We start from the raw sequence: 55,808 nt of genomic DNA, 5'->3' as shown, positions 1-55,808 counted from the left end.
TACGCGGTGCTGGCGCTGGCCGGGATGACCGTGCTGCTGCAGTACGAAAGCGTGCGCTGGGTGCTGTGGATCGGCGGGTCTGCGTTGCTGATCTACTTTGCGGCGAAGATGATCTATTCGGCGATTCACCACGAAGCGCAGTTGGCGGCGACGGCGGAGGTGGGGCAGAACTCCCATCGCAAGGAATTCTTCCGAGGGATCTTCCTCGCTATGTCCTCGCCTAGCGCGATTCTGTGGTTCGCCGCGGTTGGCGGCACCCTGATCGCCCGTTCCGGTGGCGGCGGCCCGCTCAGCTCGGCGCTGTTTCTCGGCGGTTTTCTCTGCGCCGGCCTGCTGTGGTCGGCCGGTCTGTGCTTTGCCGCGAGCCACGGCGGCAAGTTGCTCGGCGACAAGCTGTTGCGCTACTCCTACATGGCATCGGCGGCGATCTTCTGCTATTTCGCGGTTTACGTGATCGTATCCGGTTATAACGAGTTCGTTGGCTCCGGCGCTGCCGACCAGTTGCACGCCTTGTGACATTGCGAATCGGGTTTGGCTTCTATACTCAGCAGCCGAACCCCTAATTTTGTTCCAGGAGTCGAGTCATGGATGAGCAAAAACGCGTCGAAGTGGCGGAACCTCGCTTCGAACATGGACACTTCCTGCTGATCGCGGGATTTCGTGGACGATTTACCCCGGACACGGCCAAGGACATCCCCGCGCTGTGGGAAAAGTTCTTGCCGCACCTGGGAAAGATACCGGGACAAAAAAACGAAGTGACCTACGGCGTCTGCAGCAATTTCGACGGCAAGGGTGGCTTCGACTACATCGCCGGGGTGGAAATCAGCAAGCTCGATGACCTCGACCAGAAGGTCTATCAGTGGGTCGAAGTGCTGCCCCGGCAGTACGCGGTGTTCGAGCACAAGGGCCCGCTCGACCAGTTGCCGCAAACCCTGCAATACATCTACAAGACTTGGCTGCCGACCTCTCACTACGTGGAACTGAATGCCCCGGAGCTGGAGCGCTACAGCGCCGATTTCAATCCGCGACTGCACACCGGCAAACTGGAAATCTGCGTACCGGTCGACAGCAAAGCCTGAGCCCATGACGATGAGGCGGATCGCTGATCCGCCTCATGTTGTTTAGCCGCGCTTGCCCTTGCCCAGCCGTCGCGCCCGCAACAGGTCGATGCCCAAGGTGATAAAGCCGAACGTACTGATGCCCAACACCATCAACAGGCCGATTTCAACGCTGCTCATAAGCGGTTACCCCCAAGGGTGATCAGAGACACACCGCAGGAATAGCCCGTCAGCGGCACGAAGAAAAGCGCTTATACGCAGGCTTTACGCCCCCCGCGCGGATCGATATGAACACCTTATTCCTTTATGCTTTGCGCACTTTTCTCCGTTGATTTTCGAGCTGCCATGAACACCGTCATCCGCAACGTCACCGCCGCCGACCTGGATCGCTGCTACGCGATCGAAACCGTTGCCTACGAAGGCGATGAAGCCGCCACTCGCGAGAAGATCGCCATGCGCATCGCCACCTGGCCTGAGGGTTTCATCGTCGCCGAAGTAGACGGCGTAGTCGCCGGGTTCATCAACTCGGGCGCGGCGTTTGATGTGCAAATGTCCGACGAGGCGTTCAAGGAGCTGATCGGTCACGACCCGCAAGGGCCGAACGTGGTGATCATGTCGGTGGTGGTGCACCCGGACTATCAGGGCCAGGGTTTGGCCAAGCGACTGATGGCCGAGTTCATCGAGCGCATGCGCGGGATGGACAAGGCGACGATTCATCTGATGTGCAAGGAGAAGCACATTGCGCTGTATGCCGGGTTCGGCTTTGCCTACATCAAGCCGTCGGAGTCGGATCACGGCGGGATGGCGTGGCACGAGATGATCCTCACCTTGTAAGACATCACTCATAACCTGTGGGAGCTGGCTTGCCAGCGATAGCGGTGGGTCAGTCGACAGCAATGTTTGATGTGCCGATGCCATCGCTGGCAAGCCAGCTCCCACAGGTTCTAGCGGTGTTTGCAATTCCCCGTTCAGTAGAGAGTGTCGCTTACTCTTTTCGGTGCTTCGCGGTCGTAGGTCTCGGCATCGAACTGCCCGTCATTCAGGCGCTTGTGGAAGGCGCCCGCAGAGGGCAGGGCCGAGCGCGGCAGGTGGGTTTCCGGGTTCCAGGCGTCAGAGCGCACAAAGGCTTTCGAGCAGTGGAAAAACGCCGCCTCTACCGTCACCAGCAACACGGTTTTCGCCGGTTTGCCGTTCACCGCAAAGCTTTCCAGCAGCTCAGGATCGGCGCTGATGGTCGCGGTGCCATTGACCCGCAACGTCTCGCCGATCCCCGGAATGATGAACAGCAACGACACCCGAGGATCGTGCAGCACATTGCGCAGGGTGTCGATGCGGTTGTTGCCCGGGCGGTCCGGCAGGGCCAGGGTGTTTTGGTCAATGATCCGCACGAACCCGGCTTTGTCACCGCGCGGCGAATTGTCGAGGCCGTCGGCGCCCACCGAGCTGACGATCACCAGCGGCGACAGGCGCACCATCGCCTGATAATCCTCGTTGAGAAAACCGATCTGCTTGCGCACCGCGCGCTCGTGGGGCAGGCCGTAAATAGCTTCCAGTGCTTCGATTGAATCGATCATCGTGCATCCCTCGATGATTTAGAAAAACAGTCCCATACGCCGCTCGTAACCGATCCGGCCCTTGTACGCTTCGCCGCTGTCGACGAAACCGTGTTTGGCGTACAGCGCGATGGCGGCATCGTTATCGGCATCCACCGACAGTTCCAGCCCCTTGATCTCCGGCCATGCTTCACGCGCCACCTCGGGCAGCGCCTGCAGGCAAGCCTTGCCGTAACCTTTGCCCTGCGCCCGGTGATCGACCTGCAAGGCGTGCAGGGTGGCGCTGTGTTCATCGGCCCAGTCCGGTAACACCGGTGGGCGCTTGAGCAGCAGAAAAGCCACCGGTACCTGATCGGCCAGCAGCGCGAAACCTTTGACGCCGGGGCCGGGTCTGGACAGCAGCGTGTGCAGCGCGCCATGGATGTCGCCGGAGAACTTGATCTGCTCGGGATGGATTTCAATCGCCTCGACCTGCTGACGCTGCAACGCGTTCAGGCTGTCGTATGGCACGAGTTGGGCTGACACGGGAATTTCCTTTTTCCTACAAAGATGAGCCTCGGATTCTAGCGATTTTGTGTTCGGCGGAAATTTTTTGTTTCGTCTGTCGATCCGTACGATGGCCGAACGACTAAGGGTGTCTTCAGCACAAAAACCACGGAGAACACCATGAGCGCACAGACTGAAATCCAGACCCTGATCAATACCTACCACGACGCGGTAATGACCAAGAACGTCGACAAGGTCATGACGTTGTACACCGACGACATCGTCTCCTTCGATGCGATCAAGGCCCTGCAATTCAAGGGCAAAGCGGCCTACCGTGCCCACTGGGAAGCCTGCATGGAGATGTGTTCCGGCCCGCACGTTTTCGAGTTTCACGAGATCGCCATCGAGACCGCCGACAACCTCGCCTTCGCCCATTGGGTAACGCATTGCGGCGGCACCAACGACAAGGGCGAAACCCAGAGCTGCTGGATGCGCGCCACCGCGTGCTATCGGCAGGTCGGCGGGACGTGGAAAATCGCTCACGAGCACTGGTCGGCACCGTTCGATCCGATGAGCGGCAGCACGCTGTTCGATGTGCAACCCTGATCTTCAGCCATAGTTGATCCGTTCGAATCAGGAGAAAGCCATGAAGTATTTATGCCTGGTCTACAGCGATGAGCGCCTGCTGCACACCTCGCCCGACAGCCCGGAAGACGCCGAGTGCTGGGCCTACGCCGAGTCGATTCAGGGCAGCGGGCGGATGGTCGCGGCCGAAGCGCTGGAGTCGGTGCAGACCGCGACCACCGTGCGCATGCGCAACGGCAAGCTGTCGATCACCGATGGCCCATTCGCTGAAACCAAGGAGCAACTGGCCGGTTTCTACCTGATCGATGCCAAGGATCTCAACGAAGCGATTCAGGTCGCCGGTAACATTCCGGCGGCCCGGGTCGGCAGCGTTGAAGTGCGTCCGGTGCGGCAGTTGAATGTCTGAAGTCCGGGCGCGGGTCGAGCAGGTCTATCGCGAAGACTCGCGGCGGATTCTGGCGACCCTGATTCGTCTGCTCGGGGATTTCGACCTCGCCGAAGAAGCCTTGCACGAGGCGTTCTTCGTCGCGGTCGAGCGCTGGCAGCGCGACGGTGTACCGGACAATCCGCGCACCTGGCTGGTGTCCACCGGGCGCTTCAAGGCCATCGATGTGTTGCGCCGGCGCGCCCGCTTCAAGGCCTCGCAGCCGCTGTTGCTGGCGCAGCTCGAAGAATTGGAACAGGCCGACTGGAGTGGCGAAGACGTGGAAGACGACCGCCTGCGGCTGATCTTCACCTGCTGTCACCCGGCGCTGGCGGCGGATGCGCAAGTGCCGCTGACCCTGCGTGAAGTCTGTGACCTGACCACCGAGGAAATCGCCCGGGCGTTTCTCTCGGCACCGGCGGCGATTGCCCAGCGCATCGTCCGTGCCAAAGCGAAGATTCGCGATGCAAAAATCCCTTACCAAGTGCCGAGCCTGAGCGAACTGCCCGAGCGCCTCGACAGCGTGTTGCGGGTGATTTATCTGGTGTTCAACGAAGGCTATTCGGCATCGATGGGCGCTGAGTTGACCCGTGAGGACCTGACTCGCGAGGCGATTCGGCTGGGACGGTTGCTGATGGAGTTGCTGCCGGAACCGGAGGTCATGGGCCTGCTGGCATTGATGTTGTTGCATGAGTCGCGACGGCCGGCGCGCACGTCACCCAGCGGAGAGTTGATCCTGCTGGACGATCAGGATCGCTCGCGCTGGGATGCCGGGCTGATCGCCGAAGGTTGTGCGCTGGTGGAGCGGGCGCTGACCACCCGAAGGTTCGGGCCGTATTGCCTGCAAGCGGCGATTGCCGCGGTGCATGCCGAAGCGCCGTCAGCGGCAGAAACCGATTGGCAGCAGATCGTCGGGCTGTATGACGTGCTGTTGCGGGCGGTGCCGTCGCCGGTGATCGAGTTGAACCGCGCGGTGGCAGTGGCCAAGCGCGATGGCGCGTTGGCCGGGCTGACGCTGATCGAGGGGATTCTGGATCGCGGTGAGTTGCAGGATTACCACCTGGCGCATTCGGCGCGGGCGGAGTTTTGTCGGCAACTGGGTCGGGTGGAGCAGGCGCGGGCGGCGTATCGGCGAGCACTGGAACTGACCCGGCAGGAGCCAGAGCGGCGATTTATCGAGGGGCGGCTGAGCGAACTGGATTGATCCGAGATATTCATTGGCAATACTGGCCTCATCGCTGGCAAGCCAGCTCCCACATTGTCTGCGCCGTACACAAAGTTAATGAACACCTCGGTACCTGTGGGAGCTGGCTTGCCAGCGATTGGCGGCGCCGCTATTCCAGCATCTTGCTCAGTAACCAGCTCCCCGCCGGCCCCAGCGGATACAGCCGCGACCACAACGCATCGACATACACCGGCCGTGGCCAGCCACGCACCGTCAGTTCCACCAGCGAGCCATTCCCGAAACGCGCCACCAGCCAGCGCGGCAGCGCCGCCCAGCCGAAGCCCATTTCGGCCATTTCCATCAGCATCAGGTAACTCGGCGCCGACCACACCCGGCCCTTTGCCCGGCTGTCGTAGGGATTGACGATGGTCGCCAGGCGCAACTCGCGATGCTGCTCCAGCACCTGCTGGTCGACCCGTTCGACACGGGTCAGCACATGATCATCTTTGACGAACAGCGCCAGGTCAGTGCGCTCGGCGACGGTCGAGGTCACCAGATCCGGTGGATAGGTGTCCTGCATTTCGGCAAACGCCAAGTGCGCGCGGCCACGCTGGACCAACTCGATCAGGTCGTCACACTCGGCGATCAGGCATTCCAGTTCCAGGTCCGGATAACGCTGCTCGAAGCCGACCAGCGCCGCTTCGAAACGCGCCGATTGATAGGTGTCGGAAATCGCCACGGTCAGCTTCGGCTCAACGCCTTGGGCCAGTTGTCGGGCGCTCATTTCCATGCGATTGGTGGCCGCCAGAATCGCCTCGGCCCGTTGCAGCATCACGTGCCCGGCCGGTGTCAGGGTCGGTTTGCGGCTGCTGCGGTCGAACAGAATCAGATCCAGATCGATCTCCAGGCTGGCCACTGCGGCACTGATGGTTGACTGACTGCGCCCCAGCTTGCGAGCCGCTGCCGAAAACGAACCCTGAGTGGCCGCTTGAACAAACGCCAGCAGCACTTCCTGCGAAGCCATGAACTATCGCCTTGATCGATGGTTATTGGTTATGAAGTATCGGTGCGAGGGCAGATCATGGCAACCCTCTTCACTCAAGGAGTCAGGCCATGACTGCCAACAAATCCATCACTGAACGTATCTTCCAGGCCATCGGTTTCGAGTGTCTGGCGATCCTGATCTGTACCCCGTTGCTGGCGTGGATCATGGACAAACCGCTGCTGGACATGGGCGCGGTGACCGTGCTGATTGCCCTGCTGGCGCTGGCGTGGAACGTGCTGTTCAACGGCTTTTTCGACCGCATGCTCAAGCGCCTGAACATCGCGCACAACGCCTGGACGCGGGTGGTCCACGCGCTGCTGTTTGAGGGCGGATTGATCGTGATGGGCGTGCCGCTGATTGCCTGGTGGTTGTCGGTCAGCCTGTGGCAGGCGTTCTTGCTCGACATCGGCGTGCTGCTGTTCTTCCTGCCGTATACCTATGTGTATCACTGGGGCTATGACGTGGTGCGGGAGCGCCTCGTGACTCGCCGGGTATGCGCGGGATAAGCACAACCTGTGGCTAATGCAAAACCTGTGGCGAGGGGATTTATCCCCGATGGGGCGCGTAGCGGCCCTTCTTTTTATCCAGAAAAGAAGGGCCTGCTGCGCAGTCCATCGGGGATAAATCCCCTCGCCACAGAGGCTCTCACCAAGAAAGTTTTTAGTGAATGGGGGATTTAAAGGAACATCCCGCCCGATGCCTCGACCCGCTGCCCGTTGATCCACTGCGCACCCGGCGCCAGCAGCATCGACAGCGCGCCACCAATATCATCCGGCTGCCCGGCGCGACCCAGTGCGGTATTGCTCGCGACCATCGCGTTCAACGCCGCGTTGTCGCGCACCGCACCGCCACCAAAATCAGTCTCGATCGCGCCCGGCGCCAGTATATTCACGCCGATCTGCCGCGCGCCCAGCTCCTTGGCCTGATAGCGGGTCAGCACTTCCATTGCGCCTTTCATCGCCGCGTAGGCGGCATAACCCGGCAGGCTGAAGCGGGTCAGGCCGCTGGAGATGTTGATGATGCGCCCGCCGTCATTGATCAGCGGCAGCAGTTGTTGCGTCAGGAAGAACGGCCCTTTGAGCTGGATATTCATCAGTAGGTCGAACTGTTCCGGGGTGGTCTCGGCGAACGCCGCGTGCACACCGATCCCGGCGTTGTTGATCAGGAAGTCGAAGCGCGGACGGTCCAGTTGCTGCAGCACTTGTTCAACTCGTTTGGCGAAATCGGCAAAGGTTTCGCTGCGGCCGACATCCAGTTGCAGCATCACGGCTTTGGCGCCGCGTTGTTCCAGTTCAGCCACCAGCGCCTGGGCTTCATCGGCGCGGCTGTTGTAGGTGCCGATGATGTCCACGCCTTCGGCGGCGAGGTGCAGGGCGGCGTTCTTGCCCAGGCCACGGCTGGCGCCGGTGATCAATGCGATTTTTCGGCTCATGTGAAATCCTCGATTGCGGTGAGTGGTGATGAGCAAAGTTTATTTATCCGCCATGGGGTGATAAACAGACTGAAAGCGGAATCACTGATCGACTCAGCCGAACAATAAACGGGTGTCCTCATGAACAAACTGGAACTGCTGCGCACCTTCGTCCGGGTCAGCGAATTGTCGAGTTTCACCTTGGCCGGCGAGAGTCTCGGGTTGCCGCGCTCGACGGTTTCCGAACACGTACAGGCGCTGGAAACCCTGCTCGGCACGCGTCTGCTGCAACGCACCACACGTAAGGTGCAGGCGACGCAGGACGGCCTGGTGCTGTACGAACGCAGCAAGGATCTGCTGTCGCACATGGACGAGATCGAGGGTCTGTTTCGGCAGGATCCGGCGTCGCTGAGCGGGCGGATTCGTGTCGACATGCCGAACATCCTCGCGCGGCGCCTGATCATGCCGCTGCTGCCGGAGTTCATGGCGCGCCACCCGAATCTGGAACTGGAAATCAGCAGCACCGACCGCCGTGTCGATCTGCTCAGCGAAGGTTTCGATTGCGTGGTACGCATCGGCGCGCAACCGGATCAATCGGTGGTGGCGCGGCACTTGGGCGACTTCCCGATGATCAACTGCGCCAGCCCGGCGTACCTTGAACGCTACGGCGTGCCGCAGACGCTGGAGGATCTGGCGCAGCATCGGCTGGTGCACTACGTCGGCGTGCTCGGTTCGCGCTCGGAAGGGTTTGTGTATGAACAGGACGGACAGGTGCGGCGCCTGCCGATGGCCGGCAGTGTCACGGTCAACAGCACCGATGCCTATGAGTCGGCCTGCCTGGGCGGCTTCGGCCTGATTCAGGTGCCGCGCACCGGCATGCAGCCGCATCTGGACACCGGTGAGTTGGTGACTGTACTGCCGCAGTTCACCGCGCCGGCGATGGGCATTTCAATCCTGTATGCGCGGCAACGGCATTTGCCGCTGCGGGTGCGGGTGTTCATGGAGTGGTTGGGCGATGTCATCCGTTCGACGCTCTGACCGGCTTCCCCTGTAGGAGCTGCGGCACGCTGCGATCTTTTGATTTTGCTTGTAAAAAACAAGATCAAAAGATCGCAGCGTGCCGCAGCTCCTACAGAGGACTTGTGGGGTCAGAAGATCTGGGTGAACAGCCAGTACAGGCTGCCCGACAGCAGAATCGCCGCCGGCAAGGTCAGCACCCACGCCATCAGCAGATTGCGGATGGTCTTCATCTGCAAACCACCGCCATTGGCGACCATGGTCCCGGCCACACCCGATGACAGCACGTGGGTGGTCGATACCGGCAAACCGAACATGTCCGCCGCGCCGATGGTCAGCATCGCCACGGTTTCCGCCGAGGCGCCCTGGGCGTAGGTCAGGTGGGTCTTGCCGATTTTTTCACCGACCGTCACCACAATTCGTTTCCAGCCAACCATGGTGCCGAGGCCCAGAGCGATGGCCACCGCAATCTTCACCCACAACGGAATGAAGCGTGTGGCGTTGTCGATCTGCTGTTTGAACAGTTGCAGTTTGTCAGTGGTGTCGGCGTCGAAGTTGCCGACCTTGTTCTTGTCCATCAGGCGAATGCTTTCGCTGGCCAGGTACATGTCGTTGCGCACGTTGCCCATGGCTTCGGCCGGGACTTTCGACAGCGAGCCATAGCCTTTGACCTCTTCGCCAATGTGTCCGGTGAGAGCGGCGAGGGCGGGGATCAGTTGCGGGGTGGCTTGCTTGCTGCGCACGTAATCGGACAGTACCGGACGCGGATCCACCGGGGCTGGCAGCGGGGTATTTTTCACCAGCGCTTGCTGGGTGACTTCGGCGACGGCAGCGAACTGCAGCGCCTGATCGGCGGGCATGGTGCGGTTCAACGCGTAAGCCATCGGCAAGGTGCCAACCAGAATCAGCATGATCAGGCCCATGCCTTTCTGCCCGTCGTTGGAGCCGTGGGCGAAAGACACGCCGGTGCAGGTGGCGATCAGCAAACCGCGAATCCACCACGGTGGCGGGTTGTTGCCTTCCGGTGCCTTGTACAGCGCGCGATTCTTGATGAAGGCGCGCATGGCCAGCAGCAACAGCGCCGCGCAGCCGAAGCCCACCAGCGGCGACAACAACAGCGCATAACCAATCTTGGTCGCCTGCGCCCAGTCCACGCCACTGGTGCCATCGCGTCCGTGCATCAAGGCATTGGCCACGCCGACGCCGATGATCGAGCCGATCAGCGTATGCGATGACGAGGCCGGCAGGCCCAGCCACCAGGTACCGAGGTTCCACAGGATCGCCGCGATCAGCAGGGCGAAGATCATCGCGAAACCGGCGGACGAACCGACCTGCAGAATCAGCTCCACCGGCAGCAGGGCGATGATGCCGAACGCCACCGCGCCACTGGACAGCAACACCCCGAGGAAATTGAAGAAGCCCGACCAGACCACCGCCACATTCGGCGGCAGCGAATGGGTGTAGATCACCGTCGCGACCGCGTTGGCGGTGTCGTGGAAACCGTTGACGAACTCAAAGCCCAGCGCAATCAGCAGCGCTACGCCGAGCAGCAGGAACGGGGTCCAGGTGGTGACGGTGGTGCCCAGCTCATGCATGTCGTGCATCAGGCTGTAAGCGGTGAACAGCATCCCCATCGCGAGCACCGCGAAGAACACCACGTAAGTGAACGGGCCGGGTTTTTTATCAAGTGCCGGCCGGCCGCCGTCGGCGGACGTGGGGCGGGCGGCGGTCAGGGAGGGAGTAGCCATGAGCGGACAGTCCTGAGCGAGGGAAGGAGTGTCGGTCATGATCGTTGCTAAATATTACAGAGAGACTGCGGCAGGTCAGTGTTTGGCTGAATAACCAGACCACCGATCTGAAGGTCAATGAGGTCCCCTGTGGGAGCGAGCCTGCTCGCGAAGACGGCGTGTCAGTCACCATCATTGTTGAATGACAGATCGCTTTCGCGAGCAGGCTCGCTCCCACAGGGGAACTGTGCTGGACATCAGGTTCGGTGGTCAATAATCCCCACGCTTGCGAAACGCCCAGCGCCCGGCAATCACGGTAAACGTCGCCACCAGCGCCACCAGAATCCAGAACCCTTCCGGATCCGTCGCCAGTGGCACTCCCCCCACGTTCATGCCAAAGAAACCGGCAATGATGTTGATCGGCAACGCCAGCACCGTGACCACGGTCAGGGTGAATAGTGTGCGGTTGCTCTGTTCGTTGAGGTTGGCGGCGATTTCTTCCTGGAGCAGTTTGATCCGCTCGCCGAGGGCGGTGAGGTCGTTGATGATCAGCGCGAACTCCTCGGTGGATTTGCGCAGCTCCTTGACGTCCTCCTTCTGCAGCCACGGCGGCGGACGATTGAGCAGGCGCAGCAGTGAACCCGGCTCCAGCGCCAGCAGCCGTTGCAGGCGCACCAGTACCCGGCGATTGGCGCCGAGTTCGGCGCGGTTGGTCGACAGCCGTGAGGAGAGCAATTCGTCCTCGACCAGATCGACGCTCATGCTGGTCTTGCGCACGATCTGCGTCAGCACTTCACCCTGATCACGCAGCAAGTGCACCAGCAGTTCCGACGGCGAGCGAAAGCATTCGCCGGCCTTCACCGACGAACGCAATTTGTCCACCGAGTGCAGCGGTTGCAGGCGTGCGCTGACGATCAGTTTGCTGCGCACGCAGACCCACAGCGTCGACACGTCCGAGGAAACCATGCTGCTGAGGTTGAACACCACGTCGTTGACCACTGCCAGCAACGCCGAGTCAACGTGTTCGATGCGCGTCGAGCGCGAACCTTCGTGCAGCGCCTCGAAAAACTCTTCGGGCAATTGCAGATGACTTTTCATCCAGCGCTCGCACGCGGCGTGCGCCAGGTTCAGGTGCAGCCAGAGGAATTCATCACTGTCGCTGTCGTCTTGCAGACAACGCAGGGCGGTCGCCGAATCGACTTCGCGGCCACGTTCACCGGGACGAAAACGGAAGCCGTAAAGCAGACCGAACAAATCAGGATCGCGATGACTGAGATCGAGGCTGTGGTTCATGGAGGCTCGCTGCGAGGAGGGCGCGTCGGTCGCGGAATGGCAGGTTCACTGAGCCGCATCATCGCAACCGCAGATGACGTTTGCGTGACTGCAAAATGACAGCGCCCCGGTTCATCCACTGGTAACCCTGTGGGAGGGGGCTTGCTCCCGAATGCGGATGATCATTGAGTGATGATGTGGATGACACGCCGCTTTCGCGAGCAAGCCCCACCCTGGGCCACGGTCGATCACAGCCTTTCAATTCATCTGCCAATGGTCGGATTCTCTTCAAGAAGCGCTCTGGTACGCCGATCACGCTTGGTTACGTCAGTCATGCAGAGCGCATTCACAGCATCACCCAGATGCGTGGTGAGATTGCCAATGCCGCCACGGTGATCCGTCGCCTGAGCGCCTGACGTCCGCCGACGTGTACCGGTTCGGTTACCGAGTCGGTACACAGTCGATCTCAAATCCGTGCGAGTGCCGCCGATGGCCGGTTATCTATAACCGGCATTGGAGCCATCTCATGGTCAGCATCACCTCCGTTTCGATCAATCAGACCGTCAGCACCGCCACCAGCAAAACCAGGATCAGCGACGCCAGTGACGACACCTCGACCCCTGCAACCAGCAGCGCGGGCGTCAGCGCCGATACCAGCAAAGTGGCGGCTGGCGGGGGCGCGGCTCCGGCAGGCGACAGCAGTTCCGACAGCAGCGGTGAATCGGATTCGGTGAAAGAATTGCGCAAGCAGATCGCCGAGCTGCAAAAGCAATTGCAGGAACAGCAGCAGGCGCTGCAAGCGGCTCAGGCCAAGCAGGAAGACGTTGATGCCAAGGCTGCCGACGTGGCGTCCGCCGAGTCGCAAATCTCCAGCACTTCGGCTTCGTTGCAGACGGCCACGGCGGCGTTGTTGCAGGCGTTGCAGGATTCCGGGTCGAGCAGCTCGGGCTCGCTGGTCAGCACTTCGGCTTAAGCATCACGCGATTCCCCTGTAGGAGTGAGCCTGCTCGCGATAGCGGTATATCTGCCTTATTCATGGTGACTGACACACCGCTATCGCGAGCAGGCTCACTCCTACAGAGAACTGCGGTGTGTTTCAGAGGGTTGGCAGGCTGAAGGTGAACAGCGTGCCGCTCTGTGCGGTGGACGCTACATGCAAATGCCCGCCATGGGACTGGGCGATCTGGCTGGCGATATACAGCCCCAGACCGAGCCCGGCCTGGGGCGTGCTGGCGCTTGGGCGCGAGTATGGCTGGAACAGATGCGGCAAAACCGCCTCGGGAATATGCCCCTGATTCTTCACCGCCAGCATCAACGCACCGTGCTCGACCTGGGCGATGACTTCGATATCCCCTTCCGGGTCGCCATGGGTCACGGCATTGGCCAGCAGGTTCGACAGCAACTGGGCAATCCGGCCACGGTCGCAGGCCACGCCCTGCAATTCGCCGATGCAGGCGTGAATGGTGCGCTGCGGATGCACATTGCGGATTTCCGTCACCACCTGCTGCACCGCGTCGGTCAAGTCGGCGCAGGGCTGGATCGCGACCGGAATACCATTGCCCAGACGTCCGCGAGCAAAGTCGAGCACATCATCCACCAACCGCGTTGCCCTTTGCGCACTGCCAAGGATATTGCGTACCCGCATTTCGATGGCCGGATCCGGGTGCTTGCGCAGAAGCATTTCGGCGCCGGCGCTGATGGCGAACAACGGGTTGCGCAAGTCGTGGCCGAGCACGGCGATGAACTGTTCGCGCAACTCGGCGGTTTCGCGCTCCTGCAACAACGCGGTTTCGGTGCGCTGCGCGTTTTCCTCGGCTTCGATCTGCAACGCGAGCATCCGCGCGAACGACTCCATGGTGCTTTGGATGCTGCTGGACTTGAGTTGTGCCGGGTTCGGATCGAGCGCGCAGATCGTGCCGAAAAACCGTCCGTCAGTGCGGAACACCGGCACCGAGATATAACTCTCGAATTTGTACAGGCGCGGGGTGTGATGATCGCGGTAGAGCGGGTCTTCACTGGCCTTGTCGATCACCACCGAGGTGTGCGCAGCACGGATTTCGTGGCACAGCGTGGTGACCACATCCAGCTCGCCACCAACCTGCAGGCCGAAATCCAGCTGGTCGAGGACGGCGCAGGCTGTCCACGAATCCTCGGTAACCCGCGCTACGGCGGCAAAGCGCAGGCCGGTCAGTTCGCGGATCACCTGAAGGATCGCCGGAACCGCGCTGATCCGTCCGATTGTCGCGATGTCTGCTGCCGCTGTCTGCCTCATGCCCATCGCTCTCGGCTGCAATCGTTATCTGATGGTCGCCATACTAGCGGTCTGATGGCGGTTTTGGCATCCCTTCAGGCTGCATCCGCGTGATTCGCCGGGCAACGGACGCAAAAAAGCCGCACGATCGCTGATCGTGCGGCTTTGCTTTGGCGGTGTATCAGGTGTCTTGCTTGTTGCTCAGCACTTTGCCGGTGGTGGCGTCGAAGTCGACGTCGAACTCTTTGCCATCGGCGGTTTTCAGCTCGACTTCGTACTCGTAACCGTTGAAGTGGTTATCCAGATCGGTGTCGGTGATGGTCGCACCCGGGTGCAGTTTGAGCGCTTCGGCGTTCATCGATTCCAGCGACTTGATCTTGCCGGATTTGACCAACTCAGGGATCTGGTCGACGCGCACATCGGCCTGGGCGAGGCCAGCAGTCAGGGTCAGGGCAGCGGCGGTAAACAGGGCAGTCAAAGTTTTCATCGGGTCATTCCTTGGGTTGTTCGTTGAAGTGGGCTCAGGTTAACCACCACAACTTAATTCACCCTTAAAACCCCACATCGCGGGCAAGGCTTTTGTAGGAGTGAGCCTGCTCGCGATGCGGACAACCCGGTCTGCTGATCAGAACCCGTTGTTCTTCAACACCTGATCAACACTGGCACTGGCCGGACGCTTGTAGAACTTCAACAGTTCGCTGGCGCGGTTGGTGAAGATGCCATCAACGCCAGACGCCATGACTTTCTCGAAATCCACCGGCTCATCGACGGTGTAGACGTGCACCAGCATGCCCTGATCGTGGGTGTACTGGTTCATCCACGGTTGCACCAGATCCGAATAGCTCTGGTCGCCGCCCTTGGTCAGCTTGGCCGAAGGGCCGGTGCCGATGGCGCCCTGCGACTTGGCGAAATCAACCCATTGCTTGAATTCGGCTTCGGACTTCGGCTCCTGCTTGCCGTAGAACACGTTCTTGTCCTTCTCGCCGGACTCGGCAAAGGTCACCTTCGATTTCGGCTCGATGCTGCCTTCGCCGACCCACAGCAGCAGGATTTTCGGCACTTGCGGCATTTCCTTTTGCAGCAGTTCGAGGCTGTTCTTCTCGAAAGTCTGCAGGATCACCTTGCCTTTGCCCTGGCCGACGGCCAACTCGCTTTTCGCCAGTTTCGAACCGGCCGGGCTCAGCCAGCCGCGATCTTGCAGCTTCTCTTTCAGGTCATGCTCGATGCCCGGAAACAGCTGCGGCTCCTTGGTTTCGATGTAAAGACCCGGCTTGTGTTTCGGGTTGGCCTGGGCGATGTCGATGATTTCATCGAGGGTGAGGATTTTCAGCCCGGCGTAGGATGGACGCGCGCGATCCGGATAAGCCTTGTTGTACCAGCTGCCGGCGTCGAGGGTTTTCAGTTCGGCCATGGTGAAGGCGGTGGCCGGGCTGTCCTTGCGCTCCGGGAACTTGGTCGCGACGTCAGTGGTGCGTTGCAGGTTGTTGTCGTGCAGGGCGAACAGCACGCCGTCCTTGCTGCGCTGCAAATCCATTTCCAGGTAGTCGGCACCGAGGTCGCGGGCCAGTTTGTAGGAGGCGGCGGTGGACTCCGGTGCATCAAAGGACGCGCCACGGTGAGCGATCACGGCTGGATGCGGGATGCCATGGGCGGCGGCAAGCGCGTTGACGTCAGTCTGGGCGGCGTGGGCCTGGCCGAGACCAAGCAGCAGGCTCAGCATGAGGGCGCTTTTGGTGAAAGTGGCGGGCATGTTCGAGTTCCTTTCGCAGGGCATTTTCAAAGACGTACCTTTTAACAACTGAATCGATTGGGTGCTATCGCCAGACCGACATAAACGTATTAAAAGCGATTTTTCCTGCACTTTTGTGGCGCGGTTTGCAGTACGCTTGCCCTCGGCAGACGCTCCGGCAGAGGGCGCGCCGATTCCGTTGCCCTGCGTGTAAACCATCGATGATTTTTCGTGAGGTTTACCATGCGCATCACTTCCCAACTCATCTGTCAGGCTGCCGATGACCTCAAGGGTTTTGTCGGCCTCAACCGCAAAACCGGCCAGTACATCGTGCGATTCAGCGAAGATTCGTTCGGCATGGACGTGGCGGATGACGGCATCATTCCCACCAGCGAGTTTGTCTGGGCGCCGGCTTCTGAGACGACCATGACCTTGAAGCGCGAGCTGATTCAGTTGCTGCTGGATCAGAACATCGATGAGCGGATCAACATCAGCGAGCCGTTGCGGGTGTACATGAGCAAGGTTGAGGTGCCGGAGATTGTGGCGGTGCGCAGTCTGGTGAAGGGCTGAAGTTTTGTAGTGGCTGTTCCGGCCTCTTCGCGAGCAAGCCCGCTCCCACATTGGATCTGTGGCGTTCACAAATCCCTGTGGGAGTCAGCCTGCTGGCGATGAGGCCAGTGAGCACACAACCAAATTCAAAACCCAAACGCGGTACCTGTGGGAGCGGGCTTGCTCGCGAAGAGGCCAGTCAGCGCGCCGCCAAAGTCACTGCCCAAACCGGTACTCCCGCTCCACCCGACACACCCGGGTCTGAAACTTCGAATACCACTGCGCCCGCCCGCGCGCCTGGATCACCCGGTGCTCGGGATGCTCGCGCCAGGCCAGAATCGCCGCCTCGCTCTGCCAGTAGGAAATGGTGATCCCGACCCCGTCTTCCCCACGAATCGAATCAATGCCGAGAAACCCCGGTTGCTGGCTGACCAGTTCCATCATCCGTTCCGACGCCGCCGCATAACCGTTGTCACCCTCGGTGCGGGTCGAGGTGAAAATCACTGCAAAGCAAGGCTCTTTCGGCTTCATGAGCGTCGCACCACACACGCTTCGACGAACGCCCGCACCAATGGCGGAACCTGGCCCTTGAGCGCCGCACGTTCCGGTTGAAACAATGTGGCGACAAAAAACACATGGTCAGTCAATTCGATCGCGCGCAAGTCGCCCGCCGAATCGTGCCCCACGGCGCGTAGCTGATGAGTCAGCAATTCTTTTTCGAACTGCGGATTCACCCCGAATCGGCAGCGATAGCCTTCACGAATCTCCGAAGTTTCGTACGCCTTGGCGATCAACGATCCGGCGACCAGATGAATGCTGTCCACCGCCTCCACCAACGCACAGGTCAGCGGCGTGAGCACGGCTCGCGGCGAATCCGGTGACGTTTCGCCGTGTTCGGCATCGGCCCAGCCCAGCACGTTGCGGGAAAATTCCAGCAGTGCATGCTGAAAACCACCGCAGGTGCCGAGGAAAGGGCGCTGCTGTTCGCGGGCAAAACGAATGGCCCTGAGTGCACCAGCCTCGTTTCTGTAGGGGCTGCCCGGAACGCACCAGAAACCGTCGAATTGATCCAGCGCAGTGTCGGCGTGAATCTGCTCGGTGGGCAGCCATTCGAATTGCACATTGTGGCCGGACTGCTCGGCGATCAGGCCGAGGGCAACGGGGATCGCCTGGTGGGCGGTGACTTGCGGATCGTGATCGCCGATCAGGGCGATGGAAATGGCGTCCATGGGATTTCCTTGATTTGAGTGAGTGATGAACCTCTGGGGGAGGGTGTGCAGTTGTCGATCACCGGGGCTCACTATAGATTGGCGTTCACGCACTCAATATTGGCGTTTCCCCAAGTGATCAATGCAGCGACGCACTATCGACTCGATTACCCGGATCTGGCGCTGATCCTTGCGTTGGTGCGCGGCGGCTCTCTGGCCCGGGCGTCGCAGCTGCTCAGGGTAGACGTGTCGACGGTGTTTCGCGCCGTACGTCGTCTGGAGTCAGCGCTGGGTCAGCAATTGTTCGAAAAGAGCCGCGCCGGTTACCTGCCAACCACCCTCGCGCAGACTCTGGCCGAGCAAGCCGAACGCGCCGAGCAGGCACTGGAAGCGGCGCGGATCGGTGTCGAGCAGGGCGGCGAAGTGGTCAGCGGCACGGTGCGCCTGACCTGCACCGACTCGGTGCTGCAAGGCCTGCTGTTGCCGGCGCTGGCGCAGTTCATGCCGAACTATCCGGCGTTGACTCTCGAGCTGAGCACCTCCAACGATTTCGCCAACCTCAACCGCCGCGATGCCGACATCGCCCTGCGCCTGACGCGTACGCCGCCAGAGCATCTGGTCGGACGGCAACTGGCGAAGATTTCCTACCGGGTCTGCGCCAGTGCGCGTTATCTGCAAAACGTCGATGCGACGGATCTGGCGGCGCTGACCTGGATCGCCCCGGACGAGTTTCTGCCGGATCACCCGACCGTCGCCTGGCGCCGTCAGCAGTTGCCCGGCGTGACCCCGGCTTATCGCTGCAACAGCATGCTGTCGGTGACTGAACTGGTGCGCGGCGGACTCGGTGTGGCGGCGTTGCCGGACTTTCTCATTACCGGAGGTTTACAGGCTCTCAGCGAACCGTTGCACGGCTACGACACCGCGCTGTGGTTGCTGACCCGCCCGGATTGCCGAGCATTGCGCTCGGTGGTCACGCTGTTCGATGAACTGGGGCGGGCACTGCGGTTGCCATGATCAGCGTTGCGGGTTCTGGCAGATGTGCGCATGCAGTTCGCGGGTCAGGCCTTCGATGCGTTCGGTCAGGCTCTTGGTCATTTCGGTGAGGCGGGTATTCTGTTCCAGCAGTTCGAGCAGTTGCGCGGTGGTCTGCGCCGCTTGGGCCTGGCGCTCACTGTTGGCCACCGCCAGCGCTTCACGGTGCTGTGCGTCGGCGTCCGATTGCGCCTTGTCCCGCGCGGCTTGCCGGGTTTGTGCCAGCAGGATCAACGGTGCGGCGTAGGCCGATTGCAGGCTGAACGCGAGGTTCAGCAGAATGAACGGGTACACGTCGAAAGTGGTGATCCCCGTCGCATTGAGGCACACCCACAACAGCACGATCAGGGTTTGTGCGCCAAGAAAGGTCGGCGTGCCGAAGAACCGCGCGAAGGCCTCGGCCCGCAAGGCGAACGTGTCGTTGCCGAAGGTGGTGTTGAGGTGGGCGTGGGGGCGGTGGAAGCGCAAGTGGTCGACGGGGGCGGGCGCGGGGACGTCGGGTTTTTCTGTGGTCATGATGGGCTCGGCAGGATTTGGGACTGAGGGTCACTATAGTCCTGCATCGCGGCTTATGGCCCTTTCGCGAGCAAGCCCGCTCCCACAGGGGAACGCATTCCAATGTGGGAGCGAGCCTGCTCGCGAAGGCCGCGACGCGGTCTCTCAGCCCGGCGCCCGCTCATTGGCAAACATGCTCACCGCCTGCACCGCTTCACTGGCGCCATCGCGGATCTGCAGAATCACGCTGCCGGCCTGATCCGCCAGTTCAACGCCTTGTGCCGCCCGCCCGCGTGTGCCTTCCATGCTCTTGATCGCCTGGCGGGTTTCGCTCTGGATCAAACCGATCATGTTGGATATCTCCGCCGTCGAGCCGCTGGTCCGCGCCGCCAGTTGCCGCACTTCGTCCGCCACCACGGCAAACCCGCGCCCCTGATCCCCGGCGCGCGCTGCTTCAATCGCTGCGTTGAGCGCCAGCAGATTGGTCTGGTCGGCAATCGCGCGGATGGTGTTGACGATCGCCGTGATCTGCTCCGAGCGTTCGCCAAGTTGCGCGATCAGCGTTGATGACTGCGCGATATCGTCAGCGATTTCGCGCATCTCACTGGCCGCCTGCTGGATCACCTGAGTGCCTTGCTCGGCGACTTTCCGGGTTTCCACCGAGATGTGATAAGCAGCGCTGGCGCTGCGCGCATCGTGCTCGTGCTGCTCGACGCGGGCGGTGACGTCCGTGGCGAATTTCACCACTTTGCACAACCGCCCGGCAGCGTCGTACACCGGGTTGTAGTTGGCCTCCAGCCACACACTCTGGCCGCGCTTGTCGACGCGTTCGAACTGGCCTTGGAACAACTCACCCTGATTCAACCGCCGCCAGAAATCCTCGTAGGCGCTGCTGTTGACCAGCTCCGCGCGGCAGAACAAGCGGTGATGTTTACCCTTGAGTTCAGCGAGCGTGTAACCCATGCGCGTCAGAAAATTCTGGTTGGCGGTGAGAATGCCGCCGTTGAGGTCGAATTCGATCACCGCCATTGCCCGGTCGATCGCCTGCAGCTTGGCGTTGGCCTCGCTTTCCTGCTGGACTTTGGTCGTCACGTCCATGGCGAACTTGACCACTTTGACCACGCGCCCCGACGCATCCTTGATCGGGTTGTAGTTGGCTTCCAGCCAGACCGGCTGGCCTTGGCTGTTGATCCGCTCGAAGGTACCGGACTGGAACTGGCCGTTTTTCAGGCGCGACCACAGTTCGGTGTATTGCGCGCTGCGGCCAAACTCCGGAGTGCAGAACAAGCGATGAGGCTGGCCGATCACCTGTTCGGCGCGGTAGCCCATGGTTTTGAGGAAGTTGTCATTGGCCTTTAACACTACGCCTTCAAGGTCGAACTCGATCACCGCCATGGAGCGATTGATCGCTTCAAGCAGGCCGTTCTGTTCGGTGATGGTGTGTTGAAGGTCGTTGAGTTCGGACTGGTGGCGTTTGAAAAACATAGGGGCAGTACCTGGAAGTAGGGAAAGACGAGGTTTGTGTCCCTGTTTCCGCGCTGGCAGAGCAAATGCTGGATGAGCATTTGTCATTGACTGCAAAGTGCCAGCATCCAGGCTGACGAGTCGATCTTATACAAACTGCGTTGAGTTGTACAAGAAATTGCGAATCAACCTGTTTGCAGCCTTTTCAAGGCTGAGAGAGGGGGGGGCGTCTTCTTAGCCCGGACTGCTCAGCGCCACGCTGATGGTGTTGCGCCCGGTGTGTTTGGCGGTGTACAGCGCTTTGTCGGCGTCATCCAGCCAGGCAACTGCGTCGCTGTACGTCGGCTGAAACCGGGCCAGACCAATACTCAGGCTGACGCGTAGCTCTGGCACATCCGGGTGCCGATATTGATCCATCGCCTGACGCAATCGTTCCATTTGCGCCTCGGCTTTATTGAGTGGCTGGTCGGGCAGGATCAGGCAAAACTCGTCGCCGCCATAACGACCGGCCCGTTCACCTTCGGCCAGCAGCCCTTTGAGTGCCTGGCTCAACTCGCGCAGCACGGCGTCGCCAACGATGTGCCCATAGTTGTCGTTGATGGTCTTGAAATGATCGATGTCGATCAGCGCCAGAATGTCCTGGGTGTTGTTATCTCGGCACCGGGTGAAACGCGTATGGAGCAGATCCTTCCAGGCGCCGTGATTGAGCAGCCCGGTGAGGCTGTCGGTGCGGCTCAGGTCCCTGAGTGCACGTTTGTGTTGTGCAAGTTTGATCGCCAGTTGGTAACTGACCATGCCCAAGGCCAAGGGGTACAAGGTCAGCATCGGCAGGCAGGCCCAAACCTCGATTTGCGTCATAGTCAGGCTGAACTTGAAGCCGAACAGTAAACAGCCCAGCAGCACGCCGGCGATTTGGGCGAGAGCGCCCAGCAGGAACAGACGTCGTCCACCAGCGGCGACATTGTTCATGGTCATCATCGACAGGATGGTCACGGTGGTCAGCGGATTGAACTGAAAGCACGCGGTCCAGAAGCCCCCGCACAACGAGTCGTACAACAGGTTGCGGCGTTCGGCGTGGTAGGGGAAGGTCGAGCGGGTCGAAATCTGGTAGGCCAGATGCGGCCAGATAAAACCGTTAAACACCAGCAGCGCCCAGAGCCAGTTCGGCATGTGCAGCGGATACAGCGCGGCCGCGACGCTGAAAAAGCCGACACCCAGACCGATGATCCTGGGCAGATAAATGCGTCTGGCGAATGACAAGCCTTTGCCGCGTTGATTTTCCATGATGTCCTGCGCCAGATTCATCCTGAAATACTTTGAAGTGTTTTTTCAGGTTGACCGTTCGTCGGTCAATTGTCGGACATTGTCATTTATTCCAACGGGAATAATCAGTGTCCTTCCGAGCCATTTAATCGTGGCGGGGCGCAGGAGAGGGCCGGTTTAGAGCTGGTATCTGGCCAGAAACATCTCCATGGCCGACTCGGCCACGGCTTTTTGCGTGTCTGCATCCAGCGGCGGCAGGCCCATGGAAATCTGCGGCCAGAAACCGAACGACTTCAACAGCCCTTGCACCTGCTGCGCGGCGAATTCTGCGTTCACGGTTTTCAGCCGACCATCCGCCAGTGCAGCGCGAATCCACACCGTCAGGCCTTCTTCGCGCTCGCCCATGCGCGCCACCATGTCCTGCGCGCGCTCCGGGGAATGGATGGTGGCGGCAATCGCCACCCGTGCCAGCCCGAGAAAGTTGTCATCGGCCATCATCTGCAGTTTAGCCAGCAACATGGGCAGCAGTTGCTCGCGCAGCGGCTGATCCGCGCGATAGGTCACGGCTTGCTCGTCGGTAATCCGTGCCCAGAGTTGGTTGAGAATTTCGGCGAACAACTCTTCTTTGCTGGGAAAGTGGTTGTACACCGTGCGCTTCGACACCCCGGCGGTGGCCGCGATCTTGTCCATGCTGGTGACCTCGAACCCGTTGGCACGGAATTCGGCAATTGCCGCCTGGATGATGGCTTCGCGTTTGCGGTCGGTGAGGCGTTGTGGAGCTGTCATAAGTACGCTTCGGCAGAAAAGGGGTGGAATTACACTTGGCAGTTTACTTGTCATTACGTTTCATGCAACCTAGAAACTACACCGCCCAGTGTAATGTTGCGTTAATCCGCGCAACCTAAAAAACAGACAGTTCGGCTGATGCGTGCGTGCTTTGGCCATTTATCGTCCCACCGTGAAAAACCGTGAATTGCGCGGTTTTTCTGGAGTCTCTCAGTCATGGCCAATCCAGATTTTTCTGCGGATCAAACTTCCACGCCTGAAGCCTCTCGCCAGGATCAAGGGCTGTTCCGTAACCATGCGCCGGTGCAGCGCGAAGGTGGGCGCAAGATGCTGCGGATCATGTGGAACATGATTTTCAACAAGCCGCGCAATACCCGACCGGCCGCCGCGATCCCGGTGCAACCGCTGACCCGTGAAGAGCTGTTGGCAGCACCGAATCACAGCGTTTACCGCCTCGGCCACTCGACCCTGCTGCTGAAAATGCGCGACAAATTCTGGATCACTGACCCGGTCTTCGCCGAGCGCGCCTCGCCCGTGCAATGGGCCGGCCCGAAACGCTTTCACCAGCCGCCGATCAGCATCGACCAGTTGCCGCCGATCGAAGCGGTGATCCTGTCGCACAACCATTACGACCACCTCGATTACCAGGCGGTACTGCAACTGGCGGCTAAAACCAACTATTTCCTGACCCCGCTGGGCGTCGGCGACACCCTGATCAAATGGGGCATCGACGCCAGTAAAGTTCGCCAGTACGACTGGTGGCAGGGCACCGAAATCGCCGGCATCCGCTTCGTTGCCACTCCCTCGCAGCACTTCTCCGGCCGCGGCCTGTTCGACAGCAACAGCACCCTGTGGGCCTCGTGGGTGATGATCGACGGCGACACGCGAATCTTCTTCAGTGGCGACAGCGGCTACTTCGACGGCTTCAAACGCATCGGCGAACAATACGGCCCGTTCGATCTGACCCTGATGGAAACCGGCGCCTACAACGTCGAATGGCCACACGTGCACATGCAACCCGAAGAAACCCTGCAGGCGCACCTCGACCTCAAGGGCCGCTGGCTGTTTCCGATCCACAACGGCACCTTCGACCTGGCAATGCACGCCTGGCATGAACCGTTTGACCGGATTCTGGCGCTGGCCTGGGAGCGTAGTGTTTCGATTACCACGCCGCGAATGGGCGAGGCGTTTAATTTGATGCAGCCGCAGCGGGGGCACACGTGGTGGCTGAATATGGAGCAGGATGTGTCGGAAAACGCCCCAATTGCTGGTAGCGGCTACAAGTCGGGATGACTTTTCCTACTGTCGGTAGTCCAGCTGGCTGACAGCTCTTTCCTATGTCCTCGGTAGGCTTGGTCGCGAGTGAATGAATCACTCGTGATTAGCCTAAACAAGGACGATAGACATGACGCATTTCTTCAAACGTCGCGTGAATACGCTGACGAAATCCATATTGGTCGCACTGGCAGCGACAGGAGTCGCTGCCAGTGCCCATTCGGCCACTGATCTTCATTACGCCAGCGTCAGTGAACTCAGCAAAATGATGGCCGACAATGAGCTCACTGCTGTTGAGCTGGTTGAACACTTTCAACAGCGAATTGCCGAGCTGGACAAGCACGGTCCTGCTATCCACGCCATCGTCGAACTGAATTCACAAGCCATCGAAATAGCTACCGCGCTGGATAACGAGCGTAACGAGGGACAGTCGCGTGGCCCGTTGCATGGTATTCCGGTGCTGCTCAAAGACAATTTTGATACCGCCGACAGCCTGCAAACCAGCGCCGGCTCCTTGGCCATGGTCGGTCAGCCGGCAGCCAACGATGCTTTTGTGGTTAAACAGCTGCGGGATGCCGGCGCGATTATTCTGGGTAAAGCCAACATGAGCGAATGGGCTTATGTGCGGGAAATGGGGTTACCCCATGGTTGGAGCGGACGTGGTGGGCAAGGGAAAAACCCGCATGCACTGAGCGAGGAAATCTGCGGTTCCAGTTCTGGATCGGCCGCTGCCGTGGCTGCCGGTTTCGCGCCGATCTCCTTGGGTACGGAAACCAACGGTTCGATCACTTGCCCGGCATCTGCCAATGGCGTAATCGGCGTCAAACCCACCTTGGGTCTGTTCAGTCGCACCGGGGTGGTGCCAATCACCCGTCTGCAAGATACCCCTGGTACTTTGACACGTACTGTCCGTGACGCAGCGTTGATGTTCAACGTGTTGCAAGGCACGGATGCGACAGACTCCGCGACATCGATCGCCCCGACAGGAATCGACTACACCGCGTTACTGGCAAACGATGCCCTGCAAGGCAAGCGTATCGGTTATCCCGCCGCTTACGAGGGAACGGACGGCGTGGTCCTGACTACCGGAGTGGAGTTTCAGAAGGCAATGATCACACTCGAGAAACAAGGTGCGACGCTCGTGCCAGTGACCATTCGTTTACCTGATATCGATAATTTCGTACCCGGTCTGATGGGCGCGATGAAATACGAATTGCCTGAATATCTCGTCAGCCGTTCCGGTCTGCCGATCCAGTCGTTGCAGGACCTGATCGACTTCAATCAGCTCAATCCCGGCAAGGAGGGCTATGGGCAGGCCACGCTCGAAGCGATGAATGCGCTGGACATGACTCACGAACAGGCCAGCGGATCGATCTTGAGCATCAGCAAAAACTTCAAGGACGCCATTGACGAGCAACTGCGCGAACACAACCTCGACGCAATGGTTGCCGAAGCGGATGGTTACTCGCAATTTTCTGCCGCAGTGGCTGGTTATCCGGCGGTAACCCTGCCATCGGGCATGAGCGCTAACGGCATACCCACGTCCGTGTTCTTTTTCGGTAAAGCATGGAGCGAGCCGCAATTGTTCGCCATGGCCTACAGCTATGAACAAGCCTCGGCCGAGCTGCGGCACCCTGCGTTCAAGTAATTATTCCACCTAAGCAAAATCCCCACGCTCTGCAACGTTCTGCTGCATGGCCTGGGGATTCAATTTGCGACCCGGCGCAAACCCGGGAAAGAACACCAACCCCTGTGCCTCAAACCGATAAGCCAACGCCAGCCGCGTCGCATCCGCCACGTCCTGCTGCGCTTCAAACCGCTGGATATCATCCACCGCAACCTCCGCCTCGCGCGACAGTTGTTCCACGCTCCAGCCCAGCATCGCTCGGGCCTGGACGCAGTGCGTCGGGGTGAACTGGAAAAGGGCAATGCGTTCGAGGATGTGGTTCATCGCAAGAGAGGCCATGGTGTGCTCCGGGCTCAAGAGTGCTGATTGAAAATGTACTGTGTTTTTGTACAGTTGTTTTCGGCCGGGATCAAACGCATTTTTTGATTTGCCCTAGTTCGCCGCCTCCAACCAGACGGACGGTGCCTGTCCGAGGATGCGCCGGAACATCGTCGAGAACGCCGCCGGGCTCTCATAACCGAAGTCCAGGGCGATCCGCGTCACCGCTTCACCGGCCGCCAGCCGCGCCAGCGCCAGCACCACGCAGGCCTGTTGCCGCCATTGGCTGAAGCTCAACCCGGTCTGCTGCCGAAACAGTCTGTTGAAGGTGCGCAAGCTTATGTGCAACTGCTCGGCCCAGTGTTGCGGCGACTGATGGGCGTTCGGCTGAAGCAGAAAGGTCTGACACAAAGCGAGCAGCTTTCCGTCAGTCGGCAACGGAATGTGCAAGGGCAGGGGCGCACTGCGCGCCAGTTCATGCAGCAACAGCTCGATCAATACGCCGTCGCGTCCTTCGAGGTCATAAGTCAGCGGCACTTCCACCGCTTCCATCAACAAGTGCCGCATCAACGGTGAAACGCTGATCACCTGACAACGCTGGCCCAAATCTACCGCCCCCGGCTCGATGTACAAACTGCGCGTACTCACGCCGAGCATCAGCACCTCATGCGCCACTCCCGGCGGAATCCACACCGCCCGCTGCGGCGGCACCACCCAATTGCCGTCATGAGTACGGACCTGCATCACCCCAGTCGCGCCGTACAGCAATTGCGCCCGCCGGTGTGTATGAAATGGCAACAGATGGCCGTGGGAATAATCCGTACCGATCGCCACCACCGGGCGCGGTGTGTGATCCAGCAGATTGATCGAAACATTACGCATCGAGCGTTTCCCGGTAGTTGGCGTAAACGCAAACATTATTGGCTGAGTTGCTGAAGCAGGCCAAGCTGCGTCGCTCTATCGTCGACCGCTCGCCACCACCGGAAGACGCGCCATGTTTTACCTCCTGTTGACTCTCTTCGGTTGCCTGACCGGCGTCACCGCCGTCCTGTTCGGCTTCGGCGGCGGCTTCGTCGTCGTGCCGCTGCTCTACCGCATGCTCACCGCCAGTCACGGCGCCGACGACCCCATCAGCCAATCGGCCATGCACATCGCCGTCGCCACCTCGACCTGCGTGATGATCGTCAACGCCCTGATCGCCACCGACAAACACCGTCGCGCCGGCAACCTGATCCGCCATTACCTGTGGCCCCTCGGCGGCTTCATCGCCCTGGGCGCGATCATCGGCGCAATAGCCGCGGTGTGGGTCAGCGGCGAGGTCATTCGCTACGCCTTCATCGCCTACCTCGGCGTGACCATCATCGACTGCCTACTGAGGCGCGGCTTCCTCACCCGCAGCGAAGGCGTCATCCCACGCCGATTGGATCGCAAGGAAATATCCGCCGGCGGCGTAGGCATCGGCGCTATCGCTACGTTCCTCGGTGTAGGAGGAAGCGTCATGACCGTACCGCTCCTGCGCCGCTGCGGACTGAGCATGTCCCAGGCCACATCCATGGCGAACCCGTTGAGCGTGCCGGTAGCCGTGGCCGGGACGCTGACCTACATGGCACTGGCCGGTTTCAGCGAGACGGATCTGGGCGCGTGGTTTGTAGGGTATGTGGATTTGCTGGCGTTTGCGGTGCTGACGCTGGGGTCGTTGGTCGGGATTCGGTTGGCCACGCCGTGGATCGGGCGGATACCGGATCGGCTGCATGCTTGGGTTTATATCGCGCTGCTGATCATCGTGATGTTGGGCATGCTGCTCAAGTAGAGCCTCGATTCCTGCACGCATCCTCTGCATACTCCGCAGCCTCATTCATTCAAGGATCGATCCATGCTCAAGGGACTGCTGCGCCTGGCGCCATACGCTGCGGCGCTGTTCACACTGATTTCCACCGCCCATGCCGAAGATGGCCGACGCGTGTTCACCGGTACGCTGGGCAAGATGCCGATTGTGGTGGAGCTCAACACCACGCAGCAGGACGAAGTTACCGGCCGCTACTTCTATGAGAAGTATCACCGCGACCTGGAGCTCAGTGGCTCGCTGCAAGACAGCACGTTGAACCTTGTTGAAGGCAACAACCGCTATGGCGACGACAAACCGCTGCCAACCCTGAAGTTGAAATCCACCGCCAATGGCTGGCAGGGCGAATGGCAAAACCCCAAGGGCAAGAAGCTGCCGGTGCAACTGACCGAAGCCAAACTTCCTGCGCCGAGCGCAACTACGCTGCCCTTTATTGCCACTCTGCCGAAGAGCGATCCCTACGAGTATTTGCGCTTACAGGGGCTCAAGCTCAAACCGGAGAAGAAAGAAAACTTCATGGGCTACGACCTGCAATGGTGGACGGAGCCTGAGTCGAAGATTTCGCTGTTCAGTGTCGAGTCTGGCTATACGAAGGAAGAGCAGCAGCGGATCAACAACCACTTGCTCGGACGGCTCTGGACTGAAGTCATCGACTATCACCGCTGCATGATGGATGGCGGGGAATACGCCGAATTCGATCAAGGTGCTGCCCCTGAGTTTCTCTCGCCCGACGTGGTCAGCCTGGACATCTCCACCGGTTACAGCTGCGGCGGTGCCCACCCGGATTTCGGCAGTTCGCCAATCAACCTCGACGTCCACACCGGCGAATTGTTGAAACTCAAAGATGTACTGTGGATCGGTGAACCCAACAGCGCGGCCACCGAATATGATCAGATGAAAGTCATGGCACCGTGGCTGGTCAAACAGTTCACCACGCTCTATCCCGAAGAGATGAAGAAGCCCGCCGAAGATGACGGCAGTTGCGATTACACCGATGAAAGCGTCTGGGGTTATTCCAACTGGCACTTCACACCGAAGGGGATTTACCTGGGCGCTTACTTCGCCCGTTACCAACGTAACTGCGACAACCCCGATTGGTCAGTGCTGCCGTACTCGCTGGTCAACCAGCACCGTGGCGCTGCCAAAATACAGCTGCCCAAAGGCTAACCATCACGCCAACCCCGGCGCTTCCCGCACAATGAAGTGATCCAGGTTCTCGATGTTGGCACTGAACACCCCGAACGTCTGTTCGGGGTTCTTCTTGCTCGGCACCTGCTTCAACTCCGGCGTCACGCCATAGAAGAAACAGAACAACTCCTTGCCACTGTCGATCGCGTGCTTGATCTCTTCCAGAAACGCCTTGCGCTTGCGGTAGTTGTCGATCAACTTCTTGCTCAAGTACACGTTCACCGAATACGGCTTCTTCTTCGCCTCATCCGCCTGCTTGAACCAGACCTTCTGCACGAAATCGATGCGAAAACTCTGGGTGTAATCCTTGATCTCCTTGATCTTGCCCCAGTAAATCAGCCCCTTGTTGTCCGTCAGATACTCGATCTTCTTGAAGAACGAGCCATAAGGCGCCGTGTGCTCGCCGATCTTCAACGGCATGCGCTTAAGCAACTCCTTGTCGGCGAAGTTCGACACAAAACACTCCACCGGATGCGCAAACACACTGGTCTTGTCCGGCGCCGTCTCGCGCCCCGGCGGCTCCTTGGAACTCACCTGCGCCACCCGCACCGGATCATCCCGCAACACATCCGCCGCCCCCGCCGGCGCAGCAGGCTTGCGCACATACTCACGCCGCGTCAGCAACAACTCCGACGGAAAATGCTCCTCCCGCCCGTCATCCACCTCACCCTCCGCCGTCTCAACCCCCGACGCCGACGCCTTCAAACTCACATACGGACAACCCGCCACATGCTGCGTACCGGGCAAGTTTTTGAAGTGCGGTGTACGCACGTAATTCACGTTCTTGGCGTTGAACGTGCCCAACTCGTTCGACGCATCAAACGCCGAACGACAGGCATCGTTGGGGCACTGGAAGTGTTCCTTCGCAGAGTCGAAGGCCACCGTCTCATCGAAATTGAGATCGCGAACGTCATAGATCGACAACTTGTCGTCGAGACTGAGGCAGTAGGCGAGATCGAATTTCATGGCAGAGCTCGGATCCTTGAGTGGGGGAGGGGTATTAATAGCGGGAGGCGCGTGGTGGTGCACCTACTAATTCTTTTTTTGATGCAGTGATCCGGTCATTTTCTAGGCTCCGTCAAAGCAATTTAAGAGCGAGAGGTGGAACACATGTCGCACCGAAAGGCTGAAAACTTGGCTTGAGTCAGTTGTGAGAGCCTTCCGTAAGTCGTGTAGGACTTTTCTCTAGATTTGGTAATCTCTAGCCTCTGATAAGAGGATGAGTTGATGCCAGCCGTAATTGCCGAGAATGATTTGTCAAAATGGGCCGATCAAACTGGGGTTCTCTACCACTTCCCGAAGCGGTACAAGGAAATCCTTGTCCAGGGAACAGAAGTTCTCTACTACAAGGGGAAACTGAAAAATAAGGCTTTTGCAGCATTACGTTTGAGTTCTGCACCTCATTATTTTGGTTTGGCTCGGATAGGGAGGGTGTATGCAGACAAGAACAGTAAGCGAGGAGACCTGTTTGCCTCCATTGAGGATTTTCGTCAGTTTGAGTCGGCAATCCCAATAAAGCTCGAGGGGGAGTACCTTGAGCAAATTCCCTCAAATCTAAAGAACAATTACTGGCGTAACGGTGTTCGGTCCATTGATCAAACTGTGTTCGATCGGATCTCATCCAATGCTGTGCTGACGCAATCGCAGGCAGATGACTTCAGCCAGGTTGACGGTACAGAGGATTTTGAAACCGTAATCGTTGGTACTGAAGGTAAAAAATCCACTTATTACGGTGTGAGATACGAGCGTTGTCCCAAGCTTAGACGTCAGGCTATCGCTATTCATGGTCTTCTATGCAAAGCATGTGATTTTGACTTTGAGAAAGCCTATGGGGAGCACGCGAAGGGCTTCATTCATGTGCATCACGTGAAGCCCATTTCCGAATTTGAAGAGGAACAGGTTGTCGATCCAGTGACTGACCTTGTTCCTCTCTGTGCAAATTGCCACGCAATTGTTCATAGAAAGCCTCAGCAATTACTGAGTGTTGAGCAATTGAAAGGGCTTCTCAACGGTCGCTGGGTTTTCGATGATTTGACCTAAGTGAATGTGCAGATAACTGCAACGTATTTACGACCCGCCGCCACCAAGGATTAGCTTCGACCGTTCGTCGTCGCGGCTGATCATTTAACAGGTAAGGCATATCCCGAAGCCGAATCCAGCCCTCATCCTGCCAATGCAGCAAACTCAATGACATCTCCGGCCAATCCAATAAGCTCAACATTGGCCGATTCGAATCTCCTGAATCCGCAGCATCCCGCAAGGTTGGCACGACCTCGTTGGTCAACCACTCACGCAACAACCGATTCGCCGGTACGTAGTGATACACCAACAGCGCATACACCCCGGATTCACTGAGCATCAGCTGTTGTTCTGGTTCTCGAAAATACTTAATCCACAAGACTCGGCGCTGATCGCTATCTAGCTTGTTGACCACCCGATCATTCAGATGGAAACCCATCAAGCGGCCGACATCGCGAGCGGAGAACCAAGGCTGGTTTTCTAATAGAAGGGCATGGAGAGAAAGGTTGTGGCGAGAGAACACTATTACCGGGAGCGGATCAGACATATCTATGACCTCTACGTTAGATTTTGGGAGGGCCTGACCCCAACGTAGAGCGGACTTAAGAAATCCCAACGAGCAGAGCAGTTGTCACCGACGAATCACACGTCTGTGTCACTGACCAAGCTTTCTACGTTGGGCGTTTCTTAGGCACCTGCGATAGAGCTTAGTAGTGCTCGTTGCTGGCTTCAATGGGACGCGGCTGTAAGTGCTGTAGGAGATTGAGCGCTGTGACGTAGGCGTAAAAAACGATTACCAATCGTCCATAAAAAAGCCCCGATCAAATCGGGGCTTTTGATTTCTCGACTTTTCGACTCAGGCAGCAATCGTCAAAATCGTGCCAAGCGAGACCATTAGTCCCAGCTCAACGCACCACCAGTTTGGTATTCGATCACTCTCGTCTCAAAGAAATTCTTCTCTTTCTTCAAGTCCATGATCTCGCTCATCCAAGGGAACGGGTTAGTCGTCCCTGGGTACTCTTCCTTCAAACCAATCTGCGACAAACGACGGTTAGCGATGAACTTCAGGTAGTCCTCCATCATCGCCGCGTTCATGCCCAGTACGCCGCGAGGCATGGTGTCGCGGGCGTATTCGATCTCCAGCTGCGTACCCTGCAGGATCATCTGGGTCGCTTCTTCCTTCATTTCGGCGTCCCACAGGTGTGGGTTTTCGATTTTGATCTGGTTGATCACGTCGATGCCGAAGTTCAGGTGCATGGATTCGTCGCGCAGGATGTATTGGAACTGCTCGGCGACGCCGGTCATTTTGTTGCGGCGGCCCATGGAGAGGATCTGGGTGAAGCCGCAGTAGAAGAAGATGCCTTCCAGAACGCAGTAGTAGGCGATCAGGTTGCGCAGCAGTTCTTTGTCGGTGTCCGGGGTGCCGGTTTCGAACTTCGGATCGGAGATCGAGCGGGTGTATTTCAGGCCCCAGGCTGCCTTTTTCGCGACCGATGGAATCTCGTGGTACATGTTGAAGATCTCGCCTTCATCCATGGCCAGCGATTCGATGCAGTACTGGTAGGCGTGGGTGTGGATCGCCTCTTCGAACGCCTGGCGCAGGATGTACTGGCGGCATTCCGGGTTGGTGATCAGGCGGTACACGGCCAGCACCAGGTTGTTGGCAACCAGGGAGTCGGCGGTGGAGAAGAAGCCGAGGTTGCGCATCACGATGCGGCGCTCGTCGTCGGTCAGGCCTTCCGGGTTTTTCCAGAGGGCGATGTCGGCGGTCATGTTGACTTCTTGCGGCATCCAGTGGTTTGCGCAGCCGTCCAGGTACTTCTGCCAGGCCCAGTCGTACTTGAAAGGTACGAGTTGGTTGAGGTCGGCGCGGCAGTTGATCATGCGCTTTTCGTCAACGGCGACACGGGCGGAGGCGCCTTCGAGTTCGGCGAGGCCTTCGGCGACGTCGAGGGAATCCAGTGCAGCCTTGGCGCGGGCCACGGCGGCCGAGTCGTCGGCGGTCACGGCGCGGGCTTCCAGCGCTGCGGCACCGCCGGCGCTGTCGAGGCGGTCCATGTTGGCTTCAGTAGCGTGGCCGGCGTTGGCGCCTTTCACGGTTGCTACTTCACTGTCTTCTTTGTCGAATTCGTCCCAGCTCAGCATGACGTGTCGTCTCCTGCGTGAGGGCCTGTCGCCCCGTGTGAAACCTGATTGGTTGGTTTTTCACACGGTCGTACAGACCGCGTTGGATCTTAAGGAATCGTTTTTTGCGGCAGCCAAGGCAGGCAATAAAACAGAATTTTGTACGGGTTTCCGAGAGCCTCTGACGGGCGCATATCAGCGTTGACGCTGCTGCGGGGCTTCAGAATGGCTTTTGCTCCCTGTAAGGGAATATTGCTGACCCGATTAGGGCGGCATTATAGGGAAAAAAACGCGGGCGTGGGGGAGGGCGAAACACCGCAGGCCGTTCGATTGGCCGGGTGATTTCGATCGGAGCGAGGGTTTACAGGGCTTTCGCTGGGATTGGCCGGCGAGATTTTTTTTTCATTAATTTTTTTGCGAGGCTTTGGTTGCTCAAGAAATGAGCAAAAAACCGGGTTTTTCACTATATCTTGTGTTTTGCAAGCCTTTTGAGCGACTCCAGACACAACTGAGCCCGACCGAAGCCGGGCTGGAATCGACCCTCAAATGAGGCGCTGAGCGGTCTGATTCGGTGCAGTCTCAATCATCAATTGGTGCAGCCGTTGCCCATGACGCTGTAACGCAGGATGTGGCGCTGACCCTTGGAGTCGTCGTACTCCATTTTGGCCGGTACCACTTCGCAGACATTCGGCACTTCGCTCATCGATACAACTTTGGCGATGTCCAGGTGAGTGGAGTAAGTGTATTCCTCGATCACCGGTTGTTGCTGTGCGACATCAGTCGGGACCTCGTCTGCCATGGCGGTTGCGCACAGACTGCTGAGGGCCAGAACCAATAAAGCTTTCATTTCAGATTTACCTTTTTGAGGTCGAGTGGGGTCACGCAACCTTTTTAGGGTTGCGTGTGGAACTTCATCATTTGCAGTTATTACTTGAGAGCTGGATTAACGGCCTTCGTGGGGGCTGTAACGTTGTTAATCGCGTTTGCCTTGTCGGCGAGGTGGATTTTAGGGAGGAGGGGTGGGGGTAAACAGGTGGGGTTTTGATAAACACTTTTCGCGGTTTTGGTAACAATCGGTCGTTAGGGTGGGGAAGAGCGTTTTCTGGCGATGCAATTTGTCTGGGGAACCGAGTTGTCTGGATCGCTTGCAGGCAAGCTCCTACAAGGGGTTTGGGGTGTTTGAGGGTAGTGCGTCGGGCTTGCTGTCTGGGTATCGCCATGTTTTGTAGGGGCTTGTTACTACCATCGTCGAATGGTTCTATGGGCCCGGCCCGGCTACAACGGGGTCATACAAAAACAACTATTCCACCGAGGTAAGAAAGATGAGTGCGGCTTCTCTGTATCCCGTTCGTCCCGAGGTTCTGGCCAATACGCTGACTGACGAGGCGACCTACAAAGCCATGTACCAGCAGTCGGTCGTCAACCCTGACGGTTTCTGGCGCGAGCAAGCCAAGCGCCTCGACTGGATCAAGCCTTTCACCACGGTGAAGCAGACTTCCTTCGACGATCACCATGTCGACATCAAATGGTTCGCCGACGGCACCCTGAACGTTTCCTACAACTGCCTCGACCGTCATCTGGCCGAGCGCGGCGACCAAGTCGCAATCATCTGGGAAGGCGACGATCCTTCCGAAAGCCGTAACATCACCTATCGCGAACTGCACGAACAAGTGTGCAAACTGGCCAACGCCCTGCGTGGTCAGGACGTACACCGCGGCGATGTGGTGACTATCTATATGCCGATGATCCCCGAAGCCGTGGTCGCCATGCTGGCCTGCACGCGGATCGGCGCGATTCATTCGGTGGTGTTCGGTGGTTTCTCGCCGGAAGCGCTGGCGGGGCGGATCATCGACTGCCGCTCGAAAGTGGTGATCACTGCTGACGAAGGCATCCGTGCCGGCAAGAAGATCTCGCTGAAAGCCAACGTCGACGACGCGCTGACCAACCCGGAAACCAGCAGCATCCAGAAAGTCATCGTGTGCAAGCGCACCGGTGGCGACATCAAGTGGAACCAGCATCGCGACATCTGGTACGAAGACCTGATGAAAGTGGCGGGCACTGTCTGCGCGCCAAAAGAAATGGGCGCCGAAGAAGCGCTGTTCATCCTTTATACCTCCGGCTCGACCGGCAAGCCGAAGGGCGTGCAGCACACCACCGGCGGTTATCTGCTGTACGCGGCGATGACCCACGAGCGTGTGTTCGACTACCGTCCGGGCGAAATCTACTGGTGCACCGCCGACGTCGGCTGGGTCACCGGCCACAGCTACATCGTCTACGGCCCGCTGGCCAATGGCGCGACCACGCTGCTGTTCGAAGGCGTGCCGAACTACCCGGACATCACCCGGGTGGCGAAGATCGTCGACAAGCACAAGGTCAACATCCTCTACACAGCGCCGACCGCGATCCGCGCGATGATGGCGTCCGGCACCGCTGCTGTTGAGGGCGCGGATGGCAGCAGCCTGCGTCTGCTCGGTTCGGTCGGCGAGCCGATCAACCCGGAAGCCTGGGACTGGTACTACAAGAATGTCGGCAAGTCGCGTTGCCCGATTGTCGATACCTGGTGGCAGACCGAAACCGGCGGCAACATGATGAGCCCGCTGCCGGGGGCGCATGCACTGAAGCCGGGGTCGGCGGCACGTCCATTCTTCGGTGTGGTGCCGGCGCTGGTCGACAACCTCGGCAACATTATCGAAGGCGAGGCCGAGGGCAATCTGGTGATTCTCGATTCGTGGCCGGGTCAGGCGCGCACGCTGTATGGCGATCACGACCGCTTCGTCGACACCTATTTCAAGACCTTCCGTGGCATGTACTTCACCGGTGACGGTGCGCGGCGTGATGCCGATGGTTATTACTGGATCACCGGGCGTGTCGACGACGTGCTCAACGTCTCCGGCCACCGCATGGGCACCGCCGAGATCGAAAGCGCGATGGTCGCCCACCCGAAAGTCGCCGAAGCGGCGGTGGTTGGTGTGCCGCACGACATCAAGGGGCAGGGCATTTATGTCTACGTCACCTTGAAGAATGGCGAAGAGCCGAGCGAGCAACTGCGTCTGGAGCTAAAGAACTGGGTGCGCAAAGAGATCGGCCCGATCGCTTCGCCGGACGTGATCCAGTGGGCGCCGGGGCTGCCGAAGACCCGTTCGGGCAAGATCATGCGGCGGATTCTGCGCAAGATTGCTACGGCTGAGTACGATGGGTTGGGGGATATCTCGACCCTGGCGGATCCGGGTGTGGTGCAGCATTTGATTGATACGCACAAGACGATGAATGTGGCTTAAGTAGAACGTCTGAAAAGAACAAAGCCCCGTCCGGTGTATGCCGGGTGGGGCTTTTTTGTATCTGGAGTTTTTGGGGTGGCAGGGCTGGCCCCTTCGCGAGCAAGCCCGCTCCCACAGGTTGAGGTGTGTTCTGTCTGGAGGAATGCAGTCCAGCCGGGGCTATTTTGTCTGGTGGGTTTGTGGTGGGGCCTCTTCGCGAGCAGGCTCGCTCCCACAGGTTGATCGCGGTCCGTCTGAAAGAATGCAGGGCCACTGTGGGAGCGGGCTTGCTCGCGAAGGCAATCTCTCAGACGCCGCAGTAATCCCCTGTCAGAAACCCAAACCCACCCAACCAATAATTATCGATTTCCTGTGCAAGCCATTTCCCGCTGTTACCCATGCCTACCCGAGTAACCAAATGTGTAACCGCCCGCCCCGCCGCGGGGCGAAGGGAAACGCAATGCCCCGTTTTAGAGCCTCAAAACCCCCGGTGAAAAATAAGACACAACGCTGCGCTTGCCGGATTAGAAGGGTTTGCGAATAATAGGCCCGCAATTTGCAGCATAGATCGGTTCACTGTCTTTCGCTCTTGCATGAATTTGCAAGGCTGTCAATGCGCTCAAGCGGGTTTCTCTGTGCATCTGTAATTAGTTGTCGCATTGAAGAAATATCGGCTTCGGGCCTGTCGTTAGAATGCCGATCACTCGCTCATCGTGGCTGACGTTGAAACCCCTGGAGGTTTCACCGGGAAATTTCCCACCGATGCTGCACCGCTTTCCCGATTCACCCATTCGCATATTGGGCTGTCGCTCACTCTGCCGTTTTTGCCCTTTACCGATGGAGTCCCAAGATGAAGAAACTTGTGCTGCTTGGCGCCCTGGCACTGTCCGTGCTGTCGCTGAATTCCTTCGCTGATGAAAAACCTCTGAAGATCGGTATCGAAGCGGCTTACCCTCCGTTCGCTTCCAAAGCGCCGGATGGCAGCATCGTTGGTTTCGACTACGACATCGGCAATGCCCTGTGTGAAGAAATGAAGGTCAAGTGCCAGTGGGTCGAGCAAGAGTTCGACGGTCTGATCCCGGCACTGAAAGTACGCAAGATCGACGCGATCCTGTCGTCGATGTCGATCACCGAAGACCGCAAGAAGTCCGTGGACTTCACCAACAAGTACTACAACACCCCGGCCCGTCTGGTCATGAAGCAAGGCACCGTTGTCAGCGACAACCTGTCTGAGCTCAAGGGTAAAAACATCGGTGTACAACGTGGTTCGATTCACGAGCGTTTCGCCCGCGAAGTCCTGGCCCCGCTGGGTGCCGAGATCAAGCCATACGGTTCGCAGAACGAAATCTACCTCGACGTGGCCGCCGGTCGCCTCGACGGTACTGTGGCTGACGCCACTCTGCTGCAAGACGGCTTCCTGAACACTGATTCCGGCAAAGGCTTCGCCTTCGTTGGCCCGCAGTTCACCGACGTCAAATACTTCGGCGACGGCGTAGGCATTGCTGTGCGCAAGGGTGACGCGCTGAAAGATAAGATCAACGCTGCCATCGCGGCCATCCGTGAAAACGGTAAATACAAAGCTATCCAGGACAAGTACTTCGCCTTCGATATCTACGGCAAGTAACACGTCTCTGCGACAAGTCAGAAATGGCGCAAGCAACAGGATCTCTGCGGTTTGCGCCATTTTTTCATCCCAACTTTCGAGGACCTGAATCATGTTGAAAGGCTACGGGGCTGTCATCCTCGATGGCGCATGGCTGACGCTTCAGCTCGCCTTGTCGTCCATGGCCCTGGCCATCGTTCTCGGGCTGATCGGGGTCGCATTGCGCCTGTCGCCGATTCGCTGGCTGGCGTGGCTGGGCGATCTGTATTCCACGGTGATCCGCGGGATTCCCGACCTGGTGCTGATCCTGCTGATCTTCTACGGCGGTCAGGACCTGCTCAACCGCGTCGCGCCGATGCTCGGCTATGACGACTACATCGACCTGAACCCGCTGGCCGCCGGTATCGGCACCCTCGGTTTCATCTTCGGTGCGTACCTTTCGGAAACCTTCCGTGGCGCGTTCATGGCGATCCCAAAAGGCCAGGCCGAAGCGGGCATGGCCTACGGCATGAGTAGTTTTCAGGTGTTCTTCCGGGTGATGGTGCCGCAGATGATTCGCCTGGCGATTCCTGGCTTCACCAACAACTGGCTGGTGCTGACCAAGGCGACCGCGCTGATTTCGGTGGTCGGTCTGCAAGACATGATGTTCAAGGCCAAGCAGGCGGCAGATGCCACCCGCGAGCCTTTCACCTTCTTCCTCGCAGTGGCGGCGATGTACCTGGTGATCACCAGTGTCTCGTTGCTGGCGCTGCGTCACCTTGAGAAGCGCTACTCGGTAGGCGTAAGGGCGGCTGATCTATGATCTTCGACTACAACGTCATTTGGGAGGCCATGCCGCTGTACCTCGGCGGCCTGCTGACCACCCTCAAACTGCTCGCGCTGTCGCTGTTGTTCGGTCTGTTGGCGGCACTGTCGCTGGGCCTGATGCGCGTCTCCAAGAACCCGATCGTCAACGGCGCAGCGTGGCTCTACACCTACGTGATCCGCGGCACGCCGATGCTGGTGCAGCTGTTTTTGATCTACTACGGTCTGGCCCAGTTCGAAGCAGTACGTGAAAGCTTCATGTGGCCGTGGCTGTCCAGCGCAACGTTCTGTGCGTGCCTGGCGTTCGCGATCAACACCAGCGCCTACACCGCCGAGATCATCGCCGGCAGCCTCAAGGCCACGCCGAACGGCGAGATCGAAGCCGCCAAGGCCATGGGCATGTCGCGCTTCAAACTGTACAAGCGCATCCTGTTGCCATCGGCCCTGCGCCGGGCGCTGCCGCAGTACAGCAACGAAGTGATCATGATGCTGCAGACCACCAGTCTGGCGTCCATCGTGACCCTGATCGACATCACCGGCGCGGCCCGTACCGTCAACGCGCAGTACTACCTGCCGTTCGAGGCGTACATCACCGCCGGCGTGTTCTACCTGTGCCTGACCTTCATTCTGGTGAAGCTGTTCAAGCTGGCCGAGCGCCGCTGGTTGAGCTACCTGGCCCCGCGGAAGCACTGATATGGAACGCATCGACCACGTATTGCCGTGGAGCCATCTGGGCAGCGAGCGCAAGATTTCGGTGTTCCGGTTTGGGAGCGGCGAGCGCAAGGCTTACATCCAGGCCAGCCTGCACGCTGACGAACTGCCGGGCATGCGCACCGCCTGGGAGCTGAAAAAGCGCCTCGGCGAACTCGAAGCCCAAGGCCTGCTCAACGGCGTGATCGAGCTGGTGCCGGTCGCCAACCCGGTGGGCCTCGGCCAGTTGCTGCAAGGCAATCATCAGGGGCGTTTCGAGGCGGGCAGCGGCAAGAATTTCAACCGCGATTTCGTCGAGCTGAGCGCACCGGTTGCGGCGGCATTGGGTGACAGCCTCGGTGACGATCCGCACGCCAATATTCGCCTGATCCGTCAGGCCATGGCGGATCATCTGGCGGCGTTGCCCGAGGCGAATAGCCAGTTGCAAGGCATGCAGCGCATTTTGCTCAGCCACGCCTGCACTGCCGATGTGGTGCTCGACTTGCACTGCGACGCTGAAGCCGCGCTGCACATGTATGCACTGCCGCAGCACTGGCCGCAGTGGCGTTCGCTGGCCGCACATCTGAATGTGAAGGTCGGTTTGCTCGCGGAAGATTCCGGCGGCAGCTCCTTCGATGAAGCATGCTCGTTGCCGTGGTTGCGACTGTCGCGGCAGTTCCCGGACGCGCAGATCCCTCTGGCGTGCCTGGCGACCACCGTCGAGCTGGGCGGTCAGGCCAATACCGACCGCGCGGATGCGGTGGCGTGGGCCGAAGGCATTCTGGCATTCCTCGCCGAGCAAGGCCTGATCACGGGCGAGTGGCCGAAGCCGGCCAGCGAGCCGTGCGAAGGCATGCCGTTCGAAGGCACTGAATTACTGTTGGCGCCGCACCCCGGTGTGGTGAGTTTTCTGCGTAAACCCGGCGAGTGGGTTGACGCCGGGGATGAGATTTTCGAAGTGATCGACCCTGTGTCCGATCGGGTCAGCACGGTGTGTGCTGGTACGTCCGGGGTGCTGTTTGCCATTGAACGGCTGCGCTATGCCCAACCCGGTTTCTGGCTGGCCAAGGTGGCGGGGCGCGAAGCGCTGCGTCACGGGCGCTTGCTCAACGACTGACTGACTGTTTTTGTGAGAACCGACCGCATGTACAAACTTGAAGTCCAAGACCTGCATAAACGCTATGGCAGTCACGAAGTGCTCAAGGGCGTGTCCCTGAAGGCGGCAGCCGGCGATGTGATCAGCATCATCGGCTCCAGTGGCTCCGGCAAAAGTACTTTCCTGCGCTGCATCAACCTGCTTGAGCAGCCGCACGCGGGCAAGATCCTGCTCAACAACGAAGAGTTGAAACTGGTAGCGAACAAGGACGGCGCGCTGAAAGCCGCTGATCCGAAACAGCTGCAGCGCATGCGTTCGCGCCTGTCGATGGTGTTCCAGCATTTCAACCTGTGGTCGCACATGACTGCGCTGGAAAACATCATGGAAGCGCCGGTCCACGTGCTGGGCGTGTCCAAGGCTGAAGCGCGCGAGAAAGCCGAGCACTACCTGAACAAGGTTGGCGTGGCCCATCGTAAAGATGCGTTCCCGGGGCACATGTCCGGTGGCGAGCAGCAGCGTGTGGCGATTGCCCGTGCGCTGGCGATGGAACCGGAAGTGATGCTGTTCGACGAACCGACTTCGGCGCTCGACCCGGAACTGGTCGGTGACGTGCTGAAAGTCATGCAGGCCCTCGCTCAGGAAGGCCGCACCATGGTCGTGGTCACGCACGAAATGGGCTTCGCCCGTGAAGTGTCGAACCAGTTGGTGTTCCTGCACAAAGGAGTTGTGGAAGAGAGCGGCAACCCGCGCGAAGTGCTGGTCAATCCGCAATCCGAGCGCTTGCAACAATTCCTGTCGGGTAGCTTGAAGTAATCAGAACTGCCGATATGCACCGGAATAGTGCATGCTTCGCAGCCTGAAGGCTGGCTACAATCCCTGTGGGAGCTGGCTTGCCAGCGATAGCGGTGGGCCAGTTGGCATTTCTGGTACAGATTCACCGCCATCGCTGGCAAGCCAGCTCCCACAGTGGATCGGTGCAGGTTTCGAGATTTGCGTTCATTTACGGGCTAGCATTGGCCCATGCCTTCATCACCGTTCTTCGTTTCGGATTGCCCGCCCATGACTGCCCATCGAATTGGTTTCCTGATTTGGCCCAGCACTAAAGCTTTGACGCTGGCGCTGGCGGAGGAGGCCTTGCGTGTTGCTCAGCGGGTGCATCCGGAGGTGGTTTACGAACTGTCGTTCCTCCAGGCCGAAACCGTGACAGACGTTGCGGCCGAGGGGGCGTGGCAACTGCCGGGCGAGGCGTGGACCGGCAAGCTGGAAAACTTCCAGAAACTCTTTTTGCTCGCCGACGAGCCGCCGACCACGCTGGCCCCGGCCCTCAGCAGCGCACTCAAGCAACTGGTGCGGGCCGGTTGCGTGATCGGTGGTCTGTCGGCCGGTGTCTATCCGTTGGCGCAGCTCGGTCTGCTCGACGGTTATCGAGCGGCTGTGCACTGGCGCTGGCAGGACGATTTCGCCGAGCGCTTCCCGAAAGTCATCGCCACCAGTCACCTGTTCGACTGGGATCGTGATCGCCTGACCGCGTGTGGCGGCATGTCGGTACTCGACCTGCTGCTGGCGGTGCTGGCCCGTGATCATGGGGCAGAACTGGCCGGTGCGGTGTCCGAAGAACTGGTGGTCGAGCGCATCCGCGAGGGCGGTGAACGCCAGCGCATTCCACTGCAGAACCGCCTCGGTTCCAGCCATCCGAAGCTCACCCAGGCGGTGTTGCTGATGGAGGCCAACATCGAAGAGCCGCTGACCACCGACGAAATCGCCCAGCATGTGTGCGTGTCCCGTCGGCAACTGGAGCGGATCTTCAAGCAATACCTCAACCGCGTGCCGAGCCAGTACTACCTGGAACTGCGCCTGAACAAGGCCCGGCAGATGTTGATGCAAACCAGCAAGTCGATCATCCAGATCGGCCTGTCTTGCGGTTTCTCCTCCGGGCCGCATTTCTCCAGCGCCTACCGCAACTTCTTTGGCGCCACGCCGCGCGAAGATCGCAACCAGCGGCGCAGCAGCAGTCCGTTCGAACTGTCGTCAGTGCCGCCGGAGCGCGGTTGACGCACCCCGGCAGAACCCGCTGAGCGTCACTCATCGACCCCCGAATCTTCAGACGTGGACACCTCCATTTCCGCCCGTTCGATGACGGCTTCCACGCCAAAATCGATGCGGTGCTTTTTGAAGTAGGCGATCAACCGTTGCACGCTGAGCTCAGAGAGCGGATTGCTCCGCAGGCTGAATTTGTCCGCACGCTCTTCTGGCAACTCCAGGATATCGCTGGGAACCTGGGTGATTGCGTTGTCGCTCAGGTCGGCGATTTCCAGGTGTTCGAGTTGCAGCAGGCCCGGTGGCAGGCTGGTGATGCCGCTGTTGTCCAGCATCAGCGTTTGCAGATTAGTCATCTGGCTGACATCCGGCGTCTCGCCCAACGGGTTGTCACTCAAGTCCAGGTGATCGAGGCGCTCCATTTGCGCAAGCTCAAGGGCGTTTTGCGGCGTGAGCGTCAACTCGCAGTGTGAAAGCGACAAATAGGTCAGCTCAGCCATGCGAAACACCGCCGGCGGAATGTGTTCAAGCCGATATTGATAAATCGTCAGTCCTCTGAGGCTGGCGAACGTCTCGACAAACCTGTCGATTCCAAACGTCTGACCCGGCAGGCTTCTGAGGTACAGATGGGTGACATGGCTGAAATCGGCATTGAGTACGGGCAAGTCGCCGCGGATGATCGTCGCCAGGTTCAAGTCATGCAGTGGCTGGAGGTTCTGATCCGGTTCGTCTTGCTCGGTTTCCCGGCGCCAGCACTGCTCAATGAGCGATTTGAATTCGTGACGTGCGGCGTGCTCGTTCAGCACTTGCTCAATCGTGAAGGGCTCGCCACTGATCGGGTGCAGGGCCGGGTGGTCGTTCGCCCAGTTGGCGAGGTTGCCACTCAAGTCGCTGTATTCACGCTCAAGCCGTGCAAGTTCGATTCGACCCTCGGCCAGGGTGCCGGGTAGCAGATAGAAAAATTCACTGGCCTGTTCCAGATCCATGTGTGTGTACAGCGCCTGTACGCGCAGCAGATCAGCCTGTTCGGCCATTACGCCGAAGTCTTGGCGGGTGTCGTTGAAGTGGCGTTTGATGCGCTCCCGGTCTGCGCTGGCAATCGGATTGCCGCTCAGATCGAAGCCTTCCGGAACGTTGTTGGGCAGCTCGAAAAGGGCGGGAGACAATGACCGGATCTGGTTGTCGTTGAGCAGCGCAGTGCGCAATAGCGGGCGCGTGAGCAGGCCGGGTGGCAGTTCGGAAATGCCGGTCTCCGACACATCGATGTAATTGAGTCGGGGCATTTTTTCGACGTTGGGGGTGAGTCCGAGCGGGTTCCTGAACAGGTCCAGGGTTCTCAGCTGAGTCAACGCCGCCAGTGTGGTTTGGCTCTCGGCTGTCAGGGTGATGCTGCAGTCACTGAGAATCAGCTCGCGCAGTTGCGGTGACCGGCTGATCGACTCCGGCAGGCTGCCCAGCTGGAAATTGCGCAGCGCCAGACGACGCAAGCCGGAGAAGCAGTTCAGAAAGCCGTGTATACCCTGAGTGCTGCCGACCCCTTCGATGGTCAGGTAGTCCACGTGACTGAAGTTCACCTCAAGTTGTGGCAGCTCTCCGATGATTGACTGTGACAGACGCAGATCGATGGTCTGCTCGGTGTTCTCCGACAAGGAAACCTGCTGTTTCCAGCAGTCCAGGATGTCGACCCGCATCTGCCGTCGGCGATGACGCTGGATCGCGTATTGCTCGGTGGTGAGGCGGGCACCGGACTGCGGATGAACGAGGGGAATCCCCTCAGTCCACGGACTCAGCACCGCGTCGAGGCGGTTGCGTTCAGTGATCAAGCGGCTCAGCTCCGCTCGCGGGCCGTTCGGATGGCGTTGCAGGCGCTCGACGAATGCATTGAGTTCCTCGGGCAGCAAGTGCGGCAGCAGCCAGTGGGCATGGGCGTGCAGCGTCGGCGTATTGGTAGGCATGCGCCGATAGCCACTGGTACCGCCACGCAGGCGCATCACGGTGGGGTCGTAAGCGGGTTTGCGAATCGGATTTTGCGACAACAGGTTCAGCAACGCTTGACGGTCGAGCGCGTGGTCACGAATCAGCTGCTTGAGCGGCAGGTCTTGCGTGATGTGGATGTTCAGCGCCGAACGTTCTGCGTCGGGCAGGGCATGCAGCAGACTTGAATACAGTGACCCCGGCGCGCTGAGCGACTCGCCGGTAGCGTCGAACGGCTGATAGTCGCCCTGTTCGGTCAGTACCAGTACCTTGCGAATGAGCGCGTCCTGCGCGCCGAGGCTGTCGATCAGTTGCCCGCTATGGCTGTAGTGCCTGAGCTCCATTCGTATCGACGGCGACCAGCCCGGCAGCCGAGGCAAGGAATGTAGGGCCAGCCGATCCGTATCCAGATTATTGACTGTCGCTTGCAGCTCAAGCCCCTCAAAGGCTCGGGTTACGCGCACTTGCAGACCCGTTTCCTGGGTCAAAGCGGCCAGTCTTTCGGAGAGTGTTCCGCGCTGTAATTGCAGGTATTCGGCATCACTTGCCGTTTCCAGTATCGATTGCGCCAACGGCTTCGGCAGGCCGGGTTCGGCATCCATCAGTACCTGTACCAGCGGGCTGGCGCCGCGCTGTAACTGACGATATCGATCCTCGAACAGGCTTTGGCGTTTGCGCTGTGCCAGCTCGGCGACGCTGCGCCGCAGGCTAGTTGCGCGGGCGTCGGCGGAGGGTGCGGGCGTATGCAGGGCTTCGCTCAATAGCCGCCTTCGTTGCGATTCTGTCAGGCGTTGCAGACAGGTCTTGAGCAGGTCGCCATCGTCCAGTCGTGAGCCCTCGATTTGTATGAAGGGCACATCGGCGACGGGGCTGCGCCACAGGGTTCTGCCTTGACGGTCGATCAGTTGCAGGCCTCGGTCGGCAGGCCAGTCGCCGTTGTCGAAAAGCAGTTGCAGTTGGGTGGCCGGGTCGGCCTTTAGGTAATCCTCGGCATTCGAGCTGCCAATCTGCTCGATGAACAATTGAATGTCCTGATCGATCTGCCAGCGCTGCAGCGTGTCACTGAGTAAGGGTGGCAATTGATCGCGCTCGACGTGCATCTGGCGCAGGGTGTGTTCCTCGCAGCCACTGATATTCAGCAGGCGCTCCCGCAGAACAGCGGGAAGGCGCTGCATCTGCGTACTGCTGCGGCTCAGCACGGTGGCGCGATCCCAAGCCAGTGGCTGGTCAATTTCGGTTTGCCAGGCGCCTGCGGTGTTGTGCCTGAGTGCGGGTTTGTAAGCCTCGGGGCGCGTCGGATGGTCGATGCGATGGGCGCCCGTTTCGGGGTCAAGGCTGACGGCATACAACTTGTCTTCCAGGGCCAGCAGGCTCTTGCCCTGGTGGGTTTGCAGGCCCAGTGCATCGGTTCTGGCGTCTTTGGACAGCGTGGCGGGCCACTCGTAAGGGCGCAGGTCGGGTTTCCAGTAGCGGGTCTTGCCATTGGCCGTTTTCACCGGAATGAAGCGGTCGATGAACTGGACGACATTGGCAGGCAACAGCGCGCGAAACTCGCTGACGGCGATAGCGCCGCCGGCGGCGAAGGTGCCGACCTGCACCATGGACTCCACGACGCCGATCAAATGCGCGAACGCTTCGCGGGGTTGTCCTTCGGCCCAGTCGACGATGCTTTCGAACGTCTCGTCGAGCAGTTGGCAGGCCGTGTAGGCAAGCATCAGCTCGCCGAGAAATGGCACGAATGGCAAGGCGACGAACGCGACGAGGTTGAGCAACGACTGTGCGATGTCCGTGAAGGAATCCCAGAGTGCCCAGCGCGCCTTGCGATCGACCATGGCCGTCGAGACGGCGATGACGCGGGCATCGTTGAGCATCTTGTCGAGCTTGCGCTGGTAGAGGTAAACCCACAGCTCACCCCGGATCGGGGTCGCGACGATCTGCATAAAAGGCCGCACGGTTGGATGCTCGCGCCAGGTGGGGCGTGGATCGCCGACCGGTACGGGTTGCCAGGTGACGGGGCTGAGCATGGCCCGCAACTGGCCGAAGAAAGCGCCGCGATCGGCATGGTCGATGAAACGGCTGAAGAACACCTGATAGTCCGGATCGCGCAGGCGTTGCGCCAGCTCCTCAGCGAAGGCAGCGGAACTGGCGTATTCCTTGACCGGGTGTTGCGGGTCATCGGGAATGTAAACCACGACTCGCGCTGCTGCGTTTGCAGCTTCAAGATTCGGCGCGAACAGCACGATGCCGGTCAGGCTGACTTTCATCATTGTCAGCGCATGGCAATGCCACGCCTGACGATTGAGGCGCAGATGCTGCAAGCCATCGAGCAGCCCGAGGATCAGGCGATGGACATCGGCCCCCAGCAGCTTTTGCATGTAGGCCATTTGCAGGGCGGCGACCAGTGCGGCTTTGTCACTCGTGCAAACCTGCGGTTGCAGCACGGCTGCGACCAACGGATTGCTGATGCCTAGATTGTCTTGCAGATAAGTGTTGTAGCGGCGGCCGATATCCAGTTCACGACACAGGCGGGTGAAGGCAGCTGTCGGCATCGCTTTGAGGATGTTCGGCAACAGGCTGAACTGACCGTCAGGTGAGGGCTGACTGACATAACCCGAGGCGGACTCAAAGGCGTCAGCGCTGGTCTCGCTGCTTTCAAAATTGTGCAGCGCGGCGTCCAGCAGCGAGACAGTCCAGGTGCGTGCGGCGCCGGATTTGATGCGCAGCCACGGAACATGGTCGGGCAGATACAGGCGCAGGAAGGTCTGTCTGACATCCAGTTTGAGGCCAAAACGGTTTTCTATCTCGGCGCGCAGCAGCGGTTCGGCGAACGCTTTGGCATCCTGCAGCCGGGCAAGGCTTCGTTCGACGCGGTTGTGTGCGGTCCAGTGCGCGGCATTCAGCGCGCGCAGTTTTGCATGCTCGGTGCGTGATGCCTGTTTGAGGTTGGCGGGCAGCAGCGGACTGGCCCGTTTCAATGCCGTGCGCTTGTGTGCCGCAGCCTGAATCAGCCATGTCGGGATAGCCTGGAGCAGCGGTTGATAGTGTGCGTCCTGCCGGGGTAGCAGCAGTGGGTCGGGCAGTGTCGCGGGGGCGGGTGTGGTTTCTTGAATCATGGGGTGAGGCCGTTTGCCTGGAGAAAGGTCCCTAGCAAACACCGGCCGTTGATTCGATGTGCGGTACATATATACCGCACGCCACAAAACTCTCTTGATTAAGATCCCCGGTACGTCTGCGCAAATGGCGGCGTGCAGTTTAAACTGCGCCTTTGCGACGCTATATGTCGCATTGCCGTAAACCCGGGAAAATCCGGGGTTTGCGCTATAAGAAGTTGTCGCTTGGCGGCAAGGCCGGGCTGAAAACTGTCCTTACAATCCCCCCATCGCTCGCCAGTTTCAGGCGGGTGTTCCTCTTCAGGAGACTCCGATGTCCGTTGAGCACGCTGCGGTACAACGCGCCGATTTCGACCAGGTAATGGTTCCCAACTACGCGCCTGCCGCTTTCATTCCGGTGCGTGGCGCCGGTTCCCGCGTCTGGGACCAGAGCGGTCGCGAGCTGATCGACTTCGCCGGCGGGATTGCCGTAAACGTATTGGGCCACGCGCATCCGGCGCTGGTCGGTGCCTTGACCGAGCAAGCGAACAAGCTGTGGCACGTGTCTAACGTGTTCACCAATGAGCCGGCCCTGCGCCTGGCGCACAAGCTGATCGACGCCACGTTCGCCGAGCGCGTGTTCTTCTGCAACTCGGGCGCCGAAGCCAACGAGGCCGCGTTCAAGCTGGCCCGTCGCGTGGCGTTCGACCGTTTCGGCAGCGAGAAGTACGAGATCATCGCCGCGCTCAACAGCTTCCACGGTCGTACCCTGTTCACCGTCAACGTCGGTGGCCAGTCGAAGTACTCCGACGGTTTCGGTCCGAAAATCACCGGCATCACCCACGTTCCTTACAACGATCTGGCCGCGCTGAAAGCGGCGGTGTCCGACAAGACCTGTGCGGTCGTGCTCGAACCGATCCAGGGCGAGGGCGGTGTACTGCCGGCCGAACTGGCTTACCTGCAAGGTGCCCGCGAACTGTGCGACGCGAACAACGCGCTGCTGGTGTTCGACGAAGTGCAGACCGGCATGGGCCGTACCGGCCACCTGTTCGCCTATCAGCATTACGGCGTGACCCCGGACATCCTGACCAGCGCCAAGAGCCTGGGCGGTGGTTTCCCGATCGCCGCGATGCTGACCACCGAAGCGCTGGCCAAGCATCTGGTCGTCGGCACCCACGGCACTACATATGGTGGCAACCCGCTGGCGTGCGCCGTCGCCGAAGCGGTGATCGACGTGATCAACACCCCTGAGGTGCTGAGCGGTGTCAACGCCAAGCACGACAAATTCAAGACCCGCCTGCAGCAGATCGGCGAGAAGTACGGCCTGTTCACTCAGGTGCGTGGCCTCGGTCTGTTGATCGGTTGTGTGCTGAGCGACGCCTGGAAAGGCAAGGCCAAGGACATCTTCAACGCCGCTGAAAAAGAAGGCCTGATGATTCTGCAGGCTGGCCCGGACGTGATTCGTTTCGCCCCGAGCCTGGTGGTGGAAGACGCCGATATCGACGCCGGCCTCGACCGCTTCGAACGCGCCGCCGCAGCACTGACGCAAGCCTGATAGACCCTTCGACGCCCGAGCGTTTCAGGTGTCGAACCCAATTTTTGATACCGGACAGATTTAACTGTCGGAGTCAGCCTTAGTGGTGAGGGGATTTATCCCCGATGGGCTGCGCAGCAGCCCCAAGCTTTTTGAGGGCCGCTACGCGCCCCATCGGGGATAAATCCCCTCACCACAAAAGCTCGCTCCCACAGTATCCGGTGTTTTTTTCAGTAAATTTTTATAAGAGAAAGGAGTGACACCATGCTGGTGATGCGCCCTGCGCAAATGGCTGATCTGGGCGAGGTACAGCGTCTGGCTGCGGACAGTCCGATTGGTGTCACTTCCTTGCCGGATGACGTGGAACGTCTGAGCGACAAGATCGCCGCGAGCGAAGCCTCGTTCGCTGCCGAAGTGAGTTTCAACGGGGAGGAGAGCTACTTTTTCGTCCTCGAAGACTCCGCCACCGGCAAACTGGTCGGCTGCTCGGCCATCGTTGCCTCGGCCGGTTACTCCGAGCCGTTCTACAGCTTCCGCAACGAGACCTTCGTCCACGCCTCCCGCGAGCTGAAAATCCACAACAAGATCCACGTGCTTTCGCAATGCCACGACCTGACCGGCAACAGCTTGCTGACCAGTTTCTACGTGCAGCGTGAGCTGGTCGGTTCGCCGTGGGCCGAGCTCAACTCCCGTGGCCGCCTGCTGTTCGTCGCCAGCCACCCGGAGCGTTTCGCCGATTCGGTGGTGACCGAGATCGTCGGTTACAGCGACGAGAACGGCGATTCGCCATTCTGGGACGCAATCGGGCGCAACTTCTTCGACCTCAACTACGCCGAGGCCGAACGCCTGTGTGGCCTGAAGAGCCGCACGTTCCTCGCCGAACTGATGCCGCATTACCCGATCTACGTGCCGCTGCTGCCGGATTCCGCTCAAGAAGCGATGGGCCAGGTGCACCCGCGTGCGCAGATCACCTTCGACATCCTGATGCGCGAAGGCTTCGAGACCGATCACTACATCGACATTTTCGACGGTGGCCCGACCCTGCATGCGCGTGTTTCGGGGATCCGTTCGATCGCCCAGAGCCGTGTAGTGCCGGTGAAGATCGGCGAGCCGGTCAAAGGTGCCGGACGCCAGTATCTGGTGGCCAACGCGCAGTTGCAGGATTACCGCGCGGTGCTGCTGGAACTCGATTACGCGCCGGGCAAACCGGTGACCCTGGATCTGGAAGCAGCCGAAGCCCTGGGCGTCGGTGAAGGTGCCAGCGTGCGCCTGGTGGCGGTTTAACGCCTTAGCGAGTTTCACGGGTGGCGAAGGCGGCCCGTTTGAGGAGATAGCATGATTGTTCGTCCCGTACGCAGCAGCGATTTATCCGCGCTGATCGACCTGGCCCGCAGCACCGGCACCGGCCTGACCACTTTGCCGGCCAACGAAGAGCGCCTGACCCATCGGGTCGGCTGGGCCGAGAAGACCTTCCGCGGCGAAGCCGGCCGTGGCGACGCGGACTACCTGTTCGTGCTCGAAGACGACAACGGTCGCGTGGTGGGGATTTCCGCCATCGCCGGCGCGGTCGGTCTGCGCGAGCCGTGGTACAACTTCCGCGTCGGCCTGACCGTCAGCGCCTCGCAAGAGCTGAACATCTATCGCGAGATCCCGACGCTGTTCCTCGCCAACGACCTCACCGGCAACTCCGAGCTGTGCTCGCTGTTCCTGCATGCCGATTACCGCACCGGTCTGAACGGCCGCATGCTGTCCAAGGCGCGCATGCTGTTCATCGCCGAGTTCCCTGAGCTGTTCGGCAACAAGATCATCGCCGAGATGCGCGGCGTCTCCGACGAAGCCGGTCGTTCGCCGTTCTGGGAAAGCCTGGGTCGGCACTTCTTCAAGATGGAATTCAGCCAGGCCGATTACCTGACCGGTGTTGGCAACAAGGCGTTCATTGCCGAACTGATGCCGAAATTCCCGCTGTACACCTGCTTCCTGTCGCCGGATGCGCGCAACGTCATCGGTCAAGTACACCCCGACACTGAACCGGCACTGGCGATGCTCAAGAGCGAAGGTTTCAGCTATCAGGGCTACGTCGACATCTTCGACGCCGGCCCGGCCATCGAGTGTGAAACCAGCAAGATCCGCGCAGTCCGCGACAGCGAAGCACTGGTGCTGGCGATTGGTACGCCGGGCGATGATGCTACGCCGTTCATCATCCATAACCGCAAGCGCGAAGACTGCCGCATCACGGCTGCGCCGGCCCGCCTGGCTGCCGGCACGCTGGTGGTCGATCCGCTGACCGCCAAACGTCTTCAACTCAACGCCGGCGATCAAGTGCGCGCCGTGGCGTTGTCTGCTGCTCGGGAGTCGAAATAATGAATTCGCTATACATCGCAGGTGAATGGCTGGCCGGTCAGGGCGAAGCATTCCAGTCGCTGAATCCGGTGACCCAGCAAGTGCTGTGGTCGGGGGAAGGTGCGACTGCCGCTCAGGTCGAGTCGGCCGTGCAGGCTGCGCGTCAGGCCTTTCCGGGATGGGCGCGGCGTTCGCTGGACGAGCGCATCAGCGTGCTCGAAGCCTTCGCCGCCACCCTGAAAAACCACAGCGACGAACTGGCCCGCACCATCGGTGAGGAAACCGGCAAACCGTTGTGGGAAGCCGCGACCGAAGTCACCAGCATGGTCAACAAGATCGCGATCTCGGTGCAGAGCTACCGCGAACGTACCGGCGAGAAGAGCGGCCCGCTGGGCGACGCCACCGCCGTACTGCGCCACAAGCCACATGGTGTCGTGGCGGTATTCGGCCCTTACAACTTCCCGGGTCATTTGCCGAACGGGCACATCGTGCCGGCACTGCTGGCCGGTAACAGTGTGCTGTTCAAGCCAAGCGAGCTGACGCCGAAAGTCGCCGAGCTGACGGTCAAGTGCTGGATCGAAGCCGGTCTTCCGGCCGGCGTGTTGAACCTGCTGCAAGGTGCTCGCGAAACCGGTATCGCGCTGGCGGCGAACCCGGGCATCGACGGTCTGTTCTTCACCGGTTCGAGCCGCACCGGCAATCACCTGCACCAGCAGTTCGCCGGGCGTCCGGACAAGATTCTTGCTTTGGAAATGGGTGGCAACAACCCGCTGGTGGTCGATCAGGTGGCTGATCTGGACGCGGCGGTGTACACGATCATTCAGTCGGCGTTCATCTCCGCCGGTCAGCGCTGCACGTGTGCGCGCCGGTTGCTGGTGCCGCAAGGCGCATGGGGCGACAGCCTGCTCAAGCGTCTGGTGGAAGTCAGCGCAACGATTGAAGTCGGTGCGTTCGATCAACAGCCGGCGCCATTCATGGGCTCGGTGATTTCCCTTGGCGCGGCGAAAGCGCTGATGGATGCCCAGCAACACCTGCTGGCCAATGGCGCGGTGTCGCTGCTGGCGATGACTCAGCCCCAAGCGCAATCGGCGTTGCTGACCCCGGGCATTCTGGATGTGACAGCCGTGGCCGAGCGCCCGGACGAAGAATTGTTCGGCCCGTTGCTGCAAGTGATTCGCTACGCCGATTTCGCTGCGGCGATCAGCGAGGCCAATGACACCGCTTATGGCCTGGCGGCTGGTTTGCTGTCGGATTCCGAAGATCGTTATCAGCAGTTCTGGCTGGAAAGCCGCGCCGGTATCGTCAACTGGAACAAACAGCTGACCGGTGCGGCGAGCAGCGCGCCGTTCGGCGGCGTCGGGGCTTCGGGCAACCATCGCGCCAGCGCCTACTACGCGGCAGACTACTGCGCGTACCCGGTGGCCTCGCTGGAAACCCCAAATCTGGTGTTGCCTGCGGCCCTGACGCCTGGCGTGAAAATGGCGTAACGGCCATCGCGAGCAGGCTCACTCCTACAGGATTTGTGTCGTACACAACATGTGTGTTCCCCACCAAACCTGTAGGAGTGAGCCTGCTCGCGATAGCCGCGACGCGGTCTGACTGAATTGTTACTTGAAGCCTATAACAACAGATTCTCGTGGAGCCTCGCTGATGAAATCCTATGAAGTCAATTTTGACGGTCTAGTGGGGCCGACCCATAACTACGGTGGTCTGTCCTACGGCAACGTCGCGTCCCAGAGCAACAGCCAGCAATCCTCGAATCCGAAGGAAGCGGCGCTGCAAGGTCTGGCGAAAATGAAAGCGCTGATGGAGATGGGCTTTCAGCAAGGCGTGCTGGCGCCGCAGGAGCGTCCGGACGTGGCCGCGTTGCGCCGTCTGGGTTTCAGCGGCAGCGACGCGCAAGTGATCGAGCGTGCAGCGAAGGAAGCCATGCCGTTGCTGGTCGCCAGTTGCTCGGCATCGAGCATGTGGGTGGCCAACGCTGCCACTGTCAGCCCGAGTGCCGACACCGCTGACGGTCGCGTGCATTTCACCGCCGCCAACCTCAATTGCAAATACCACCGCAGCATCGAACACCCGACCACCAGCCGCGTGCTCGGCGCGATGTTCGCCGATCAGCAGCACTTCGCCCATCACGCCGCGTTGCCGGCGGTGGCGCAGTTCGGTGACGAAGGCGCGGCCAACCACACGCGTTTCTGCCGTGAGTACGGCGAGGCCGGTGTCGAGTTCTTCGTGTTCGGTCGCAGCGCGTTCGACACCCGTTACCCGGCGCCGCAGAAGTACCCGGCGCGCCAGACTCTGGAAGCGTCGCAAGCGGTAGCGCGTCTGCACGGTCTGCGTGACGAGGGCGTGGTTTACGCGCAGCAGAACCCGGCGGTGATCGACCAGGGCGTATTCCACAACGACGTGATCGCGGTGGGTAACGGCGAGGTGCTGTTCTATCACGAGGACGCGTTCCTCGACACCGAGCAGATGCTGGCCGAGTTGCAGGGCAAGCTGGCCAAGGTCGGCGGCAAGTTCCAGTCGGTCTGCGTGCCGCGTTCGGCGGTCACCGTGGACGATGCGGTGCGCTCCTACCTGTTCAACAGCCAGCTGCTGTCGCGTCCGGATGGCTCGATGCTGCTGATCGTGCCGGAAGAGTGCCGTGGCAACGAGCGCGTGTGGAACTACCTGCAAGGTCTGACCAGCTCCGGCGGGCTAATCCGCGAAGTCAAAGTCTTCGACCTCAAGCAAAGCATGCAGAACGGCGGTGGCCCGGCGTGCCTGCGACTGCGCGTCGCGCTCAACGAAACCGAGCTGGCGGCCGTCAACCCAGGGGTTATCATGACGGCCCCGTTGTACGGTTCGTTGACCGCATGGGTTGAAAAGCACTACCGCGACCGCCTGAGCGAAACCGATCTGGCGGACCCGCAGTTGCTGCTTGAATGCCGGACGGCACTGGATGAACTGACGCAAATCCTTAAACTGGGCGCGGTTTATCCATTCCAGATCAATTGATGGCCGGCGCGTTGCCTGAACGCGGCGCGCGGCTTGTCTCCCCAAGAGAGTAAAAACATGAGCGATTCCCTGCAGCTGATCCTTGAAGACACCGACGGCACGCAACTGCAAACCTCGTGCACCCGCGTCGCGGTCATGTGGCAAGGCAAAGAGCTGTGGATCCAGCAGGACGGCCGTGGCCAACTGCTGATCGGCGTGGACGTTGAAGAAGGTGACGAAGAGTACGCCAACCTGCTGCTGCGCCCATTGGCGACTAATCTGGTAAGTCTGCAACTGGAAATGGAACCGGCTGAAGTCGGCGACGAAGACCACGTGCACGGCCCGGATTGCAACCACGATCACTAAGGAAACCGCTCTATGCTCGCCCTCGGCAAACTGCTTGAACTGACCCTCGCCGGCCGCGAACCGGCGGAGAAGACTCAACTGACTGTCGAAGGCGTGCGCATGCGCTGGTTGAGCGAGGGTGCGCTGGAAGTCCGGCCACCCGAAGCGCGCGACAATGGCCTGGACCTGCTGCTGTCGGCAGGCATCCACGGCAATGAAACAGCGCCGATCGAGTTGCTCGATCGGCTGCTGCATGACATCGCTCGCGGCGATCTGAAGCCGCGTGCACGCATTCTGTTCCTGTTCGGCAACCCGGAAGCGATTCGCAAGGGCGAGCGCTTCGTCGAGCAGGACGTCAACCGGCTGTTCAACGGCCGTCATGAACAAACCAGCGGTTCCGAAGCCATTCGCGCCTGCGAGCTGGAACGCCTGGCGGCGAGTTTCTTCAGCCTGCCGGACCGTCAGCGTCTGCACTACGACCTGCACACCGCGATTCGTGGTTCGAAGATCGAGCAGTTCGCCCTGTATCCGTGGAAAGAAGGTCGCCAGCATTCGCGCCGCGAACTGGCGCGTCTGCGCGCCGCCGGGATGGAAGCGGTGCTGCTGCAGAACAAGCCGTCGATCGTGTTCAGTTCCTACACCTACGACAAGCTCGGTGCCGAGGCTTTCACCCTGGAACTGGGCAAGGCGCGGCCGTTCGGGCAGAACGAAGGGGTGGATGTTTCACGTCTGGAAACCCGTCTGAAGCAGATCATCGAAGGCAATGAGCCGGATCTGGCTGCGGAAGGACTGGATGGTTTGCAGCTGTTCAGCGTCGCCCGGGAAATCATCAAGCACAGCGATGCATTCCGCCTGAACCTGCCGGCGGACATCGAGAACTTTTCTGAATTGGATGTGGGTTATGTGCTGGCCGAAGATCTGGCCAATACACGTTGGGTCATCGAGGAAGAGGGCGCGCGGATCATCTTCCCGAATCCCAAGGTCAAGAACGGCTTGCGTGCGGGCATCCTGATCGTGCCGGCCACTGACGAACATCTCGCCTGACGCAATTAGGCAACTGACGCAAATCCCCTGTGGGAGCGAGCCTGAACTGGCCTAATGATTTTGGACACCTCAATCGGGCGCTATGATGGCGCCCAAATCTGAGGT

52 protein-coding genes and 2 pseudogenes (1 of these 54 running past the window's edge) are annotated in these 55,808 nt (G+C 59.8%); 31 read left to right on the top strand and 23 right to left on the bottom strand.

Annotation, left to right across the window (positions count from 1 at the left end; genetic code table 11):
* The 3 genes from AC3WMV_RS06465 to AC3WMV_RS06455 form a co-directional block, all read left to right on the top strand.
* Positions 1-516, top strand: partial view of a LysE family translocator gene (locus AC3WMV_RS06465; protein ID WP_007969355.1) — the 3' portion only. It extends 147 nt beyond the left edge of the window; only the last 516 of its 663 coding nucleotides appear in the window; its start codon lies off the left edge, out of view; it ends in the stop codon at positions 514-516.
* 68 nt (positions 517-584) lie between these two features.
* Positions 585-1,079, top strand: coding sequence for a GyrI-like domain-containing protein (locus AC3WMV_RS06460; RefSeq protein WP_103368943.1), 495 nt, complete (start codon positions 585-587; stop codon positions 1,077-1,079).
* A 324-nt stretch (positions 1,080-1,403) separates the two neighbouring features.
* Positions 1,404-1,892, top strand: coding sequence for a GNAT family N-acetyltransferase (locus AC3WMV_RS06455; protein WP_103368944.1), 489 nt, complete (start codon positions 1,404-1,406; stop codon positions 1,890-1,892).
* 134 nt (positions 1,893-2,026) lie between these two features.
* On the opposite strand, the gene AC3WMV_RS06450 is transcribed toward AC3WMV_RS06455, so the two are convergent.
* Positions 2,027-2,632 (bottom strand): pyridoxamine 5'-phosphate oxidase family protein, encoded by a 606-nt coding sequence (locus AC3WMV_RS06450; RefSeq protein ID WP_103368945.1) that lies wholly within the window; start codon positions 2,630-2,632, stop codon positions 2,027-2,029.
* A gap of 18 nt (positions 2,633-2,650) precedes the next feature.
* Positions 2,651-3,136, bottom strand: a complete 486-nt coding sequence (locus tag AC3WMV_RS06445) for a GNAT family N-acetyltransferase (protein WP_103368946.1) — start codon at positions 3,134-3,136, stop codon at positions 2,651-2,653.
* A 141-nt stretch (positions 3,137-3,277) separates the two neighbouring features.
* Here AC3WMV_RS06445 and AC3WMV_RS06440 point away from each other — a divergent pair, with 141 nt between their 5' ends.
* The 3 genes from AC3WMV_RS06440 to AC3WMV_RS06430 are packed head-to-tail and all read left to right on the top strand — an operon-like array spanning position 3,278 to position 5,310.
* Positions 3,278-3,703: a YybH family protein gene (locus AC3WMV_RS06440; RefSeq protein ID WP_103368947.1), complete on the top strand. Its 426-nt coding sequence runs from the start codon at positions 3,278-3,280 to the stop codon at positions 3,701-3,703.
* Between the two features lie 40 nt (positions 3,704-3,743).
* Complete coding sequence (locus AC3WMV_RS06435; RefSeq protein ID WP_007969364.1) at positions 3,744-4,088, top strand: YciI family protein; 345 nt, start codon at positions 3,744-3,746, stop codon at positions 4,086-4,088.
* Positions 4,081-5,310 (top strand): RNA polymerase sigma factor, encoded by a 1,230-nt coding sequence (locus AC3WMV_RS06430; RefSeq protein WP_097085875.1) that lies wholly within the window; start codon positions 4,081-4,083, stop codon positions 5,308-5,310. Before AC3WMV_RS06435 ends, AC3WMV_RS06430 begins: the two co-directional genes overlap by 8 nt.
* Positions 5,311-5,440: 130 nt before the next feature.
* On the opposite strand, the gene AC3WMV_RS06425 is transcribed toward AC3WMV_RS06430, so the two are convergent.
* Positions 5,441-6,295, bottom strand: a complete 855-nt coding sequence (locus AC3WMV_RS06425; protein WP_103368948.1) for a LysR family transcriptional regulator — start codon at positions 6,293-6,295, stop codon at positions 5,441-5,443.
* Between the two features lie 89 nt (positions 6,296-6,384).
* Here AC3WMV_RS06425 and AC3WMV_RS06420 point away from each other — a divergent pair, with 89 nt between their 5' ends.
* Positions 6,385-6,822 (top strand): multidrug/biocide efflux PACE transporter, encoded by a 438-nt coding sequence (locus AC3WMV_RS06420; protein WP_027612600.1) that lies wholly within the window; start codon positions 6,385-6,387, stop codon positions 6,820-6,822.
* Positions 6,823-6,992: 170 nt separating this feature from the next.
* Here AC3WMV_RS06420 and AC3WMV_RS06415 read toward each other — a convergent pair whose 3' ends face one another.
* Positions 6,993-7,748, bottom strand: a complete 756-nt coding sequence (locus AC3WMV_RS06415; protein WP_103368949.1) for an SDR family NAD(P)-dependent oxidoreductase — start codon at positions 7,746-7,748, stop codon at positions 6,993-6,995.
* 120 nt (positions 7,749-7,868) lie between these two features.
* On the opposite strand from AC3WMV_RS06415, the gene AC3WMV_RS06410 reads away from it, so the two are divergent.
* Positions 7,869-8,765, top strand: coding sequence for a LysR family transcriptional regulator (locus tag AC3WMV_RS06410; RefSeq protein WP_103368950.1), 897 nt, complete (start codon positions 7,869-7,871; stop codon positions 8,763-8,765).
* Between the two features lie 110 nt (positions 8,766-8,875).
* Here the strand turns inward: AC3WMV_RS06410 and AC3WMV_RS06405 are convergent, their stop codons facing one another.
* Together AC3WMV_RS06405 and AC3WMV_RS06400 are read right to left on the bottom strand one after the other, a co-directional pair.
* On the bottom strand, positions 8,876-10,492 hold the full coding sequence (locus AC3WMV_RS06405) for an inorganic phosphate transporter (protein ID WP_027612603.1): 1,617 nt from the start codon (positions 10,490-10,492) through the stop codon (positions 8,876-8,878).
* 249 nt (positions 10,493-10,741) lie between these two features.
* Positions 10,742-11,764 carry a transporter gene (locus tag AC3WMV_RS06400; RefSeq protein WP_027612604.1) on the bottom strand — a complete coding sequence of 341 codons (1,023 nt, stop codon included), beginning with the start codon at positions 11,762-11,764 and terminating at the stop codon, positions 10,742-10,744.
* Positions 11,765-11,928: 164 nt separating this feature from the next.
* Between AC3WMV_RS06400 and AC3WMV_RS06395 the strand changes: the two genes are divergently transcribed.
* Entirely contained in the window at positions 11,929-12,159 is a 231-nt protein-coding gene (locus AC3WMV_RS06395) for a hypothetical protein (protein WP_143503033.1), read from the top strand.
* A 110-nt stretch (positions 12,160-12,269) separates the two neighbouring features.
* Positions 12,270-12,716: a hypothetical protein gene (locus AC3WMV_RS06390; protein ID WP_103368951.1), complete on the top strand. Its 447-nt coding sequence runs from the start codon at positions 12,270-12,272 to the stop codon at positions 12,714-12,716.
* Between the two features lie 123 nt (positions 12,717-12,839).
* On the opposite strand, the gene AC3WMV_RS06385 is transcribed toward AC3WMV_RS06390, so the two are convergent.
* From AC3WMV_RS06385 to AC3WMV_RS06375, 3 genes are all read right to left on the bottom strand, one after another.
* Positions 12,840-14,015, bottom strand: a complete 1,176-nt coding sequence (locus tag AC3WMV_RS06385) for a GAF domain-containing sensor histidine kinase (protein ID WP_103368952.1) — start codon at positions 14,013-14,015, stop codon at positions 12,840-12,842.
* Between the two features lie 160 nt (positions 14,016-14,175).
* Positions 14,176-14,481, bottom strand: coding sequence for a PepSY domain-containing protein (locus tag AC3WMV_RS06380; RefSeq protein ID WP_007917758.1), 306 nt, complete (start codon positions 14,479-14,481; stop codon positions 14,176-14,178).
* Positions 14,482-14,619: 138 nt separating this feature from the next.
* Entirely contained in the window at positions 14,620-15,744 is a 1,125-nt protein-coding gene (locus tag AC3WMV_RS06375; RefSeq protein WP_103368953.1) for a glycerophosphodiester phosphodiesterase, read from the bottom strand.
* Positions 15,745-15,966: 222 nt separating this feature from the next.
* Here AC3WMV_RS06375 and AC3WMV_RS06370 point away from each other — a divergent pair, with 222 nt between their 5' ends.
* Positions 15,967-16,293 carry a DUF2025 family protein gene (locus tag AC3WMV_RS06370; RefSeq protein WP_096795039.1) on the top strand — a complete coding sequence of 109 codons (327 nt, stop codon included), beginning with the start codon at positions 15,967-15,969 and terminating at the stop codon, positions 16,291-16,293.
* Positions 16,294-16,488: 195 nt separating this feature from the next.
* Here the strand turns inward: AC3WMV_RS06370 and AC3WMV_RS06365 are convergent, their stop codons facing one another.
* Both AC3WMV_RS06365 and AC3WMV_RS06360 read right to left on the bottom strand, forming a co-directional pair.
* On the bottom strand, positions 16,489-16,803 hold the full coding sequence (locus AC3WMV_RS06365) for an antibiotic biosynthesis monooxygenase family protein (protein WP_096795038.1): 315 nt from the start codon (positions 16,801-16,803) through the stop codon (positions 16,489-16,491).
* Entirely contained in the window at positions 16,800-17,501 is a 702-nt protein-coding gene (locus AC3WMV_RS06360; RefSeq protein ID WP_103368954.1) for a CTP synthase C-terminal region-related (seleno)protein, read from the bottom strand. The genes AC3WMV_RS06365 and AC3WMV_RS06360 overlap by 4 nt, the downstream gene beginning before the upstream one ends.
* A 51-nt stretch (positions 17,502-17,552) precedes the next feature.
* Between AC3WMV_RS06360 and AC3WMV_RS06355 the strand changes: the two genes are divergently transcribed.
* Entirely contained in the window at positions 17,553-18,494 is a 942-nt protein-coding gene (locus tag AC3WMV_RS06355; protein ID WP_103368969.1) for a LysR family transcriptional regulator, read from the top strand.
* Here the strand turns inward: AC3WMV_RS06355 and AC3WMV_RS06350 are convergent, their stop codons facing one another.
* The 5 genes and pseudogenes from AC3WMV_RS06350 to AC3WMV_RS06330 all read right to left on the bottom strand — a co-directional run bounded on the left by AC3WMV_RS06350 (position 18,495) and on the right by AC3WMV_RS06330 (position 22,520).
* Positions 18,495-19,028: a DUF1003 domain-containing protein gene (locus AC3WMV_RS06350; protein WP_027612612.1), complete on the bottom strand. Its 534-nt coding sequence runs from the start codon at positions 19,026-19,028 to the stop codon at positions 18,495-18,497. It lies immediately after the preceding gene.
* Positions 19,029-19,172: 144 nt separating this feature from the next.
* Positions 19,173-19,610 (bottom strand): annotated as a pseudogene (locus tag AC3WMV_RS06345) (methyl-accepting chemotaxis protein); the annotation flags it as partial.
* Positions 19,611-19,718: 108 nt separating this feature from the next.
* Positions 19,719-20,402: pseudogene (locus AC3WMV_RS06340) on the bottom strand (PAS domain-containing protein); the annotation flags it as partial.
* A 303-nt stretch (positions 20,403-20,705) separates the two neighbouring features.
* Positions 20,706-21,755 carry a diguanylate cyclase gene (locus tag AC3WMV_RS06335; protein WP_103368970.1) on the bottom strand — a complete coding sequence of 350 codons (1,050 nt, stop codon included), beginning with the start codon at positions 21,753-21,755 and terminating at the stop codon, positions 20,706-20,708.
* Positions 21,756-21,911: 156 nt separating this feature from the next.
* Positions 21,912-22,520 carry a TetR/AcrR family transcriptional regulator gene (locus AC3WMV_RS06330; RefSeq protein WP_027612615.1) on the bottom strand — a complete coding sequence of 203 codons (609 nt, stop codon included), beginning with the start codon at positions 22,518-22,520 and terminating at the stop codon, positions 21,912-21,914.
* Between the two features lie 216 nt (positions 22,521-22,736).
* Here AC3WMV_RS06330 and AC3WMV_RS06325 point away from each other — a divergent pair, with 216 nt between their 5' ends.
* Both AC3WMV_RS06325 and AC3WMV_RS06320 read left to right on the top strand, forming a co-directional pair.
* A complete protein-coding gene (locus AC3WMV_RS06325) occupies positions 22,737-23,813 on the top strand; it encodes an MBL fold metallo-hydrolase (protein WP_103368955.1) in 1,077 nt (358 codons plus the stop codon).
* 112 nt (positions 23,814-23,925) lie between these two features.
* Entirely contained in the window at positions 23,926-25,443 is a 1,518-nt protein-coding gene (locus tag AC3WMV_RS06320; RefSeq protein WP_103368956.1) for an amidase family protein, read from the top strand.
* 9 nt (positions 25,444-25,452) lie between these two features.
* Here the strand turns inward: AC3WMV_RS06320 and AC3WMV_RS06315 are convergent, their stop codons facing one another.
* Entirely contained in the window at positions 25,453-25,761 is a 309-nt protein-coding gene (locus tag AC3WMV_RS06315; RefSeq protein WP_027612618.1) for a helix-turn-helix domain-containing protein, read from the bottom strand.
* Between the two features lie 93 nt (positions 25,762-25,854).
* Positions 25,855-26,622: an AraC family transcriptional regulator gene (locus AC3WMV_RS06310; RefSeq protein ID WP_103368957.1), complete on the bottom strand. Its 768-nt coding sequence runs from the start codon at positions 26,620-26,622 to the stop codon at positions 25,855-25,857.
* A gap of 112 nt (positions 26,623-26,734) precedes the next feature.
* On the opposite strand from AC3WMV_RS06310, the gene AC3WMV_RS06305 reads away from it, so the two are divergent.
* Complete coding sequence (locus AC3WMV_RS06305) at positions 26,735-27,550, top strand: sulfite exporter TauE/SafE family protein (RefSeq protein ID WP_103368958.1); 816 nt, start codon at positions 26,735-26,737, stop codon at positions 27,548-27,550.
* A 63-nt stretch (positions 27,551-27,613) separates the two neighbouring features.
* Positions 27,614-28,750 (top strand): hypothetical protein, encoded by a 1,137-nt coding sequence (locus AC3WMV_RS06300; protein ID WP_103368959.1) that lies wholly within the window; start codon positions 27,614-27,616, stop codon positions 28,748-28,750.
* A gap of 3 nt (positions 28,751-28,753) precedes the next feature.
* Here the strand turns inward: AC3WMV_RS06300 and AC3WMV_RS06295 are convergent, their stop codons facing one another.
* Entirely contained in the window at positions 28,754-29,737 is a 984-nt protein-coding gene (locus tag AC3WMV_RS06295) for a hypothetical protein (protein WP_103368960.1), read from the bottom strand.
* Between the two features lie 261 nt (positions 29,738-29,998).
* Here AC3WMV_RS06295 and AC3WMV_RS06290 point away from each other — a divergent pair, with 261 nt between their 5' ends.
* Positions 29,999-30,811: an HNH endonuclease gene (locus AC3WMV_RS06290; protein ID WP_041066501.1), complete on the top strand. Its 813-nt coding sequence runs from the start codon at positions 29,999-30,001 to the stop codon at positions 30,809-30,811.
* Here the strand turns inward: AC3WMV_RS06290 and AC3WMV_RS06285 are convergent.
* The 3 genes from AC3WMV_RS06285 to AC3WMV_RS06275 all read right to left on the bottom strand — a co-directional run bounded on the left by AC3WMV_RS06285 (position 30,777) and on the right by AC3WMV_RS06275 (position 33,761).
* Positions 30,777-31,337: a BRO-N domain-containing protein gene (locus AC3WMV_RS06285; RefSeq protein WP_103368961.1), complete on the bottom strand. Its 561-nt coding sequence runs from the start codon at positions 31,335-31,337 to the stop codon at positions 30,777-30,779. The genes AC3WMV_RS06290 and AC3WMV_RS06285 overlap by 35 nt on opposite strands.
* 347 nt (positions 31,338-31,684) lie before the next feature.
* Positions 31,685-32,935 carry a ribonucleotide-diphosphate reductase subunit beta gene (locus AC3WMV_RS06280; RefSeq protein ID WP_003227292.1) on the bottom strand — a complete coding sequence of 417 codons (1,251 nt, stop codon included), beginning with the start codon at positions 32,933-32,935 and terminating at the stop codon, positions 31,685-31,687.
* Between the two features lie 565 nt (positions 32,936-33,500).
* On the bottom strand, positions 33,501-33,761 hold the full coding sequence (locus tag AC3WMV_RS06275) for a DUF2790 domain-containing protein (protein WP_027612631.1): 261 nt from the start codon (positions 33,759-33,761) through the stop codon (positions 33,501-33,503).
* Positions 33,762-34,236: 475 nt separating this feature from the next.
* Between AC3WMV_RS06275 and acs the strand changes: the two genes are divergently transcribed.
* The 7 genes from acs to argR all read left to right on the top strand — a co-directional run bounded on the left by acs (position 34,237) and on the right by argR (position 42,416).
* The gene (acs, locus tag AC3WMV_RS06270; protein ID WP_096795023.1) at positions 34,237-36,192 is read left to right on the top strand and encodes an acetate--CoA ligase; all 1,956 of its coding nucleotides are present in this window, start codon (positions 34,237-34,239) and stop codon (positions 36,190-36,192) included.
* 829 nt (positions 36,193-37,021) lie between these two features.
* Positions 37,022-37,795: an ABC transporter substrate-binding protein gene (locus AC3WMV_RS06265; protein WP_027612633.1), complete on the top strand. Its 774-nt coding sequence runs from the start codon at positions 37,022-37,024 to the stop codon at positions 37,793-37,795.
* 91 nt (positions 37,796-37,886) lie between these two features.
* A complete protein-coding gene (locus AC3WMV_RS06260; RefSeq protein ID WP_003227287.1) occupies positions 37,887-38,576 on the top strand; it encodes an ABC transporter permease in 690 nt (229 codons plus the stop codon).
* Complete coding sequence (locus tag AC3WMV_RS06255) at positions 38,573-39,271, top strand: ABC transporter permease (RefSeq protein WP_103368962.1); 699 nt, start codon at positions 38,573-38,575, stop codon at positions 39,269-39,271. Before AC3WMV_RS06260 ends, AC3WMV_RS06255 begins: the two co-directional genes overlap by 4 nt.
* Before the next feature lies 1 nt (position 39,272).
* The gene (locus tag AC3WMV_RS06250; RefSeq protein ID WP_103368963.1) at positions 39,273-40,385 is read left to right on the top strand and encodes a M14 family metallopeptidase; all 1,113 of its coding nucleotides are present in this window, start codon (positions 39,273-39,275) and stop codon (positions 40,383-40,385) included.
* A 27-nt stretch (positions 40,386-40,412) separates the two neighbouring features.
* Complete coding sequence (locus AC3WMV_RS06245; RefSeq protein ID WP_003227281.1) at positions 40,413-41,177, top strand: ABC transporter ATP-binding protein; 765 nt, start codon at positions 40,413-40,415, stop codon at positions 41,175-41,177.
* A gap of 246 nt (positions 41,178-41,423) precedes the next feature.
* Entirely contained in the window at positions 41,424-42,416 is a 993-nt protein-coding gene (gene argR / locus AC3WMV_RS06240) for a transcriptional regulator ArgR (RefSeq protein WP_027612635.1), read from the top strand.
* Between the two features lie 26 nt (positions 42,417-42,442).
* Here argR and AC3WMV_RS06235 read toward each other — a convergent pair whose 3' ends face one another.
* A complete protein-coding gene (locus AC3WMV_RS06235) occupies positions 42,443-47,488 on the bottom strand; it encodes a dermonecrotic toxin domain-containing protein (protein WP_103368964.1) in 5,046 nt (1,681 codons plus the stop codon).
* Between the two features lie 310 nt (positions 47,489-47,798).
* Here AC3WMV_RS06235 and AC3WMV_RS06230 point away from each other — a divergent pair, with 310 nt between their 5' ends.
* From AC3WMV_RS06230 to astE, 7 genes are all read left to right on the top strand, one after another.
* A complete protein-coding gene (locus AC3WMV_RS06230) occupies positions 47,799-49,019 on the top strand; it encodes an aspartate aminotransferase family protein (RefSeq protein ID WP_027612637.1) in 1,221 nt (406 codons plus the stop codon).
* 243 nt (positions 49,020-49,262) lie between these two features.
* Positions 49,263-50,282 (top strand): arginine/ornithine succinyltransferase subunit alpha, encoded by a 1,020-nt coding sequence (gene aruF, locus AC3WMV_RS06225; protein ID WP_059404897.1) that lies wholly within the window; start codon positions 49,263-49,265, stop codon positions 50,280-50,282.
* Positions 50,283-50,333: 51 nt separating this feature from the next.
* Entirely contained in the window at positions 50,334-51,359 is a 1,026-nt protein-coding gene (astA, locus tag AC3WMV_RS06220) for an arginine N-succinyltransferase (protein ID WP_027612638.1), read from the top strand.
* Positions 51,356-52,825 (top strand): succinylglutamate-semialdehyde dehydrogenase, encoded by a 1,470-nt coding sequence (gene astD, locus AC3WMV_RS06215; protein WP_178085261.1) that lies wholly within the window; start codon positions 51,356-51,358, stop codon positions 52,823-52,825. The genes astA and astD overlap by 4 nt, the downstream gene beginning before the upstream one ends.
* 163 nt (positions 52,826-52,988) lie before the next feature.
* Positions 52,989-54,335 carry an N-succinylarginine dihydrolase gene (astB, locus tag AC3WMV_RS06210; protein WP_103368966.1) on the top strand — a complete coding sequence of 449 codons (1,347 nt, stop codon included), beginning with the start codon at positions 52,989-52,991 and terminating at the stop codon, positions 54,333-54,335.
* 57 nt (positions 54,336-54,392) lie between these two features.
* Positions 54,393-54,680 carry a hypothetical protein gene (locus AC3WMV_RS06205; RefSeq protein WP_007963090.1) on the top strand — a complete coding sequence of 96 codons (288 nt, stop codon included), beginning with the start codon at positions 54,393-54,395 and terminating at the stop codon, positions 54,678-54,680.
* 12 nt (positions 54,681-54,692) lie between these two features.
* Entirely contained in the window at positions 54,693-55,703 is a 1,011-nt protein-coding gene (gene astE, locus AC3WMV_RS06200) for a succinylglutamate desuccinylase (protein ID WP_027612642.1), read from the top strand.
* Positions 55,704-55,808: the final 105 nt, after the last annotated feature.

Source organism: Pseudomonas sp. FW305-3-2-15-E-TSA4 (genome assembly GCF_058787295.1).
Note: the sequence above shows the minus strand (reverse complement) of the source record. Positions and strands in the feature narration are given on the sequence as shown.

Excerpts from the sequence above, each read along its gene's own strand:
- AC3WMV_RS06230 (WP_027612637.1), top strand. The coding sequence starts at position 47,799 with ATGTCCGTTGAGCACGCTGCGGTACAACGCGCCGATTTCGACCAGGTA.
- astE (WP_027612642.1), top strand. The coding sequence starts at position 54,693 with ATGCTCGCCCTCGGCAAACTGCTTGAACTGACCCTCGCCGGCCGCGAA.
- AC3WMV_RS06315 (WP_027612618.1), bottom strand. The coding sequence starts at position 25,761 with ATGGCCTCTCTTGCGATGAACCACATCCTCGAACGCATTGCCCTTTTC.
- aruF (WP_059404897.1), top strand. The coding sequence starts at position 49,263 with ATGCTGGTGATGCGCCCTGCGCAAATGGCTGATCTGGGCGAGGTACAG.
- AC3WMV_RS06350 (WP_027612612.1), bottom strand. The coding sequence starts at position 19,028 with ATGACCACAGAAAAACCCGACGTCCCCGCGCCCGCCCCCGTCGACCAC.
- AC3WMV_RS06410 (WP_103368950.1), top strand. The coding sequence starts at position 7,869 with ATGAACAAACTGGAACTGCTGCGCACCTTCGTCCGGGTCAGCGAATTG.
- AC3WMV_RS06375 (WP_103368953.1), bottom strand. The coding sequence starts at position 15,744 with ATGCCCGCCACTTTCACCAAAAGCGCCCTCATGCTGAGCCTGCTGCTT.
- AC3WMV_RS06385 (WP_103368952.1), bottom strand. The coding sequence starts at position 14,015 with ATGAGGCAGACAGCGGCAGCAGACATCGCGACAATCGGACGGATCAGC.
- AC3WMV_RS06245 (WP_003227281.1), top strand. The coding sequence starts at position 40,413 with ATGTACAAACTTGAAGTCCAAGACCTGCATAAACGCTATGGCAGTCAC.
- AC3WMV_RS06295 (WP_103368960.1), bottom strand. The coding sequence starts at position 29,737 with ATGAAATTCGATCTCGCCTACTGCCTCAGTCTCGACGACAAGTTGTCG.
- AC3WMV_RS06365 (WP_096795038.1), bottom strand. The coding sequence starts at position 16,803 with ATGAAGCCGAAAGAGCCTTGCTTTGCAGTGATTTTCACCTCGACCCGC.
- AC3WMV_RS06455 (WP_103368944.1), top strand. The coding sequence starts at position 1,404 with ATGAACACCGTCATCCGCAACGTCACCGCCGCCGACCTGGATCGCTGC.
- astA (WP_027612638.1), top strand. The coding sequence starts at position 50,334 with ATGATTGTTCGTCCCGTACGCAGCAGCGATTTATCCGCGCTGATCGAC.
- AC3WMV_RS06370 (WP_096795039.1), top strand. The coding sequence starts at position 15,967 with ATGCGCATCACTTCCCAACTCATCTGTCAGGCTGCCGATGACCTCAAG.
- AC3WMV_RS06275 (WP_027612631.1), bottom strand. The coding sequence starts at position 33,761 with ATGAAAGCTTTATTGGTTCTGGCCCTCAGCAGTCTGTGCGCAACCGCC.
- AC3WMV_RS06460 (WP_103368943.1), top strand. The coding sequence starts at position 585 with ATGGATGAGCAAAAACGCGTCGAAGTGGCGGAACCTCGCTTCGAACAT.
- AC3WMV_RS06255 (WP_103368962.1), top strand. The coding sequence starts at position 38,573 with ATGATCTTCGACTACAACGTCATTTGGGAGGCCATGCCGCTGTACCTC.
- AC3WMV_RS06280 (WP_003227292.1), bottom strand. The coding sequence starts at position 32,935 with ATGCTGAGCTGGGACGAATTCGACAAAGAAGACAGTGAAGTAGCAACC.
- acs (WP_096795023.1), top strand. The coding sequence starts at position 34,237 with ATGAGTGCGGCTTCTCTGTATCCCGTTCGTCCCGAGGTTCTGGCCAAT.
- AC3WMV_RS06320 (WP_103368956.1), top strand. The coding sequence starts at position 23,926 with ATGACGCATTTCTTCAAACGTCGCGTGAATACGCTGACGAAATCCATA.
- AC3WMV_RS06435 (WP_007969364.1), top strand. The coding sequence starts at position 3,744 with ATGAAGTATTTATGCCTGGTCTACAGCGATGAGCGCCTGCTGCACACC.
- AC3WMV_RS06300 (WP_103368959.1), top strand. The coding sequence starts at position 27,614 with ATGCTCAAGGGACTGCTGCGCCTGGCGCCATACGCTGCGGCGCTGTTC.
- AC3WMV_RS06310 (WP_103368957.1), bottom strand. The coding sequence starts at position 26,622 with ATGCGTAATGTTTCGATCAATCTGCTGGATCACACACCGCGCCCGGTG.
- AC3WMV_RS06305 (WP_103368958.1), top strand. The coding sequence starts at position 26,735 with ATGTTTTACCTCCTGTTGACTCTCTTCGGTTGCCTGACCGGCGTCACC.
- argR (WP_027612635.1), top strand. The coding sequence starts at position 41,424 with ATGACTGCCCATCGAATTGGTTTCCTGATTTGGCCCAGCACTAAAGCT.
- AC3WMV_RS06325 (WP_103368955.1), top strand. The coding sequence starts at position 22,737 with ATGGCCAATCCAGATTTTTCTGCGGATCAAACTTCCACGCCTGAAGCC.
- AC3WMV_RS06440 (WP_103368947.1), top strand. The coding sequence starts at position 3,278 with ATGAGCGCACAGACTGAAATCCAGACCCTGATCAATACCTACCACGAC.
- AC3WMV_RS06330 (WP_027612615.1), bottom strand. The coding sequence starts at position 22,520 with ATGACAGCTCCACAACGCCTCACCGACCGCAAACGCGAAGCCATCATC.
- AC3WMV_RS06290 (WP_041066501.1), top strand. The coding sequence starts at position 29,999 with ATGCCAGCCGTAATTGCCGAGAATGATTTGTCAAAATGGGCCGATCAA.
- AC3WMV_RS06405 (WP_027612603.1), bottom strand. The coding sequence starts at position 10,492 with ATGGCTACTCCCTCCCTGACCGCCGCCCGCCCCACGTCCGCCGACGGC.
- AC3WMV_RS06205 (WP_007963090.1), top strand. The coding sequence starts at position 54,393 with ATGAGCGATTCCCTGCAGCTGATCCTTGAAGACACCGACGGCACGCAA.
- AC3WMV_RS06390 (WP_103368951.1), top strand. The coding sequence starts at position 12,270 with ATGGTCAGCATCACCTCCGTTTCGATCAATCAGACCGTCAGCACCGCC.
- AC3WMV_RS06335 (WP_103368970.1), bottom strand. The coding sequence starts at position 21,755 with ATGGAAAATCAACGCGGCAAAGGCTTGTCATTCGCCAGACGCATTTAT.
- AC3WMV_RS06235 (WP_103368964.1), bottom strand. The coding sequence starts at position 47,488 with ATGATTCAAGAAACCACACCCGCCCCCGCGACACTGCCCGACCCACTG.
- astB (WP_103368966.1), top strand. The coding sequence starts at position 52,989 with ATGAAATCCTATGAAGTCAATTTTGACGGTCTAGTGGGGCCGACCCAT.
- AC3WMV_RS06285 (WP_103368961.1), bottom strand. The coding sequence starts at position 31,337 with ATGTCTGATCCGCTCCCGGTAATAGTGTTCTCTCGCCACAACCTTTCT.
- AC3WMV_RS06260 (WP_003227287.1), top strand. The coding sequence starts at position 37,887 with ATGTTGAAAGGCTACGGGGCTGTCATCCTCGATGGCGCATGGCTGACG.
- AC3WMV_RS06415 (WP_103368949.1), bottom strand. The coding sequence starts at position 7,748 with ATGAGCCGAAAAATCGCATTGATCACCGGCGCCAGCCGTGGCCTGGGC.
- AC3WMV_RS06425 (WP_103368948.1), bottom strand. The coding sequence starts at position 6,295 with ATGGCTTCGCAGGAAGTGCTGCTGGCGTTTGTTCAAGCGGCCACTCAG.
- AC3WMV_RS06265 (WP_027612633.1), top strand. The coding sequence starts at position 37,022 with ATGAAGAAACTTGTGCTGCTTGGCGCCCTGGCACTGTCCGTGCTGTCG.
- AC3WMV_RS06360 (WP_103368954.1), bottom strand. The coding sequence starts at position 17,501 with ATGGACGCCATTTCCATCGCCCTGATCGGCGATCACGATCCGCAAGTC.
- AC3WMV_RS06450 (WP_103368945.1), bottom strand. The coding sequence starts at position 2,632 with ATGATCGATTCAATCGAAGCACTGGAAGCTATTTACGGCCTGCCCCAC.
- AC3WMV_RS06250 (WP_103368963.1), top strand. The coding sequence starts at position 39,273 with ATGGAACGCATCGACCACGTATTGCCGTGGAGCCATCTGGGCAGCGAG.
- AC3WMV_RS06380 (WP_007917758.1), bottom strand. The coding sequence starts at position 14,481 with ATGAAAACTTTGACTGCCCTGTTTACCGCCGCTGCCCTGACCCTGACT.
- AC3WMV_RS06400 (WP_027612604.1), bottom strand. The coding sequence starts at position 11,764 with ATGAACCACAGCCTCGATCTCAGTCATCGCGATCCTGATTTGTTCGGT.
- AC3WMV_RS06420 (WP_027612600.1), top strand. The coding sequence starts at position 6,385 with ATGACTGCCAACAAATCCATCACTGAACGTATCTTCCAGGCCATCGGT.
- AC3WMV_RS06430 (WP_097085875.1), top strand. The coding sequence starts at position 4,081 with ATGTCTGAAGTCCGGGCGCGGGTCGAGCAGGTCTATCGCGAAGACTCG.